49 protein-coding genes and 1 pseudogene (1 of these 50 only partly in view) are annotated in these 57,671 nt (G+C 71.6%); 35 read left to right on the forward strand and 15 right to left on the reverse strand.

Features of this window, described 5'->3' with window-relative positions:
* Together ACFY0K_RS00960 and ACFY0K_RS00965 are read right to left on the reverse strand one after the other, a co-directional pair.
* On the reverse strand, positions 1-984 hold a 984-nt coding region (locus ACFY0K_RS00960; protein ID WP_390638825.1), incomplete at its 3' end, for a HAMP domain-containing protein.
* 339 nt (positions 985-1,323) lie between these two features.
* On the reverse strand, positions 1,324-1,689 hold the full coding sequence (locus ACFY0K_RS00965; RefSeq protein ID WP_390637977.1) for an STAS domain-containing protein: 366 nt from the start codon (positions 1,687-1,689) through the stop codon (positions 1,324-1,326).
* 145 nt (positions 1,690-1,834) lie between these two features.
* Between ACFY0K_RS00965 and ACFY0K_RS00970 the strand changes: the two genes are divergently transcribed.
* From ACFY0K_RS00970 to ACFY0K_RS00980, 3 genes are all read left to right on the forward strand, one after another.
* Positions 1,835-2,389 (forward strand): ATP-binding protein, encoded by a 555-nt coding sequence (locus ACFY0K_RS00970; RefSeq protein WP_390637978.1) that lies wholly within the window; start codon positions 1,835-1,837, stop codon positions 2,387-2,389.
* 114 nt (positions 2,390-2,503) lie between these two features.
* On the forward strand, positions 2,504-2,731 hold the full coding sequence (locus ACFY0K_RS00975) for a DUF5133 domain-containing protein (RefSeq protein ID WP_351955573.1): 228 nt from the start codon (positions 2,504-2,506) through the stop codon (positions 2,729-2,731).
* A gap of 160 nt (positions 2,732-2,891) precedes the next feature.
* The gene (locus tag ACFY0K_RS00980; RefSeq protein WP_390637979.1) at positions 2,892-3,392 is read left to right on the forward strand and encodes a MarR family winged helix-turn-helix transcriptional regulator; all 501 of its coding nucleotides are present in this window, start codon (positions 2,892-2,894) and stop codon (positions 3,390-3,392) included.
* 115 nt (positions 3,393-3,507) lie between these two features.
* Here the strand turns inward: ACFY0K_RS00980 and ACFY0K_RS00985 are convergent, their stop codons facing one another.
* Entirely contained in the window at positions 3,508-4,680 is a 1,173-nt protein-coding gene (locus tag ACFY0K_RS00985; RefSeq protein WP_390637980.1) for a PP2C family protein-serine/threonine phosphatase, read from the reverse strand.
* Between the two features lie 149 nt (positions 4,681-4,829).
* Between ACFY0K_RS00985 and ACFY0K_RS00990 the strand changes: the two genes are divergently transcribed.
* Together ACFY0K_RS00990 and ACFY0K_RS00995 are read left to right on the forward strand one after the other, a co-directional pair.
* The gene (locus ACFY0K_RS00990) at positions 4,830-5,315 is read left to right on the forward strand and encodes a MarR family transcriptional regulator (RefSeq protein WP_390637981.1); all 486 of its coding nucleotides are present in this window, start codon (positions 4,830-4,832) and stop codon (positions 5,313-5,315) included.
* A gap of 521 nt (positions 5,316-5,836) precedes the next feature.
* A complete protein-coding gene (locus tag ACFY0K_RS00995; protein ID WP_390637982.1) occupies positions 5,837-6,196 on the forward strand; it encodes an STAS domain-containing protein in 360 nt (119 codons plus the stop codon).
* A 513-nt stretch (positions 6,197-6,709) separates the two neighbouring features.
* Here the strand turns inward: ACFY0K_RS00995 and ACFY0K_RS01000 are convergent.
* Both ACFY0K_RS01000 and ACFY0K_RS01005 read right to left on the reverse strand, forming a co-directional pair.
* The gene (locus ACFY0K_RS01000) at positions 6,710-9,430 is read right to left on the reverse strand and encodes a SpoIIE family protein phosphatase (protein ID WP_390637983.1); all 2,721 of its coding nucleotides are present in this window, start codon (positions 9,428-9,430) and stop codon (positions 6,710-6,712) included.
* Between the two features lie 478 nt (positions 9,431-9,908).
* Positions 9,909-11,027, reverse strand: a complete 1,119-nt coding sequence (locus tag ACFY0K_RS01005; protein WP_390637984.1) for a PP2C family protein-serine/threonine phosphatase — start codon at positions 11,025-11,027, stop codon at positions 9,909-9,911.
* Between the two features lie 448 nt (positions 11,028-11,475).
* On the opposite strand from ACFY0K_RS01005, the pseudogene ACFY0K_RS01010 reads away from it, so the two are divergent.
* The 4 genes and pseudogenes from ACFY0K_RS01010 to ACFY0K_RS01025 all read left to right on the forward strand — a co-directional run.
* Positions 11,476-11,664, forward strand: a pseudogene (locus ACFY0K_RS01010) (hypothetical protein); the annotation flags it as partial.
* A gap of 429 nt (positions 11,665-12,093) precedes the next feature.
* Positions 12,094-12,513, forward strand: coding sequence for an aspartate 1-decarboxylase (panD, locus tag ACFY0K_RS01015; RefSeq protein ID WP_351489859.1), 420 nt, complete (start codon positions 12,094-12,096; stop codon positions 12,511-12,513).
* A gap of 21 nt (positions 12,514-12,534) precedes the next feature.
* On the forward strand, positions 12,535-12,879 hold the full coding sequence (locus tag ACFY0K_RS01020; protein WP_352367690.1) for a GNAT family N-acetyltransferase: 345 nt from the start codon (positions 12,535-12,537) through the stop codon (positions 12,877-12,879).
* Positions 12,880-12,889: 10 nt separating this feature from the next.
* Positions 12,890-13,534, forward strand: coding sequence for an aspartate/glutamate racemase family protein (locus tag ACFY0K_RS01025; protein WP_390637985.1), 645 nt, complete (start codon positions 12,890-12,892; stop codon positions 13,532-13,534).
* A 428-nt stretch (positions 13,535-13,962) separates the two neighbouring features.
* Here ACFY0K_RS01025 and gndA read toward each other — a convergent pair whose 3' ends face one another.
* On the reverse strand, positions 13,963-15,402 hold the full coding sequence (gene gndA, locus ACFY0K_RS01030) for an NADP-dependent phosphogluconate dehydrogenase (protein WP_390637986.1): 1,440 nt from the start codon (positions 15,400-15,402) through the stop codon (positions 13,963-13,965).
* Between the two features lie 353 nt (positions 15,403-15,755).
* Here gndA and ACFY0K_RS01035 point away from each other — a divergent pair, with 353 nt between their 5' ends.
* Positions 15,756-16,958: a transglycosylase family protein gene (locus ACFY0K_RS01035; RefSeq protein ID WP_390637987.1), complete on the forward strand. Its 1,203-nt coding sequence runs from the start codon at positions 15,756-15,758 to the stop codon at positions 16,956-16,958.
* On the opposite strand, the gene ACFY0K_RS01040 is transcribed toward ACFY0K_RS01035, so the two are convergent.
* The gene (locus ACFY0K_RS01040) at positions 16,948-18,075 is read right to left on the reverse strand and encodes a DMT family transporter (RefSeq protein ID WP_390637988.1); all 1,128 of its coding nucleotides are present in this window, start codon (positions 18,073-18,075) and stop codon (positions 16,948-16,950) included. The genes ACFY0K_RS01035 and ACFY0K_RS01040 overlap by 11 nt on opposite strands.
* Positions 18,076-18,286: 211 nt before the next feature.
* On the opposite strand from ACFY0K_RS01040, the gene ACFY0K_RS01045 reads away from it, so the two are divergent.
* From ACFY0K_RS01045 to ACFY0K_RS01070, 6 genes are all read left to right on the forward strand, one after another.
* Positions 18,287-19,102 carry a (2Fe-2S)-binding protein gene (locus ACFY0K_RS01045; RefSeq protein ID WP_390638826.1) on the forward strand — a complete coding sequence of 272 codons (816 nt, stop codon included), beginning with the start codon at positions 18,287-18,289 and terminating at the stop codon, positions 19,100-19,102.
* Positions 19,103-19,140: 38 nt separating this feature from the next.
* Positions 19,141-20,292, forward strand: coding sequence for a glycogen synthase (gene glgA / locus ACFY0K_RS01050; protein WP_390638827.1), 1,152 nt, complete (start codon positions 19,141-19,143; stop codon positions 20,290-20,292).
* Between the two features lie 104 nt (positions 20,293-20,396).
* Positions 20,397-21,617, forward strand: a complete 1,221-nt coding sequence (glgC, locus tag ACFY0K_RS01055; protein WP_351955558.1) for a glucose-1-phosphate adenylyltransferase — start codon at positions 20,397-20,399, stop codon at positions 21,615-21,617.
* Between the two features lie 174 nt (positions 21,618-21,791).
* Positions 21,792-24,125, forward strand: coding sequence for a GH92 family glycosyl hydrolase (locus ACFY0K_RS01060; protein ID WP_390637989.1), 2,334 nt, complete (start codon positions 21,792-21,794; stop codon positions 24,123-24,125).
* 149 nt (positions 24,126-24,274) lie between these two features.
* On the forward strand, positions 24,275-25,606 hold the full coding sequence (locus ACFY0K_RS01065; RefSeq protein WP_351955556.1) for a wax ester/triacylglycerol synthase family O-acyltransferase: 1,332 nt from the start codon (positions 24,275-24,277) through the stop codon (positions 25,604-25,606).
* 103 nt (positions 25,607-25,709) lie between these two features.
* The gene (locus tag ACFY0K_RS01070; protein ID WP_390637990.1) at positions 25,710-27,236 is read left to right on the forward strand and encodes an SDR family NAD(P)-dependent oxidoreductase; all 1,527 of its coding nucleotides are present in this window, start codon (positions 25,710-25,712) and stop codon (positions 27,234-27,236) included.
* 66 nt (positions 27,237-27,302) lie between these two features.
* On the opposite strand, the gene ACFY0K_RS01075 is transcribed toward ACFY0K_RS01070, so the two are convergent.
* Together ACFY0K_RS01075 and ACFY0K_RS01080 are read right to left on the reverse strand one after the other, a co-directional pair.
* Positions 27,303-28,073 carry an SDR family oxidoreductase gene (locus ACFY0K_RS01075; protein WP_390637991.1) on the reverse strand — a complete coding sequence of 257 codons (771 nt, stop codon included), beginning with the start codon at positions 28,071-28,073 and terminating at the stop codon, positions 27,303-27,305.
* 25 nt (positions 28,074-28,098) lie between these two features.
* Positions 28,099-28,476 carry a hypothetical protein gene (locus tag ACFY0K_RS01080; protein ID WP_390637992.1) on the reverse strand — a complete coding sequence of 126 codons (378 nt, stop codon included), beginning with the start codon at positions 28,474-28,476 and terminating at the stop codon, positions 28,099-28,101.
* A 505-nt stretch (positions 28,477-28,981) separates the two neighbouring features.
* Here ACFY0K_RS01080 and ACFY0K_RS01085 point away from each other — a divergent pair.
* Both ACFY0K_RS01085 and ACFY0K_RS01090 read left to right on the forward strand, forming a co-directional pair.
* Positions 28,982-29,155 carry a hypothetical protein gene (locus ACFY0K_RS01085; RefSeq protein ID WP_351955552.1) on the forward strand — a complete coding sequence of 58 codons (174 nt, stop codon included), beginning with the start codon at positions 28,982-28,984 and terminating at the stop codon, positions 29,153-29,155.
* Positions 29,156-29,213: 58 nt separating this feature from the next.
* Entirely contained in the window at positions 29,214-29,696 is a 483-nt protein-coding gene (locus ACFY0K_RS01090) for a GNAT family N-acetyltransferase (protein ID WP_390637993.1), read from the forward strand.
* Between the two features lie 25 nt (positions 29,697-29,721).
* On the opposite strand, the gene ACFY0K_RS01095 is transcribed toward ACFY0K_RS01090, so the two are convergent.
* A complete protein-coding gene (locus ACFY0K_RS01095) occupies positions 29,722-30,693 on the reverse strand; it encodes an SDR family NAD(P)-dependent oxidoreductase (protein WP_390637994.1) in 972 nt (323 codons plus the stop codon).
* 109 nt (positions 30,694-30,802) lie between these two features.
* The gene (locus tag ACFY0K_RS01100; protein WP_390637995.1) at positions 30,803-31,786 is read right to left on the reverse strand and encodes an aldo/keto reductase; all 984 of its coding nucleotides are present in this window, start codon (positions 31,784-31,786) and stop codon (positions 30,803-30,805) included.
* A 101-nt stretch (positions 31,787-31,887) separates the two neighbouring features.
* Here ACFY0K_RS01100 and ACFY0K_RS01105 point away from each other — a divergent pair, with 101 nt between their 5' ends.
* Positions 31,888-32,469, forward strand: a complete 582-nt coding sequence (locus tag ACFY0K_RS01105) for a TetR family transcriptional regulator (RefSeq protein ID WP_390637996.1) — start codon at positions 31,888-31,890, stop codon at positions 32,467-32,469.
* 85 nt (positions 32,470-32,554) lie between these two features.
* Here the strand turns inward: ACFY0K_RS01105 and ACFY0K_RS01110 are convergent, their stop codons facing one another.
* On the reverse strand, positions 32,555-33,898 hold the full coding sequence (locus ACFY0K_RS01110; protein WP_390637997.1) for an amidase: 1,344 nt from the start codon (positions 33,896-33,898) through the stop codon (positions 32,555-32,557).
* Positions 33,899-34,155: 257 nt separating this feature from the next.
* Here ACFY0K_RS01110 and ACFY0K_RS01115 point away from each other — a divergent pair, with 257 nt between their 5' ends.
* Positions 34,156-36,534 carry an alpha-L-fucosidase gene (locus ACFY0K_RS01115; protein WP_390638828.1) on the forward strand — a complete coding sequence of 793 codons (2,379 nt, stop codon included), beginning with the start codon at positions 34,156-34,158 and terminating at the stop codon, positions 36,532-36,534.
* A 28-nt stretch (positions 36,535-36,562) separates the two neighbouring features.
* Here ACFY0K_RS01115 and ACFY0K_RS01120 read toward each other — a convergent pair whose 3' ends face one another.
* Positions 36,563-37,570, reverse strand: coding sequence for a LacI family DNA-binding transcriptional regulator (locus tag ACFY0K_RS01120; RefSeq protein ID WP_390638829.1), 1,008 nt, complete (start codon positions 37,568-37,570; stop codon positions 36,563-36,565).
* 264 nt (positions 37,571-37,834) lie between these two features.
* On the opposite strand from ACFY0K_RS01120, the gene ACFY0K_RS01125 reads away from it, so the two are divergent.
* Genes ACFY0K_RS01125 through ACFY0K_RS01150 form a run of 6 tightly spaced genes read left to right on the forward strand, consistent with a single transcriptional unit; the run spans position 37,835 to position 47,235 of the window.
* On the forward strand, positions 37,835-39,127 hold the full coding sequence (locus tag ACFY0K_RS01125) for an extracellular solute-binding protein (protein WP_390637998.1): 1,293 nt from the start codon (positions 37,835-37,837) through the stop codon (positions 39,125-39,127).
* A gap of 7 nt (positions 39,128-39,134) precedes the next feature.
* Complete coding sequence (locus tag ACFY0K_RS01130) at positions 39,135-40,022, forward strand: carbohydrate ABC transporter permease (RefSeq protein ID WP_390637999.1); 888 nt, start codon at positions 39,135-39,137, stop codon at positions 40,020-40,022.
* Entirely contained in the window at positions 40,019-40,918 is a 900-nt protein-coding gene (locus ACFY0K_RS01135) for a carbohydrate ABC transporter permease (RefSeq protein ID WP_390638000.1), read from the forward strand. Before ACFY0K_RS01130 ends, ACFY0K_RS01135 begins: the two co-directional genes overlap by 4 nt.
* 26 nt (positions 40,919-40,944) lie before the next feature.
* On the forward strand, positions 40,945-42,192 hold the full coding sequence (locus ACFY0K_RS01140; protein ID WP_390638001.1) for a glycosyl hydrolase: 1,248 nt from the start codon (positions 40,945-40,947) through the stop codon (positions 42,190-42,192).
* Positions 42,189-44,198 (forward strand): endo-beta-N-acetylglucosaminidase, encoded by a 2,010-nt coding sequence (locus ACFY0K_RS01145; RefSeq protein WP_390638002.1) that lies wholly within the window; start codon positions 42,189-42,191, stop codon positions 44,196-44,198. The genes ACFY0K_RS01140 and ACFY0K_RS01145 overlap by 4 nt, the downstream gene beginning before the upstream one ends.
* A gap of 28 nt (positions 44,199-44,226) precedes the next feature.
* Positions 44,227-47,235 (forward strand): alpha-mannosidase, encoded by a 3,009-nt coding sequence (locus ACFY0K_RS01150; protein ID WP_390638003.1) that lies wholly within the window; start codon positions 44,227-44,229, stop codon positions 47,233-47,235.
* Positions 47,236-47,257: 22 nt separating this feature from the next.
* On the opposite strand, the gene ACFY0K_RS01155 is transcribed toward ACFY0K_RS01150, so the two are convergent.
* Positions 47,258-47,959 carry a FadR/GntR family transcriptional regulator gene (locus ACFY0K_RS01155; RefSeq protein ID WP_382727798.1) on the reverse strand — a complete coding sequence of 234 codons (702 nt, stop codon included), beginning with the start codon at positions 47,957-47,959 and terminating at the stop codon, positions 47,258-47,260.
* Positions 47,960-48,134: 175 nt separating this feature from the next.
* Between ACFY0K_RS01155 and ACFY0K_RS01160 the strand changes: the two genes are divergently transcribed.
* From ACFY0K_RS01160 to ACFY0K_RS01195, 8 genes are read left to right on the forward strand one after another with little or no spacing between them, the layout of a single operon-like run.
* The gene (locus ACFY0K_RS01160) at positions 48,135-49,205 is read left to right on the forward strand and encodes a sugar ABC transporter substrate-binding protein (RefSeq protein ID WP_390638004.1); all 1,071 of its coding nucleotides are present in this window, start codon (positions 48,135-48,137) and stop codon (positions 49,203-49,205) included.
* Positions 49,202-50,737, forward strand: a complete 1,536-nt coding sequence (locus ACFY0K_RS01165) for a sugar ABC transporter ATP-binding protein (RefSeq protein ID WP_390638005.1) — start codon at positions 49,202-49,204, stop codon at positions 50,735-50,737. Before ACFY0K_RS01160 ends, ACFY0K_RS01165 begins: the two co-directional genes overlap by 4 nt.
* Complete coding sequence (locus tag ACFY0K_RS01170; protein WP_388712383.1) at positions 50,730-51,755, forward strand: ABC transporter permease; 1,026 nt, start codon at positions 50,730-50,732, stop codon at positions 51,753-51,755. The genes ACFY0K_RS01165 and ACFY0K_RS01170 overlap by 8 nt, the downstream gene beginning before the upstream one ends.
* A 41-nt stretch (positions 51,756-51,796) precedes the next feature.
* Positions 51,797-53,137: an L-fuconate dehydratase gene (locus ACFY0K_RS01175; RefSeq protein ID WP_390638006.1), complete on the forward strand. Its 1,341-nt coding sequence runs from the start codon at positions 51,797-51,799 to the stop codon at positions 53,135-53,137.
* A complete protein-coding gene (locus ACFY0K_RS01180; protein WP_390638007.1) occupies positions 53,134-53,889 on the forward strand; it encodes an SDR family NAD(P)-dependent oxidoreductase in 756 nt (251 codons plus the stop codon). The genes ACFY0K_RS01175 and ACFY0K_RS01180 overlap by 4 nt, the downstream gene beginning before the upstream one ends.
* Positions 53,886-54,872 carry an aldo/keto reductase gene (locus ACFY0K_RS01185; RefSeq protein WP_390638008.1) on the forward strand — a complete coding sequence of 329 codons (987 nt, stop codon included), beginning with the start codon at positions 53,886-53,888 and terminating at the stop codon, positions 54,870-54,872. Before ACFY0K_RS01180 ends, ACFY0K_RS01185 begins: the two co-directional genes overlap by 4 nt.
* Positions 54,869-55,183, forward strand: coding sequence for an L-rhamnose mutarotase (locus ACFY0K_RS01190; protein ID WP_390638009.1), 315 nt, complete (start codon positions 54,869-54,871; stop codon positions 55,181-55,183). The genes ACFY0K_RS01185 and ACFY0K_RS01190 overlap by 4 nt, the downstream gene beginning before the upstream one ends.
* Positions 55,180-56,010, forward strand: a complete 831-nt coding sequence (locus ACFY0K_RS01195) for an amidohydrolase family protein (RefSeq protein WP_390638010.1) — start codon at positions 55,180-55,182, stop codon at positions 56,008-56,010. The genes ACFY0K_RS01190 and ACFY0K_RS01195 overlap by 4 nt, the downstream gene beginning before the upstream one ends.
* Here ACFY0K_RS01195 and ACFY0K_RS01200 read toward each other — a convergent pair.
* On the reverse strand, positions 55,998-57,419 hold the full coding sequence (locus tag ACFY0K_RS01200) for a lipase maturation factor family protein (protein ID WP_390638011.1): 1,422 nt from the start codon (positions 57,417-57,419) through the stop codon (positions 55,998-56,000). The two genes, ACFY0K_RS01195 and ACFY0K_RS01200, sit on opposite strands and share 13 nt — an antisense overlap.
* A gap of 158 nt (positions 57,420-57,577) precedes the next feature.
* On the opposite strand from ACFY0K_RS01200, the gene ACFY0K_RS01205 reads away from it, so the two are divergent.
* Positions 57,578-57,671: the 5' end (the start) of a SpoIIE family protein phosphatase gene (locus ACFY0K_RS01205; protein WP_390638012.1), read on the forward strand. Its footprint extends 2,012 nt past the window's final position; 94 of the gene's 2,106 nt are visible here — the first part of the coding sequence; its start codon is at positions 57,578-57,580; the stop codon falls past the right edge of the window.

Below are 57,671 nucleotides of genomic sequence, written 5' to 3' on the forward strand. Positions count from 1 at the left end.
GTCGACCATGGTGTTGATGGTGTTCTTGAGTTCGAGGATCTCGCCGCGGGCGTCGACGGTGATCTTCTGGGAGAGGTCGCCCTGCGCCACCGCGGTGGCCACCTGGGCGACGTTGCGGACCTGAGCGGTGAGGTTGCCCGCCATGAAGTTCACGGAGTCCGTCAGGTCGCGCCAGGTGCCCTTGACGCCCTTCACGTCGGCCTGCCCGCCCAGGCGCCCCTCGGTGCCGACCTCGCGGGCGACGCGGGTGACCTCGTCGGCGAAGGCGGAGAGCTGGTCGACCATGGTGTTGATGGTGTTCTTGAGTTCGAGGATCTCGCCGCGGGCGTCGACGGTGATCTTCTGGGAGAGGTCGCCCTGCGCCACCGCGGTCGTCACCTGGGCGACGTTGCGGACCTGGGAGGTGAGGTTCCCGGCCATGAAATTGACCGAATCCGTGAGGTCGCGCCAGACCCCGCCCACCCCGGGCACCTGCGCCTGACCGCCGAGCCGGCCCTCGCTGCCGACCTCGCGCGCGACGCGGGTGACCTCGGCGGCGAACGAGGACAGCTGGTCGACCATCGTGTTGACGGTCTCCTTCAGCTGCAGGATCTCGCCACGCGCGGGCACGTCGATCTTCTGGGACAGGTCGCCCTTGGCCACCGCCGTCGCCACCTGGGCGATGTCGCGGACCTGGGTGGTGAGGTTGCCCGCCATGGCGTTGACCGACTCGGTCAGGTCCGCCCAGGTACCGGACACCCCGGGCACCTCGGCCTGCCCGCCCAGCGTGCCCTCGGTGCCCACCTCGCGGGCGACCCGCGTCACCTCGGAGGTGAACAGGGACAACTGGTCCACCATGCCGTTGAACACCGTGGCGATGTCGCCGAGCAGACCCGTGCCGTCGGACGGCAGGCGGGTGCCGAAGTCGCCGTCGCGTACCGCTGTCAGCCCGGCGAGCAGCTGCCGCAGCTCCTGCTCGCCCGGGCCCCGTACCTGGGCGTCCATCGAAGTCCCGGCCATGCCCACCCTCGTTCCGCTACGCAGGATCCCCACCCCGAGGACCTGAACCAGGTCTGCGCCGCGCAGCCCCACCACCAGTGGCGACGCCGCGCTCGACGGATCCGGCCGACGGGAAATCGATCGCAGACTAACTCAGTTGTCGTGCAGCAACAAAAGGCCGGCGAGAAGTCCGTGGCACACCAAAGAACAGCGGAAACGAGAGGCATGGCAAGGCCCCCAAGGGGAACCCGACCGGTTTTTGCCGTCGGCGGATCCGGACCCCGCCGCGGCCGGCGGCCGACGCTCACGTGGTCGTGGTCGCCGCCGCTCACGAGGTCCCGGCCGTCAGGCCGCGATGGCCTCCGCGACGGTCGGGTGACAGGGGGCGACGGCGTCGAGGCCCACCAGCTGCATGGTGCGCAGTACCGGGCCGTGGGCGCCCGCCAGGCGCAGCCACCCCCGCACGGCCCGGGTGGCGTGGTGGGCGGCGACGAGTGCGTTCACACCGCTGGAATCCATGAAGGTGACCCCGCTGAGGTCGACGACGACCCGGGGGCCGGTGGTGGGGTCGTCCGGGGGCATCGCCCGCGTCAGCACGCCCACACTCTGGTAGTCGATCTCACCGCGGACGCCGAGCACGGCGATGCCGTCGACATCCGCGCGGACCACGGCCAACTCGCCGCGCCCCACTGCTTCCTGGTGGTCTGCCACGTCCGTCCTCTGCGCCCTCGGTCCGGGTCGAGCCCCCTTCCTGTAGCCAACGTTGCCCAGGATCCCGGCGGTGATGCACCCGAAATCCCGGACGACTTCCCGGAGCACGGGAATACCGTCGGCAAGGCCGGGTAGACGCGCGCCCATGAACGGGGTATCGCATGTCAGTGGCAGGGAGCGGCCTGTCCCGCCCGAGGAGTGTTCCCGGATGCCGGATGCCGCACCTGCCGACGTCACCATCGCCCTGGACGGGGCGGACGGCTGTATCGCCGGCGCGCGGGACCGGACGTCGGAGTTCCTGACCAGGGCCCAGTCCGAGCACGGACTGCCGGTCACCTCCCGCACGATGGACGTGGCACAGCTGGTGGTCAGCGAACTGGTCACCAACGCGCTGAAGTACGCGCCGGGACCGGTCCTGCTGCACCTGCGCGTCGTCGACGGCATGGTGGAGATCGAGGTCTGGGACACCGACCCCACGCTGCCGCTGGCGCGGGCCGCCGACGCCGGACGGGTGGGCCAGCACGGACTGGAGATCGTGCTGGCGGTGGTGCAGGGCTTCGAGGCACGCCGTGAGCCCGTGGGCAAGTGCGTCACCGTCAGGCTCGCGCTCTTCGACGACCCGCTGCTGGGACTCGGGCGGCCGGCCGGTGACGGTGGCCGGGCGGCAGGCCGGTACGAGCCGCCGGAGGCGGAGGGGTGAGGGGAGCGCGGCGACCTGACGGCGGTCGTCACCCTCGGGGATTGAACCGCGGCGGCCGGGGCAGACGGGCCGCTGCATGATCCACGCGAACGGTTGACAGGCAGGAGGCCCCGGATGCTCTTGGCACACCCCGCCGTACTGACGGACCTGATGGAGCAGTACGAGACGCTGCGCACCCTGCACGCGGACGAGGGCGACGAGGCCGTACGCCGCCGGATGGCGGACATCGCCTACACGCTGTGTGTGGCGACCGGCACCAGTGACATCGACGCCGCCCTGGTCGTGGCCAGGTACCGCCTGCCCGGTGCCCGCGTCGAGGACGACTCCCTGCTCTCCGCCTGACCGCGGCGGACCGGGGCCCCGCCCCGCACGGCGACTCGTGCAGATGCTGTGGAGGCCGAGGCGACGGCGGGGCGACGGGGCGTGTCCGGCCGCCGGTCGGGTACCGCGAGGGAACAAGGTGGTACCTGCATGGACAGGCGATGTCGGAAAGCGAAACCTCGTGACTGGTCTCAGTGATGCCGGGGACGGCCCGTCGGACGGCCCGTCGGACCGCCTCACCGCGTTGGCCGTGTCGATGGCCGACGCCGTCGAGTGCCTCACGACCCTGTGGTCGGTCGCCGCGCAGGGCGCGAGCGTGCGGCTGTCGTCGCACCAGCTGCGCGCCCTGCGCGTCATGGAGGGGGAACCGGGGATCAACCTGACCGCCCTGGCCGTGCGAATGGACATCGGGCTGCCCGCCGCAAGCCGGCTCTGCGACCGGCTGGAGGCGGCCGCCCTGCTGGAGCGGGAGCTGCATCCGCGTAATCGGCGCGTGGTGCGACTGCATGTGACGAGGCAGGGCCGGCAGGCGCTCGACGAGGTGGCATGCCGCAGGTCGCGGCGGCTGGCCGTCGCCCTCGGCGCCATGGACCCGGCCGATGCCGAGGCCCTCGGGCGAGGGCTCCGCGGGTTTCTGGCCGCGCTGGACGCCGGGACGGGAGACGAGGGCGGAACCGGCTGACGTACGCGCGGACGTACACCGCGACCTACACGAGGACATGCGCGAGGCCGTTCCCGGGCCCGGCGGTTCGCCAGCCGGGCGTCCGGGAACGCGGACGCCACCTCACGTCACGGCGTCACGACTGCGTCCGCCCCCGCCAGTCGAGGCACACGACCAGCGCGTCGTCGTCCGCCGCCACGGCATCGCCGCGATGACCCGCCAGCTCGCGCAGAACGGCGCGCGGCACCTCGGCGGCGGGCAGCAGCCGGGTGGACTGGATGGCCCGGGCCAGCGCCCGCTCGCCGTACGTCTCGCCCTTGGGGGAGTGCACCGCGTGCACGCCGTCGCTGACGAAGATGAGCCGGTCCCCGGGCTCGACGGCGAAGTCCTGCGCCACGTAGTCCGTCTCCTCGAACATGCCCAGTGGCAGTTGTGCCTCGAAGGGCACGCGCTCGACAGCGCCGCCGCGCAGCCGCAGCAGCTGGGGGGAGCCGGCGTCCACCACGCTCGCCCGGCCCGTCGCCAGGTCGAGGTCCAGCATCAGGACGGACAGGTAGCGGCGGCCCTGGTAGTGGGCATAGACGGCCTGGTCGGCCAGGGCCGCCTGGTCCTCGATGGAGATTCCGGCGCGCCGCGCGTTGCGCAGGGCGTTGACGGCGAGGTTGGTCAGCAGGGCCGCCTCTATGCCCTCGCCCATGCCGTTCGTGACGTACAGCATCAGCCGGTCGGACGTGGCCGACCAGTCGAAGTTGTCCCCGAAGACGGCGTAGGCCGGCTCCAGCTGGCAGGCCAGGTCGTACTCCGGCCGGGAACAGGAGCGGCCGGGCAGCAGATGCCACTGCATCTCCGCGGCCAGGGTGAGCCGGTCCTTGCGCCGGGCCTGGAGGTACAGGTCCGTGTCGCGCTCGGCCACGATCACCTCGTGCGCCAGCGCGTCGGCGATCTCGGCGAGTTCCGCGACGCAGTCGGAGGGCGCCTCGCTGCCGTTCAGCGTCACGGTGAGCACGCCGAGCCGGTCGCCGCGCACGCTCACCGGCAGATGGACCCGGGCCGGCCGGCCGCGGCCGTCCTCGCAGTAGGGCGTCTGGGAGCCGAAGGCCCGGCCGGCCGGGCTGCCGTGCACCGGTACCGACTCCAGGTTGTGCGGCGCCACCGACACCGGCTGGAGCACCGTCAGGCTGTAGTCGGCCATGAACAGCTCGGCGTCCGCCGCGTCGTATCGCTCGGTCAGCACGAGGCGGACGGCGTCGAGCAGTTCGTGGGGGGCCGCTGTGCGCAGGGCGCGTTCAGCGGTTTCGAATCTGTTCACGATGGGGGATGCACCAATCTTTCTCCTGACAACGTGCGGGCCCGGCGGCGGCGCCGGGCTCCGTGCGAAGCCGCGTCTGTCGTCCCGGGGTGTCCATGGCCGATGGCGGCGGCTAGTACGCTGAGAGGCACCCCAGTGCCTGCGAGAGTGTGACCGTGACTGCCTTCCGCCGCCGCCCCGAGCCCGAAGAGGTCGCACGCGTGACCACGCGGGCCGTCGAGCTGCTGGAGGTCGTCTGGGGCCGGGCGTCGACCGCGCCCACCTCCGCCTCCCAGCTGCGCGTGCTGCACATCCTCGAGCACCACGAGGGCATCAACCTGCGCACCCTCGCCGAGTTCCTCGCCTCCACCCCGCCGTCGACGAGCCGGCTGTGTGACCGGCTGCAGGCCGCGGGGTTCGTCGAGCGCGTGGTGAGTCCGGAGGACCGGCGCGAGGTGCGGCTCCATCTCAGCGTCCGGGGGCGCCTCTTCCTCGCCGATCTGCGCGCCCGCCGGGAGAACGAGTTGCAGAAGGTGCTGGCCGACATGCCCGCGGCCAAGCGCGTTGCCCTGCTGGAGGGCCTGGAGGCGTTCTGTGCCACCGCGGCCACGCAGATACACGACGAGGCTCCGGACTCCGGCAGCCGGACCGCCTGAAGAAGTCACGGCACCGGTGCCACCACCGCTTCACGACGATGGCGGGCGGTGCCCGGAGCGGTCTCCGTCCACCGGATCATTCCAGGTCCTTCCCCGTGTACGTCCGACGCGGCTACTCTGTTGCCTCATGGCTATTGTTGTCAAACGGCAACTGTTCTTCGAATGTTCCTCATTCCCTTCGGAGACCTCTTGCCGACGCGGTCCGCGGTGACCGCGCGGTACGTCCCGAACGCCGCAGGCGCACGGGTGACCGGAAGCGCGTCCCGGTACGCGACCCGGGCGCGGGGCGCTCGCGACGGCCGTGTCTCCGTGGTGGCCGCACCGGCCCTCCACGCACCGCCGTCGTGCGGTCGCGTTCGCCCGCTTGCGAACCCGACAGTCATCCGTGTACCCGCCGAGAGGGACCGCATGACGTTCGTCGCCCAGGCTGTGACGGCTCCCACGGGCAGCGGCCCGGCCGCCCGGTCCGCCCCCACCGGCTCCAGCGGCCCCACCAGGGCCGTCGACGTGAGGATGGCGCCGTGCACCCGGCCCCGGACCTGAGCGAGCGCATCGACCGCCGCGCGCAGGTCTTCGTGCTCACCGTTCGGGGCGAGGTCGACTACGACGACGCCGGTGACTTCGAGCGGGCCTGGGAGGCGGCCGACCGGGCGGGGATGCCCGTCACGGCTGTCGACCTCGCCGGGGTCACCTTCGCCGACAGCATGCTGCTCAACGCGCTCGTCCGGGCCCGCCACCGCCACCGCGCCGACGGCAGGACCCTCCTGCTGGTGGGTCCCCTGCCGGCCGCCGTCAGCCGGCTCCTGGAGATCAGCGGCACCGCGGAGCTGTTCACCGTCACGGACGTCCGTCCCGGCTCCACGGGGACGGGCAGCGGCTGACGGTACGCGCGAACCGAGGTAGCCTCCAGCGACCGCCCTTGACCTGCAGAAGCAGGCAGGGAGCAGACGAATCGGGAGTTTCCTCGTGCTTCGTACCATGTTCAAGTCCAAGATCTAGCGTTTCAGTGTTTTCGCAGGTCAGAGCGCTGATCGCTGCCTCCGGGTCAGCAAGCTGTCAGCATCGGGCCGGGCGGTGTCCGGCCTGCTGACCTGCACGGTGGCTGCTGCGCTCTTCGGGCGCCCTGCTCGGAAGCTGGACGCGTGGCTGGACGGCTCGCCCGTGGGATGGGGCCGCTTGGGCCGGCACGACTCACCCACCCCGTCCCCGAGCAGGATCTGACCATCCCGTTAGGCAGAGTCCGATCTCCTCGCGGCCAGGCGACGTTCGAGTCCCGTGAGCCCCCAAGCGAGCGGGGCGACGCCGGTCCCCAGAGTCAAGCCCCGTCGAACGGGCCAAAGGGGTTCGTTACGCCGGACATGCCGCTGTCCATGGCGCTCGGGGTCAACGTCGGCTCACAAACCGGGATCATCGAACTGGTCGAGAAGGAAGTCGACCGGTGCGACGCCCGAGGCGGCGGATTCGCCGTCGTGAAGAAGCTGCTCCGTCCAGATGACCTTGCCGCGGGTCGTGTACCGCGTTCCCCATCGCTGCGCGAACTGCGCCACCAGAAAGAGCCCCCGCCCGCCTTCGTCCGTGGTCGCCGCCCGCCGCAGGCGCGGCGAGGTACCGCTGCCGTCCGAGACCTCGCAGATCAGACAGCGTCCGTGCAACAGCCGTACGCCGACCGGCGGCGAGCCGTACCGGATCGCGTTCGTGACCAACTCGCTGACGATCAGCTCCGTGGCGAATCCGGTCTCCTCCAGCCCCCACTCCAGCAACGTCTCCCTGCAGCGCGCCCGCACCGAGGGAACCAACGCCGGATCGGGCGGCACGTCCCACTCGGCCACGCGCGAGGGCGGGAACATCCGGGTACGTGCCGTCAGCAGCGCGATGTCGTCGGAGGGGCGTGACGGCTTCAGCGCGTCGATCACCGCCTGACACACCTCCTCCGGAGTGCGTTTCCCGGACCCGCCCAAAGCCCGGCGCAGCATCTCCAACCCGACGTCGAAGTCGTGGGCGCGGTTCTCCACCAGGCCGTCGGTGTACAGCACCAGTTGTGAACCCTCCGGCAGGGACACCTCGGCGCTCTCGAAGGGGTAGCCGCCCAGACCGAGGGGCGCCGAGACCGGCACACCAAGGCAGGTGACCGTCCCGTCCGGGCGCACCACCACCGGTTCCGGGTGTCCCGCACGGGCCATCGTGCAGGTCCCCGCCACCGGGTCGTAAACCGCGTACAGACAGGTCGCTCCGGTCACCGCCTCCCCTTCGTCGTCATCGACGGCATCACCCCTGTTCTTCTCGTTGTCCATGCGCACGACCAGGTCGTCCAGGTTCCCGAGCACCTCGTCCACGGGCAGGTCCAGGGTGGAGAAGTTGTGCACAGCGGTGCGCAGCCGACCCATCGTCGCCGCCGCGTGCAGCCCGTGACCGACGACGTCACCCATCACCAGGGCCACGCGCGCGCCCGGAAGCGGGATGACGTCGAACCAGTCCCCGCCCACCCCCGCCTCCGAGGGCAGATACCGCCACGCCACCTCCAGCGCGTCCTGCTCCGGCTGTCCACGCGGCAGCAGACTGCGCTGCAGCGCCACCGCCACCGTGTGCTCCCGGGTGAACCGCCGGGCGTTGTCGATGGCTACCGCCGCCCGTACGGCCAGTTCTTCCGCGAAGGTGAGATCCTCCGGCTCGAACGGAGGGGAATCCGCCGTCCGGTAGAAGTTCGCCACGCCCAGCGGTACGTTCCGCGCCCGCAGTGGCACGGCCACCAGCGACCGCAGACCGCCCTCCAGGGCCTTCCGGGCGCGCTCCGGGTCCTGTTCCCGCCAGCCGTCTGACCGGCGCAGGTCCGTCTCCAGCATCCCTCGCCCCTCCTGCAGCGACCGCATCTGCGGGGTGCGGGGTGAGAACGCGATCACTTCGTCCAGCGGATACACCGGCATCATCCGCTGTTCGCCGCCGATCGCCGCCCGGCGCAGATGCCGCCAGCCCTCCGCCGTCGGCTCCCACCCCCGCAGCACCGCGTCGAGCAGATCCACCGTCACGAGGTCGGCGAACTGCGGCGCCGCCACGTCGGCCAGCTCCTGGGCCGTACGCCTCACATCCAGCGTCGTCCCGATCCGCACCCCGGCCTCGTACAGCAGCTTCAGCCGCTCCCGCGAGACCTCGGCCCGACCCGAGATCTCCGCCAGCTCGGTGGTGTCCCGGAGGGTCACGACGCTGCCTCCCCGGTCGCCCTGGGGGTACGTCGGCCGTTTGTTCACCGCCAGCAGTCGGTCCCCCGCGCGAAGCACCTCGTCGGTGACCTCCTCAGGCGACGACAGCAGGCTCACGACCGGCTCCGGCAGTCCCAGCTCCCGCACCGAGCGCCCCCGTACGTCAGCCGGCAGTCCGAGAAGCCGCGTCGCCTCGTCGTTCGCCAACAGCAGCCGTCCGTCGGCGCCGGTGATCAGCACCCCTTCCCGCACCGCGTGCAGGACCGCGTCGTGGTGCTCGTACAACTGTGCCAGCTCCACCGGAGCCAGGCCGAAGGTCTGCCGCCGCAGCCGCCGGGACACCTGCGTCGTTCCCGTCATGGCCAGCGCCAGCGCGACCGCGCCGCTGGCCAAGATGATCGGCAGCTGCGGCAGCCACAGCCCCATCACGTTCTTGACCGTGATTCCGGCGGAGACCAGGCCGACCACCTTGCCGCGCGAGTCGGTCACCGGGACCACCGCCTGCACGTCCGTCCCCCGGCCCGCGGGCAGAGGCGGCCCACCGGCCTGCTCGATGACGGTACGGTTCTTCAGCGCCGGTTCGATCACGCCGACGAACTTCTTCCCGATCTCCCGCGGATAGGGGTACGTGTAACGAATCCCCTTCGTGCTCATGACGACGACGAAATCCATGCCTGTGCGCTTGCGCGCGGCCTCGGCCCGCGGCTGGAGCACCGCTGAGGGGTCCCGGCTCTGCAGTGCCGCGGCCACACCAGGGGCACTCGCGAACGACTGGGCCGCGATGACCGACTCCCGTCGCCCGTGCTGCAGAGCGTCACTCGCCGCCTGGAGCACCATGCCCACCACCGCGGCCACCACCAGCAGGACCACGACGACGACCTGGAGGAGGAACACCTGACCGGCCGCACTGCGCAGGTCCATCCGGGAAGCGCGACCTTTGCGCGAGCGGCCGACGGGCGGATGACGTTCCGGGCTCAGAGGGCGTTCGGAGAATGCCTCCATACACCCTTGATAACACCACTGTGGGCAAGCCGACGCCGATCGAATCCGTCGCGCGGCTGCCGCGTCGCAGCAGCAGAGGGCGGCGGTGCAGTAAGGAACGAGCTGAGCGGGAGCAGGGCGTCGAGAGCAGATGCCGGTCGGCGCGGCAGGCGTGGGTGGGCTGCTGACCGCCCGGGCTGCGGCGGTGATGTGCTGCGCGGCGAGCCGTGCGCCCTCGTCCCCGGCCGACCCCGTGGTGATTGCGTCCCTGGAAACGCGGGCCGGCTCGCGATCGGCGGCATCGTATGCGCGACTCGGCAGGGGCCAGGAGCCTGTCGCCGCGCAGGGCGCGCCGCATCGCTGGCGCGGTCGCCTCCTCACCGGGAGCAGACGCAGCCGTGACACGGGTTCCAGCCACCTACGCGGAGCGCTCTGGAGTCCCGGGGCGCCTACAGCCGACGGCGACGGCCGCGATGTCGTCATCGAGCCTTCCGCCGCTGTAATGGAGTAGGTCTCGGTGAAGCCGGTCCAGCAGCTCACGGGGCGTCGCCGGGCCGAGCTGCCGCATCCACTCCGGTAGCGGGAAGAACGTGCCGGCCCGGTTTCGGGTCTCCGTCACGCCGTCGGTGTAGAGCAGCATCTGGTCACCGGAGGCGAAGGCGACGGTGTCGACGTTGTAGTCGTCCCCGAGGAGCGTCGCGAGGTTGAGGGGCGGTGAGGGGACGGTGGGCTCAAGGACGCGGATCTCGCCGTTGCGCATCACCAGTGGCGGAGGATGTCCACAATTGAGGATCTTGACATGTCCGCCGCTGCTGGGGATCTCGGCGATCAGAGCAGTGGCGAAGTGCTCAGGCTGATCCGGGTCGAGGATCGCGACGCTGTAGCGCCCCATGCTCGTCTCCAGCCGATGGATGACGCCCCTCAGGTCGGGCTGGTCGTACGCGTTCTCCCTGAAGCAGTTGATCACCGCCGAGGCGGCTCCCACGGCCGGCAGCCCCTTGCCGCGCACGTCACCGATGAGCAGCCGAACCCCGAACGGCGTGTCGGCCACCTCGTAGAAGTCGCCTCCGATCCGGGCCTGCTCCTGAGCCGCCAGATACAGCGACTCGACATCGAGGCCTTGGACACGGCGCGGCAGCGGGCGCAGCAACACCTGCTGCGCTGCGTCGGCGACGAGCCGGACCTGGAAGAGCGTTTCCTCTCGCTGGAGTCGAAGATGACTTGTATATGCGGCCGTCAAAGTGACCGCGACGATCGCAGCCGCCGTGTAGGGCGTTCCGAGATCGGAGTACACGAGGCTCAGCCCGATCATGGTCAGCAGGCAGAACGCCCCCAGCGCGATCGTCGGGAGCACGGGCCACATCGCAGCGGCCAGGGCGGGTGCGGCAGGCAGGAGACGGCTGAAGGCGATCTCCCTGGGAGTGGCGAAGGCCAAGCCGGTGATGAGGACAGTGAGAATCGCGGGGGACAGCAGGACGATCTCGCGTCGGCCATCGGATGAAGGGCGGCGGCGCCGGGATCGTCCTGTCTTGATCACAAAATCATCTTAATAGGGCATAACGGGCTTCGTTCCGTGGGGGCATCGGCGCCCATGTGCGCCGACCGGCCGCTGGACCGCGCCGTGCAGCCCCCTAAGAACGCCCCCCGGCTGTGAGCGGCCCTTCCGCGGTGGGCGGCCCAGGAGTCGGAGCCCGTCGTCAAGGACCGACAAGGTGACGCTCGCGCCTCCCCGGGCCGAGCCTCACTCTCTTCGAGGGCGCACGTGGTCTGGGTCCATGGTCGTCATGGGCACGCACCACAGGTCATGGCCTTCATGTCCGGGAGGGGCCGCACAGTTGGCGACGGCGGCGTGATAGCGAATGCTGCGGCGGAGCCCCGTCGAGAACCATCCCGACGGTGCGGTTCGTCGTGGCCGCCGGCGGCCTGTCGGCCTAGGCGGACGTCGGCCACCCGGCGCTCAGGCCAGGTAGTCCCGCTTGTCGGGTTCGGCCGGGCGGTTCTCCTTCAACGTGCCCGGGGGCCGGTGCGAGACCTGCCAGGGCGAAGGATTCGTCGCGGTGGAACTGCTGTTCCTGCCCGGCACCTACGCGCCGTGCCCGACCTGCGAAGGCGCCCGGTACAACGCCGAAACGCTGGAAGTCACCTACCGCGGCAAGAACATCGCGGACGTACTTCGCCGAGTACGAGAGGCGCTCCTGCCACCTCGTCTCGCCGCGGAGGACCGGTTGTGCCGTCGTGACCCGCCCCGATCTGCTGGAAGTCCTGGCCGAACGGGCGCCTGCAACCGTCGTCGTCCGAGACGATTTCATGCGCCTTGGGCATGGCGAAGAGGGAAAATGAAGCGGAAGCGCTCGGTCGTGTGGTGGAGGAGCGGGCCGCGGCCCTGGTCCTCTATCTCACCGCCGCTGACCCCGGTTGGCAACTCGCTCTGGATCTCTCGACTTACCTGATGACTCATCAGGTAAGTCGGCATCCAATCAGCATCGGACCGGGAGAGTCTTCCGTACATGCTCCTGGTCGACGGCTTCGCGGCGCCGGTGTACCGTGAACAACGCCCTTGACCTGCAAAAAGCAGGCAGGGAGCCGTCAAACAGGAGTCCAAAGTGCTGCGTACTCTGTTCAAGTCCAAGATCCACCGCGCCACCGTCACCCAGGCCGACCTGCACTACGTGGGATCCGTGACCATCGACGCCGACCTCCTCGACGCCGCCGACCTGCTGCCGGGCGAGCTGGTCCACATCGTCGACATCACCAACGGCGCCCGGCTGGAGACGTATGTCATCGAGGGTGAGCGGGGCTCCGGGGTCGTCGGGATCAACGGGGCGGCCGCCCATCTCGTGCACCCCGGAGACCTGGTGATCATCATCAGCTACGCTCAGGTCACCGACGCCGAGGCGCGTACGCTTCGGCCGCGGGTCGTGCACGTCGACCACGACAACCGGGTCGTGGCCCTCGGCGCCGACCCGTCCGAGCCGGTACCGGGTTCGGACCAGGAGCGCAGCCCGCAGGCCGTGTCGGCCTGACCGGAGGACCAGGAGGGCGACATGAGCGACATCGAGATCCGCGACGACCGGGCGGCCGGCCGTCTGGAGGCGGTCGCCGGCGACGAAGTCGTCGGCCACATCGAGTACTTCGTCCTGGAGTCGCCCTCCCGGGCCCTCGTGCCCGTACACACCATCGTGCAGCCCGAGCACGAGGGGAAGGGCATCGCCGGCTCCCTCGCCCGCGAGCTGTACGCGATCTCCGAGCGCGAGGAGACCCCGGTGGCCCCGCTCTGCCCGTACGTCGTCAGGTGGGCCGAGCGCCACCCCGACGTGGCGCCGGCACCGGACCCCGAGCTGCTCCGCGCGGCGAAGGAGTGGCTGGTCGCCCACCCCGGCCGCTTCTGAGGGTCCGCGCGTGCTCGCCCTCCTGCACACCTCACATCTCCACGTCCCCGTCTTCGACGCCCTGCGCGACGAGCACCACCCGGGCCTGGAGCTACGCCACCACGTGGACCCGGACCTCCTGGCCCGGGCCCGCCGGGAGGGCCCCGACGCGGTCGCCAGGGACGTCACCGCAGCCCTCCGCCAGGCAGTGAGCTCCGGTGCCCGTGCCGTGCTCTGCACCTGCTCGACGATCGGCGAGGTGGCGGAGCGCGCCGCCGGCGAGGTCGGCGTACCGGTCGTCCGCGGCGACCGTCCGATGGCGGCCGAGGCGGTGGCGGCGGGACCCCGTATCGCCGTCCTGGCGACGGTCGAGAGCACCCTGCCGCCGACCCTGGCCCTGCTCGACGACGAGGCCCGGCGCGCGGACCGCCCGATCCGTGCCCGCGCCCAGGTCGTACCGGACGCCTGGACCCGTTTCGAGGCCGGTGACATCGAGGGCTGCGCGCGCCTCGTGGCAGCCGCCGCGGACGCCGTGACCGACGCCGACGTGATCGTGCTGGCCCAGGCCTCCATGACCTCGGCCGCGAAGTTCACGACCACGGCCCTCCCGATGGTCTCCAGCCCGCGCCCGGGTCTGGCGGCGGCCGCGAGGAGTGTACGAGCGCCGCTCGGGTAGGTGGGCCAGTAGACCCGACACCGGCCGGAGGCCACCATGACGACCCCACACCCGGACCCCCGCCCTCCGGACCCCTACCCCACCCCGGTCCCCACCCCCGAACCACCCCCCGCACCACCGACCCCAACCCCCCCACCCCCACCCCCCGACCCGTCCCCCATCCCCCCGGGCCCAGACCCCACCCCCACCCCAGAACCGGGCCCACCCCTCACCTGACCCCCCGCAGGGACACGGAGAACCACACAAAACCCCCAACCCACCCGCACCAGGCGGCCAGCCTCGACCGCCCTCCTCCTCAGGGGCGCGGGGAACTGCGCAAAACCCCCAACGCACCCGCACCCGGAGAACAGCCCCGACCGGCCACGCCTACAGGGGCGCGGGGAACTGCGCGAAACCGCAGCCCGCCCGCACCCCGCACCCCGCCAGTGCTACGCCGTGACCTCCGACCGGTCCCCGCCCCACAGCGTGTGGAACGACCCCTCCCGGTCCACCCTCCGATACGTGTGGGCCCCGAAGAAGTCCCGCTGCCCCTGCGTGAGCGCCGCAGGCAACCGCTCCGCCCGCAGCGCGTCGTAGTACGCCAGCGCCGCCGAGAAGCCGGGCACGGCGACCCCTTCCCGCGTCGCCGCGATGATCACCTCACGCCAGTCGTCCTGCGCCTCCGCGATCTCCCGCGCGAACGTCTCGTCCGACAGCAGGCTCGGCAGGTCCGCCCGCGCGTCGTACGCCGCCCGGATCCGGTCCAGGAACGCCGCCCGGATGATGCAGCCGCCCCGCCAGATCGAGGACACCGCCCCGAGGTCGATGTCCCAGTCGTACTCGTCGCTGCCCGCCTGGATCTCGTGGAAGCCCTGCGTGTACGACACGATCTTCGACGCGTACAGCGCCTGCTCCACCCGGTCCGCGAACGCCCCCGCCTCCGCCTCGGACAGCGCCTTCGGCTTCGGACCTGCCAGCCCCCGCGACGCGGCCCGCAGATCGGCGTGACCGGACAGCGAGCGCGCGAAGACCGCCTCGGCGATCCCCGACACCGGCACGCCCAGGTCCAGCGCGATCTGGACCGTCCAGCGGCCGGTACCCTTCTGCTCCGCCTGGTCCACCACCACGTCCACGAACGGCTTGCCGGTCGCGGCGTCCACGTGCGCCAGCACCTCCGCCGTGATCTCGATCAGGTACGAGTCCAGCCGGCCCGTGTTCCAGGTGCGGAAGATGTCCGCGATCTGCGCGGGGGAGTACCCGGCGACGTCCCGCAGCAGCTGGTACGCCTCGCCGATCAGCTGCATGTCGGCGTACTCGATGCCGTTGTGCACCATCTTCACGAAGTGCCCGGCGCCGTCCGGACCGATGTGCGTCACGCAGGGCGCGCCGTCCGCCGCCTTCGCCGAGATCTTCTCCAGCATCGGGCCCAGCGAGTCGTACGACTCCTTCGGGCCGCCCGGCATGATGCTCGGCCCGTGCAGCGCGCCCTCCTCACCGCCGGACACGCCCATGCCCACGAAGTGGATGCCCTGCTCGCGCAGCGCCTTCTCGCGGCGCCGGGTGTCCGCGAAGTGCGCGTTGCCGCCGTCGATGATCATGTCGCCGGGCTCCAGGAGCGGTGCGAACTCCTCGATCACCGCGTCCGTCGGATCGCCCGCCTTGACCATGATGACCAGCCGGCGGGGCCGCTCCAGCGCCGCCACGAACTCCTTGGCGGTCTCGGCCGCGATGAAGTCGCCCTCGTCCCCGAAGTTCTCCACCAGCTCGTGTGTCTTCGACACCGTGCGGTTGTGCAACGCCACCGTGTAGCCGTTGCGCGCGAAGTTCCGTGCGAGGTTGCGGCCCATGACCGCGAGACCCGTGACGCCGATCTGCGCCGAAGTGCTCATACCGCCTGCTCCTCAAGAATCAAGTCGATCCCGTAGAACGTGCAAGGGATGCTGCCGCCGCTCATGCCCGCCAGTATTGCCCAAAGGCCATCCTGACCCGCCGTCCGACCGGCCGCACTTGCAGATACGGACCGCAGGGGCCCGACGGCTCAGTAACCTCGTGAAACGTCTCCGCGGGCGCCCGCGGGCCCGGTGCGGCTGATGTCGCGTCAACGCCTGTACCGGTCGCACGCGTTCGGGCGTGGCGGCCGGCCCCACAGTGGCGAGAGGCGGCTGATTGCCGTCTTGTCATGGCCTGTTCGGGACGCTTACTTTTGGCCTTCCTGACGCGCGTGGCGAGGGGGACTCCAGACATGGCCGAACGCGGCCGGCACCGCCGGTACCAGCCGAACAGGATCAACCGCGCCTCGCTCACCGTGACAGCGGGCGGCGCCGGCCTCGCGCTCCCGCTCGCCGCCGCCTCGAGCGCCGACGCGGCCTCCGGGTCCACCTGGGACCGGGTCGCCGCCTGCGAGTCCAGCGGCGACTGGGGCATCGACACGGGCAACGGGTACTACGGCGGGCTGCAGTTCACCCAGTCCACGTGGGAGGCCTACGGGGGCACGAGGTACGCGCCGCGCGCCGACCTCGCCACCAGGGACCAGCAGATAGCGGTGGCGGAGAAGGTCCTCGACGGCCAGGGGCCGGGCGCCTGGCCGGTCTGCTCGGTGCGGGCCGGGCTCACCCGCGGCGGCGACACCCCCGGCGTACACACCGAGAGCGCGGCCACCCGCCCCGCGACGCACCACGCCGCGAAGAGTTCCGTACGGGACGTACAGCCGCAGACCACGCCGCAGTCCCGGGCCGGCCATGCCGAGATGTACACCGTCGTGCACGGCGACACGCTCTCCGGGATCGCCCAGGAACACGACGTGGCCGGGGGCTGGCACCGGCTGTACGCGGCCAACCGCACGACGGTCGGCCCCGACCCCGACCTGATCCTGCCGGGACAGCGGCTGAGCCTGAGGGGCCAGGGGGCGAGTACGACCGCCCCCAAGGACAGGACCAAGACCGAGGCCAAGACCAGGGCCCACCCGAAGACCGAGGCAAAGACCAGGACCAAGTCCGAGAAGACCAAGTCCGAGAAGGCGAAGGCCGCCACCCACACCGGCCACTCCCTCGTCGCCCCGGTCGACGCCCCGATCGGCACCGGCTACCACGTGTCCGGTTCGCACTGGTCGAAGGGCTACCACACCGGCGTCGACTTCCTCGCGCCCACCGGCTCCTCCGTGAAGGCGGTCGAGGCCGGGCAGGTCGTCACGGCGGGCTGGGGCGGCTCCTACGGCTACCAGGTGGTCATCCGGCACGCCGACGGCCGCTACACGCAGTACGGCCATCTGTCGGCGATCTCCGTGCGGGCCGGGCAGAGCGTGTCCACGGGCCAGCGGATCGGCCGCTCGGGCTCCACCGGAAACGCCACGGGCCCGCATCTGCACTTCGAGGTGCGGACGGGGCCCGGTTTCGGCACGGACATCGACCCGGTCGCCTATCTCCGGGCCGGCGGCGTCAGGATCTGATCCGCGTACGGCGCCGGTCCAGGAGCGGACCGTGCACGTAGTCGCCGGCGGGCAGCAGCACATCGGCCACGTCCGGGACCACGTCCGGCGCCGCGGACCCCGACCGCTGCTGCGGCATCCCGACCAGAGAGGCGGCCTCCGCCGGCCTGACCTCCATGGGCTCCGTCCGCGCATCGGCCTGCGCCAGGCCCGCCTCGGCCAGTTCCACCAGCGCCTCGACCAGCGGCTCGGGCGACACCTCGGCCACGGCGGGCTCCGGCACCGGGACCGGCTCGGCCGGGTGCGGGGTGCGCTCGATGCGCTCGGTCGTCAGCAGAATCAGGCCGCCCGCCGCGACCACACCGCAGCCCAGCGCCAGCAGGGTGCCCGTCGGGCCGTAGCGGAACGTCTCGCCGAACATCGTGATGCCGACCGCCGCCGCCAGCACCGGGTTGACCACGGTGAGCGTGGCCAGCGGCGCGGCGAGGCCGCCGCCGCGGTAGGCGGCCTGGGAGATCAGGACGCCCGCGACGGCGTAGGCGCCGATCACGGACAGCCAGAGCAGGTCGGCGGTGGCGATCCCGCCGTCCCAGTCGATCGCCACGACCTTGGTGAACACCGAGGACATGCCGAACGCTATGCCCGACGCGGTGGCGAGGAGCACGCTGCGCACCGCCGGGTGCCGGTGCGCGGCCCGGCCCGCGATCATCAGCGCGACGACCGCCCCGCCGGTGACCAGCGCGACGCCGATCCGTCCGGCGGACTCCAGGGTGTGCGAGTCGGAGGAGCCGACCAGGGAGAGCAGACCGGCCAGCCCGACGGTCGCCATGATCGCGCCCCGCCAGGCGGTCGCCCCGGCCCGGCGGCCGACGAAGAGGGCCGCCATGGGCAGCGCGAACACGATGGTGAGCGCGCCCAGCGGCTGGACCAGGCTCAGCGGGCCGTAGGCCAGCGCCACGACGTGCAGCAGGCCGCCGAGGCCGTTGAGCGCCATCGCCCCCCACCAGCTCGGGCGGCGCAGCGGCATGTACTGCTCGTCGGGGGAGGAGACCGCCACCTGCTCCTGCACGATCGCTCCGCCGGCGTAGGCGACGGCGGAGACGAAGGAAAGCAACACGGACAACGCGAGGGCGCTCATACTCGGCTCCTCTGCGTCAGGCGCGGCCGGTTGGCCCCGCGCGGTGATCGGTCGGCTTCCATGAGCAACACTCTGCCCGTCCGCGTGCTTCCCGTCGTCGTACCTGAGCACCTAATGGGTCCTACTACCGATGGAGTACGCCGGGATCCTGATCATCCCCAGGGTGGGGTCCGCCGGGTGGAGAGGGCGCGCCCACGGGATCCCGCGAGGCCTGGTACTACTGCTGTTCGTGGACCTGTTCGAGGACCTGGACCCTGATCTCGCCGCGCTCCGCCCGCTCGGCGGCTTCTTCGTCCTGCGCACCGTCCGGCCTGCGGTAGGAGATCCCGACGCGGCGCGAACCGGCCAATCCACAACTCTGGCAAAGGCCTATAAAAAACTCACATCGGATGTTTACGGGAATGCCCTGACTTTCCGTGTCGACGCCGTTTCGAGGCGTCTGGGTGCCACCGAACCCAGGGTCGCCGCCTCCATCGCCCACCAGGCGCTGGCCGCCCGTCTCTGGTCCGTCGCCCTCGGCTGCGCCGTCCGCTACGGCCGCCTCCCCGACCTCGATCCCGGCCTGCTCCTGTGGGATCCCGGCGCCGCCGCCCCCGACGACCTCCGGCTCGCCGAGCTGCGCGCCCTGCCCGGCGGCACCGGCACCGGCCCGGCCGCGCTCGCCGACACCGTCGTACGCGTCGTCCTGCACGGCCACCTCGAACCCCTCGGGGCTGCCCTGCGGGAGCGCTACGGCCTCGCCGCCGGCCTGCTGTGGGGCAACGCCGGCTCCGCGCTGGCCGGTACCGTGCGGGAGCTGGACCGCTGGGCGCGCGCGAACAGCTGTGCGGATGCAGCGGCCCGGACCCGCGCCCTCGCCGACGCCCTCTTCGCGCACCCCCTGCTGAGCGCCACCGGCACCCGCACCGGGCCGGCCTTCCGGCGCCGCAGCTGCTGTCTCTACTACCGGGTACCGGGCGGCGGGGTCTGCGGTGACTGTTGTTTCACACAACCACCGCGCTCTTCCCCGCGCGCCGCATCTGGGTGACCATGGAACAACCGGCCGTGGAGAGCGAGGGGTTGCGGGTGCGAGTCGGACTGCTGACCCGGGAGTACCCCCCGGACGTCTACGGCGGCGCGGGTGTTCACGTGGAGTTCCTCGCCAGGGAGTTGCGGCCCCTGGTCGACCTGGAGGTGCACTGCTGGGGCGAGGGCCGTGGGGTCGGCGTCGTCCGGCACCGCCCCTGGACCGCCCTGGACACCGCCAACGACGCGCTGCGCACCTTCTCCGTGGACCTCGCCATGGCCGCGGGCCTGGAAGGTCGCGAACTCGTGCACTCGCACACCTGGTACGCCAACCTGGCCGGCCACGTCGCCAAGATGCTCTACGGCGTCCCGCACGTGGTGACCGCCCACTCCCTGGAGCCGCTGCGGCCCTGGAAGGCCGAGCAACTCGGCGGCGGCTACGCCCTGTCGAGCTGGGCCGAGCGAAGCGCGATCGAGGCCGCCGACGGCGTGATCGCCGTGTCCGGGGCGATGCGCACCGACATCCTGGACTGCTACCCGGCCCTGGACCCGGCGAAGGTCCACGTCGTGCACAACGGCATCGACACCGCCCTCTACCGCCCGGACCGCGCCACCGACGTCCTCGCCCGGACCGGCATCGACCCCGGGCGCCCCTACGTGCTGTTCGTCGGCCGGATCACCCGCCAGAAGGGCGTGCCCCATCTGCTGCGTGCGGTACGGGACATCGACCCGGCGGCACAGGTCGTCCTCTGCGCCGGCGCGCCCGACACCCCGGAGATCGACCGGGAGTTCCGCGAGTTGTTCGCGGAACTGAGCCGGGTCCGCGAGGGCGTGCACTGGATCCCGCAGATGCTGCCGCGCGCCGACGTCATCCAACTCCTCACCCACGCCGCCGTGTTCGCCTGTCCCTCGGTCTACGAGCCGCTCGGCATCGTCAACCTGGAGGCGATGGCCTGCGGCACGCCCGTGGTGGCGTCCCGGGTCGGCGGGATCCCCGAGGTCGTCGAGGACGGCAAGACGGGCCTGCTGGTCGACCTGGACGACGACTTCGAGGACGGCCTGGCGCGGGCCCTGGACGCCGTCGTCGGCGACCGGGAAACGGCCCGCCGGATGGGCGAGGCCGGACGCGAGCGCGCCGTCGGGGAGTTCGGGTGGGAAGCGGTGGCCCGGCGCACGGTCCGGCTCTACGAGGAGATCCTCAAACAGGCGTAACGGCAGGCGTAACGAACAGGCCGCCTGTCCGACGCGATCACGGTGCAGGCTTAACGGGAGTGCTCCCAGGGCAGGCATGGAGCACCAGGGTGAGGGGAGCGGCCATGCGTCGTGGTGGACCTTCGGTACTCGGGATCGTGCTGGCCGGCGGGGAGGGCAAGCGCCTGATGCCGCTGACCGCCGACCGGGCGAAACCAGCGGTCACCTTCGGCGGCACCTACCGCCTGGTCGACTTCGTGCTGTCCAACCTGGTCAACGCGGACGTGCTGCGCATCTGCGTGCTGACCCAGTACAAGTCGCACTCGCTGGACCGGCACATCACCACCACCTGGCGGATGTCCAGCCTGCTCGGCAACTACGTCACCCCGGTCCCGGCGCAGCAGCGGCTCGGCCCGCGCTGGTACCTGGGCAGCGCCGACGCCATCCTGCAGTCCCTCAACCTGGTCCACGACGAACAGCCCGACTACGTCGCGGTGTTCGGCGCCGACCACGTCTACCGCATGGACCCCCGGCAGATGCTCCAGCAGCACATCGAGGGTGGAGCTGGGGTCACGGTCGCGGGCATCCGCATCCCGCGCGCGGAGTCCTCGGCGTTCGGGGTGATCACCCCGGGCTCGGACGGGCAGACGATAGAGACCTTCCTGGAGAAGCCCGCCGACCCGCCGGGTCTGCCGGACGCCCCGGACTGCGTCTTCGCCTCCATGGGCAACTACATCTTCACCACCAAGGCCCTGGTGGAGGCGCTGCACCGGGACGCCGAGGACGACGACTCGGTGCACGACATGGGCGGCTCGATCCTGCCCCAGCTCACCGCCCGCGGTGAGGCCCAGCTCTACGACTTCGGCACCAACCACGTCCCCGGCGAGACGAGCCGCGACCGCGGCTACTGGCGGGACGTCGGCACCCTCGACGCGTACTACGACGCCCACATGGACCTGATCGCCGAGCGGCCCGCCTTCAACCTCTTCAACCGCAGCTGGCCCATCTACACCCACTCGTACCAGCTCTCGCCGGCCCGCTTCAACGCCGGCGGCATGGCGAGCGAGTCCATCATCAGCGCGGGCTGCCTGATCCGGGGCCAGGTCACCCGGTCGGTGCTGTCCCCGGGGGTGCGGGTCGACCCGGGTGCCGTGGTGCAGGGGTCGGTGCTGCACGACAACGTGGTGGTGGGCCGGGGCGCGGTGGTGCGGGGCGCGGTCCTGGACAAGAACGTCGAGGTCCCGCCGGGCGCGACGATAGGCGTCAACCCGGACCGCGACACCGAGCTGTACACCGTCTCCAAGGGCGGGGTCATCGCCCTCGGGAAGGGCCAGATCGTCTCGTAGCCCTCGCGCGCACGCCAACTCGGGCGCGACGCGCTGCGAGTGAATAACCCTCATTTGCCGGACTTTGGGCCACTCTCCCCTCACGATGCAGACAGCAATGTCGAACTTCGGAGGTCATCCGACATGAGAGGGACGAGAGAGGCCAGTGGTATGTCACATACCACCGCCGGTGGTATGTCACATACCACCGCGGCTCTCCGGTGCACCCGGCTGTGCCTCGCCGCCGTGCTGACAGCGTCCGCGCTGCTCACCGCCCCCGCCGCGGAGGCCGCCGAACCGGCCGACGGCAGCCTCGCCGACCTGGTGAACCCCTTCATCGGCAGCCAGGACGACGGCAACACGTTCCCCGGCGCGGCCGTGCCCTTCGGCATGGTGCAGCTCTCCCCGGACACCGGGCACAGCACCGGCTACGACTATTCCCAGCACCGGATCCGCGGCTTCTCCCTGGTCCACCTCTCCGGCGTCGGCTGCGCCATCGGCGGCGACCTGCCCGTGCTCCCCACCACCGGCGACGTCACGCAGACGGACTACGCCAGGTACGCCGCCGGATTCGACCACACCGACGAGACGGCGAGCCCCGGCTACTACCGCGTCGGCCTCGACTCGGGCGTGACGGCGGAACTGACCGCGACCGCCCGAACCGGCGTCCAGCGCTACACCTTCCCGGCCACCGGCAAGGCCAACGTCCTGCTCAACGCGCACCAGGCGCTGCACAAGCCGGCCGGCAGCGAGGTCGAGATCCTCGACGACCACACCGTCCGCACCCGGATCACCGGCCACGGCTTCTGCCGCGAGACCGCCCCCTACACCGTCTACACGGTCACCCGCTTCAGCCGCCCCTTCACCGCCTACGGCACCTGGAACGGCACCGCGGTCACCCCCGGCGCCCGCACCGGGGCCGACGGCGCCTACGTCCGCTTCGACACCACCCGGGACCGCACGGTCGAGGCGACCACCGCCCTGTCGTACGTCGACGCGCGCGGCGCCGAGGCCAATCTGCGTGCCGAGGGCGGACGTTCGTTCGACACGGTACGACGGGCGGCCCGGGACGCCTGGGAGCGGCGGCTCGCCGGCATCCGGGTCCAGGGCGGCTCGCCGGCCCTGCGCCGTACCTTCTACTCGTCCCTGTACCGCACCTTCCTCGCGCCCAACGTCGGGGAGGACGCCGACGGCCGCTACACCGGCTGGGACCGCCGGATCCACCGCGCCCAGGGGTTCACCTACTTCCAGAACTGGTCCCTCTGGGACACCTACCGCACCCAGGCCCAGGCCCTCGCCCTGCTCGCCCCGCGCGAGGCCCGCGACATGGCCCTGTCGGTGCTGAGGATCGCCGAGGAGGGCGGCTGGCTGCCCAAGTGGGGCTACGGCACGGTCGAGACGAACATCATGACCGGCGACCCGGTCACCCCGTTCCTGACCACCGCCTACCAACTGGGCCTGCTCAAGGGCCACGAGGAGCAGGCCTACCGGGCGCTGCGGAAGAACGCCGACGGCGTGCCGCCGGCCGCCAACGCCGGGGTCGGCCGCGAGGCCAACGCCGAGTACCTCGCCGACGGCTACGCGCCGTACCTCAGGGGCCGCCCGCACACCAAGGTGGGCGACTCCGACTACGACCACGGCGCCTCCGTCACCCTGGAGTACGCGCTGTCCGACGCGATGCTCGGGCAGATGGCCCGGGACCTCGGCCATGTCGAGGACGCGGCCCGCTACGCCACCCGGGCGCAGAACTACCGCAACGTCTTCGACCCCTCCACCGGCTTCTTCCGCGCCCGCGACGCCTCCGGCGCCTTCACCGGGGACCCCGACCCGGCCCGCGGCATCGGCTTCCACGAGGGCACCGCCTGGCAGTACCAGTGGCTCGTCCCGCAGGACCTGCCCGGCGTGATCTCCCTGATCGGCGGCGAGCGCGCCACCAACGCACGGCTCGACTCCTTCTTCGCCTACGACAGGCTGCTCGCCGACCCGGCGAAGACCGCGCGGGACGTGTGGGTGCACGGCAACGCGTACACCTACTACAACGCGGCCGTCTACAACCCCATGAACGAGCCCGACCTGATCGCCCCGTACACCTACCTCTCCACCGGCCAGCCCTGGAAGACCACCGACGTGGTGCACGCGGCGCTGACCCTGTTCACCGACGGCCCGACCGGGATGACCGGCAACGACGACCTCGGCACCATGTCCGCCTGGAACGTCCTGTCGTCCCTCGGCCTCTTCCCGGTGCAGCCCGGCTACGGCACCTGGGGCCTGTCCACGCCCGTCTTCGACCGGGCCGACGTCCGCCTCGACCGGCGCTTCTGGCCGAGCGGCGGGTTCACGGTGACCGCGCCGGGGACCTCCGCCGGACACCGGTACATCCAGCAGGCCCGCACCGACGGCACCGACTACGGCCGCACGTATCTGACGACCGGGGCGCTGCGCTCCCTGCGCTCGCTGGCGTTCACGGTCGGCCCGCGCCCGTCGGAGTGGGGTACGTCACCCGAGGCGGGACCACCGGCGCTGAAGTGACCTCAGGTGCCGCAGGAGTCCCGCCTCTTTCGGAGGAGGCGGGACTTAATCTGCTGTTAACTGAGCGTAGCGTGATCGTACTTGACCGTAATCATGAGTCGGCGTTTGACTGCTGATCCACCCTCCGTCAACGCGAGGCACCCTTTTCGATGACTGCGACTGCTGACCTGCTCGCCCCGCTCGATCTGGCCTTCTGGAACATCGAGTCCGAACAGCACCCGATGCACCTCGGCGCGCTGGGCGTCTTCTCGGCGCACTCGCCGACCGCCGGCGCGCACGCCGCCGACCTGCTCGCGGCCCGGGCCGCCGCGGTACCCGGACTGCGGATGCGCATCAGAGACGTCTGGCAGCCGCTCGCGTTCGGCGGTGCCGCCCGCGAGACCGACCCGGACTTCGACCCCCTCAACCACGTCCGGCTGCACGCCCCGACCGCCGACTTCCACGCCGTCGCCGGCCGGCTGATGGAGCGTCCGCTGGAGCGCGGCCGGCCGCCGTGGGAGGCGCACGTGCTGCCCGGCGAGGACGGGGTGTCCTTCGCGGTGCTGTTCAAGTTCCACCACGCCCTCGCCGACGGGCTGCGCGCCCTCAAGCTGGCGGCGGGCGTCATGGACCCGCTCGACCTGCCGGTGCGCGCCCCCCGCTCGATCGAGCCGCCGCGCCCGATGCTGGCCCTGCCCGACGTGCGCAGGCTCCCCGAGCTGGTGCGCGGCGCCCTCTCCGACGTGGGCCGGGCCCTCGACATCGGTGCCTCCGTCGCCCTGTCCGCCCTCGGAGTGAGCTCGTCGGCCGCGCTGAGGTCCGAGCCCACCGGTACCCGCAGCATCGCCGGGGTCGACCTCGACATCGACGACGTGCACCGGGTCCGCAAGGCCGTCGGCGGCACCGTCAACGATGTCCTGATCGCCGTCGTCGCCGGCGCCCTGCGGCGCTGGCTGGACGAGCGCGGCGACGGCACCGAGGGCGTCGCCCCGCGCGCCCTGATCCCGGTCTCCAGGCGCCGCCCGCGCACCGCGTCCCCCCAGGGCAACCGGCTCTCCGGGTACCTGATACGGCTTCCGGTCGACAACCCCGACCCGCTCGCCCGCCTCGACCGCGTCCGCACGGCGATGGTCCGCAACAAGGACGCCGGCCCCAACCGGGGCGCCGGTGCCGTCGCCCTGCTGGCCGACCACGTGCCCGCGCTCGGGCACCGGCTCGGCGGCCCGCTCGTCGGCCAGGCCGCCCGGCTCTGGTTCGACATCCTGGTCACCAGCGTGCCGCTGCCGGGCGTCGGCCTGTGCCTCGGCGGCCACCCGCTCACGGCCGTCTACCCGCTGGCCCCGCTCGCGCCCGGCCAGTCCCTGGCGGTCGCCATCTCCACCTACCGCAACCGCGTCCACTACGGCCTGGTCGCCGACGCCAGCGCCGTTCCCGACCTCGACGTGCTGGCCCGCGCGGTCACCGACGAGGTGGTCTCGCTGATCGCGGTCTGCGATCCGTGATCCGGCCGGGTTTGGAGGTAATGCCCGGCGCTCCGTAAAATTCCGGGTTCGAAAGCGGGCGCGAGTCGGAGCGCCGCTGGTGGACCAGGGAAACGGCAGCGCGATGACGGTGACACAGGACGGCCCGGCGGCCGAGGAAGCGGTGCGGGCCGCGGTCGAGGCCGTGGACGGGGCCGTGGTCCACGGCCCCGGCATCGACCCCGAGCGGCTCGCCGTCTGCCTCGGCGTGCTCGCGGAACTGGACGAGCTGGAGGTCGACCACCCGGACGCCATCGCGGTGCGCCGGGCCACGGCCGGCATCTACCGCACGGTCAAGCAGCGCCGCCGCCAGGAGCGCCGGGCCGCCAAGACGGCCCACGACAAGGCGGTCACCGAGGCCACCGCGACCGGTTCCGCGCAGCGCATCGACGACGAGACCGAGGGCCTGCTGCCCTCCTCCCGGACCGAGGAGGGCAGGGTCGCGGGGATACTCCAGCGCCCGCGCTCCTGCTACACCTGCAAGACCCGCTACGTCGAGGTCGACTACTTCTACCACCAGCTCTGTCCGGACTGCGCCGAGCTGAACCGCGCCAAGCGCGACGCCCGCGCCGACCTGACCGGCAAGCGTGCCCTGCTCACCGGCGGCCGCGCCAAGATCGGCATGTACATCGCGCTGCGGTTGCTGCGTGACGGCGCCCACACGACGATCACCACGCGCTTCCCGAAGGACGCCATCCGCCGGTTCAAGGCGATGGAGGACTCGGCGGACTGGCTGCACCGGCTGGAGGTCGTCGGCATCGACCTGCGCGACCCCGCGCAGGCCGTCGCCCTCGCGGAGCGGGTCGGTGCGGCCGGCCCGCTCGACATCCTGATCAACAACGCGACCCAGACGGTACGCCGGCTGCCGTCCGCGTACGCGGCCCTGGTCGAGGGCGAGAGCGCCCCGCTGCCCGCCGGTGAGCTCCCCGCCCACCAGGTCATCGGCGCCTTCAACTCGGGCGCGGTCGACGGCCTCGCGGCGCTGCCCCTCGGCACCAGCGGCCTGGACGCGCAGCAGGTCGCCGACCTCGCCCTCGTCGCGGGCAACGCCAGCGTGGCCCGGCACCTGGACGGCACCGCGATCGACGCCGGCGGCCTCGTCCCGGACGTCGTGGACAGTAATACCTGGGTGCAGACCATCGACCAGATCTCGCCGATCGAGCTGCTTGAGACCCAGCTCTGCAACTACACCTCGCCGTTCATCCTGATCAGTGCGCTCCGGCCGGCCATGGCCGCGGCCGCGAAGCGGGCGGCGCGCGGCCGGGCCTACGTGGTGAACGTCTCGGCGATGGAGGGCGTCTTCGGCCGCGGCTACAAGGGCGCCGGGCACCCCAACACCAACGCCGCCAAGGCCGCCATGAACATGGTCACGCGGACCAGCGCGACGGAGATGTTCGAGACCGACGGCATCCTCATGACCTCCGTCGACACGGGCTGGATCACCGACGAGCGCCCGCACTACGACAAGCTGCGCCTGGCCGAGGCCGGCTTCCACGCGCCGCTCGACCTGGTCGACGGGGCCGCCCGCGTCTACGACCCGATCGTGCGGGGCGAGACGGGCGACGATGTGTACGGGGTCTTCCTTAAGGACTACGAGCCGGGCAAGTGGTGAATCCCGCGTGATCGTGCGGGTGCGGGTGCCGGTGCGTGGGGGCTGGTCGCGCAGTTCCCCGCGTCCCTAGGTTGCTGTGTGCGCCGCTCGTACCCTCGTACCGCCGTCCACCACCAGGTCCGCTCCCGTCACCCACTCCGCCGCGTCCGAGGCCAGCCACAGCACCGCACTCGCCACGTCCTCCGGTTCCCCGATCCGCCCCAGCGGCAGGCCGGCAGCGATCTCCTGCTCCCGTGGCTCCCACATGAAGCGGGCCATCTCGGTGCGCACCAGCCCCGGCGACACCGAATTCACCCGCACCCGGGGTGCCAGTTCACCCGCCAGCTGCTGGGTGAGATGGAGCAGCGCCGCCTTGCTGGTGCCGTACGCGCCCACGTGGGGGCCGACATGGGCCGCGCCCTCCGTGCAGATGTTGATCACGGAGCCGCCGTGCTCCCGCATCCAGCCGCGCCACGCGCACTGCGTGAGCCGCAGCGGGGCCTCCACGTTGACCGTGAACGCCTCCCGCCACAGGCCCAGGTCGGCGTCCATGAGCGGGCCGTACGGGCGGTTGGTGGCCGCGTTGTTGACGAGGACGTCCAGCCGCCCGAACTCGGTCAGCGCCAGCCGGGTCAGCTCCCGGGCGTGCTCCGGCTCGCCGACGCTGCCGGCCAGGCCGACCCCGCCCAGCCCGGCCGCCGTACGCCGTACCTCGTCCGGGTCCCGCGCGCTCACGCACACCAGCGCACCGGCCGCCGCGAGCGCCTCGGCGACCGCGCGCCCGATCCCGCGGGTGCCGCCGGTGACGACGGCCGCCCGGCCCCGGAGCCCGTACGACGGCCCGTACGATGACGTCATCGCCGTACCGTCTCATGACGGGACGTCAGTCGACAGCCCCCAGGCGGGAGTTGCGGGCGGCGACCAGTTCCAGGACGGTCCGCCAGTCCTCCAGGACGCCCGCGTCGAAGCCCGCGGTGCGGCTCTCCTCGTCCGCCTGGCGCAGGCGCAGCACGTCGTCGTCGGCGGCGGTGCGGTCCCCGCGGACGAGGTGGTAGACGCGTTCCCCGAGCAGGTGGCGGACCGCGTGCGCGGCGCCGTCGGCGGGGCCGAGCAGTTCCCCGATGCCGTGCACCAGGCCTGCCACCTGGAGCTCCTTGTCGGCGGGGCGCCTGCGGCGCAGCAGTGCCGCGGCGCGCAGTGCGCGCTGGTGCCGGCAGGCGTACAGCAGATCCATCAGCTCCTCGACGCTGCGCAGCTCCATGCGTCAGTCCTTCCGCGAGACAGCCGTTGTCCTGCGCCATCGGATCATGTCGAGTTTTCGGCCCGGCCAACGCAACCTGAACTGCACAGCCTGGTGCGGCCGCGGCCCGCCGCGGCCGGCCGGGTGTCGACCTTTTGGAATTCATGTTCGAATTCAAGGGGTGGGCCGGTGAGCCGTAAACAGGGCATGATGTTACGAACAGGTTCATTTCGGGATCGCTGAATTGCGGAGCGACTCGCGATAGTTACACCTTGTTTGCACTCCCTATCGAGCGGACCCCCGCTCATTTGGTTAATCTGTAGGGGACGGACAGCACCAAGGGGTCCCACCCACACCCACGGTCCGTCCCGGGGACAAGCCGGTCGACAACGGCCTGCTCTCTTGTGAGTTACCGGCGCCACCGCGTCCGAACCGGCCTTTGACCCAGACCCGAGCGGGCGCCGAGCACCGGAACGCAGACTGTCCGGTACCGCCCCGAGGGTGACCGACACAGAAGGAGTGCGCGGTGACACCTGACAAGACGAATCGCGACCAGCGCCCCAAGGAACGCACGGAGCGCGCGGGCAGCAGGCCCGGACAGCTCGGCAGCCTCGACGTGTGGGCCCGGTCCGCCCCGATCCGCCTCGCCGGCTACGAGGAGGATCTCGCCGAGCCCCACATCCTGCCCAGCGTGGACTGACCGGCCGGTCAGTCCCGTCGCGATCGCCGACGCGCATGGGCGTGCGAGACTCACGCCCATGCTGATCAGAGAAGCCACCGCGGACGACTGGCCGCAGATCTGGCCCTTCTGGCACCGGATCGTCGCCGCCGCCGAGACCTACGGCTGGGACCCCGACACCCCTGAGCAGGCGGCCCGCGCCCTGTGGATGAGCCCGGCGAAACGGGTCTACGTCGCCGAGGACCCCACCGGAGCCGTCGTCGGCTCCGCCTACCTGACCCCCAACTACGGGGGACCCGCCGCACGGGTCGCCAACGCCGGCTTCATGGTCGACCCGGACCGCGGCGGCCAGGGCATCGGACGTGCCCTCGCCGAGCACGTCCTCGCCGAGGCCCGGGCGAACGGCTACCGGGCGATGGTCTTCAACGCCGTCGTCGAGACCAACCCCGCCGTGGCCCTGTGGACCTCCCTCGGCTTCACGATCCTCGGCACGGTCCCGCAGGCCTTCGACCACCCCAAGCACGGACCGGTCGGCCTGCACATCATGTACCGCGCCCTGTGACCCGGCCGGCCTGCGCCCCGGCGTCCTAGCCGATCAGCGCCTCGGACACGTGCCACAGCCGGGCCGCGTTGTCCCGGTCCAGGGCGTACGGCGCGACCCCGCCGACTGCACCCGCCCGCCCGGTGACCGGCCTGGCCTCCGCGCAGTCCTCGAAGTAGCGGCCGGTGACCCCCGCCACGGCCGGCGACGCGGCCAGCAGTACCGAGGTGGCGGCGCCCTGCTCCACCGTCTTCTGCGGCGGCAGGGCGAGTTCGCCCGACGCGATGAACTCCTCGACCTGCTTCATGTCCATGTGCCGGGCCAGGTTGGTGTCGGCGATGTTGCCCGGCATCAGGGCGTTGGCCGTGATGCCGTCGTCGGCCCAGCGTTCGGCCGCGGCGACGGCGAACAGGATGTTGGCCGTCTTCGACTGGCCGTAGGAGGTCCACGGGTCGTAGGGGCGGAACCGGTAGTCCAGGTCGTCGAAGACGACGGGGGAGAAGAGGTGCCCGGTGGAGCTGACCGAGACGATCCGGGCGCCGTCCGCCGCCGCCAGCGCCCGGTGCAGGCCGGTGGTGAGGGCGAAGTGGCCCAGGTGGTTGACGCCGAACTGCTGCTCATGGCCGTCGGGGGTGCGGGTGACCCTGGCCGGGGCCATCACGCCGGCGTTGTTGACCAGGATGTGCAGCGGGCCCTGCCAGCCGGCCGCGAAGGCCGCGACGGCCGACCGGTCGGCGAGGTCGAGCCGTCGCACGGTCAACTCGCCCGACCCGGCCGGGAGTCCGGCCGCGAGACGGGCCACCACGCGGTCGCCCGCCGCGGTGTCGCGCACGGCCAGGGTGACGTCGGCGCCGGCCGAGGCGAGCGCGCGGGCCGTCTCCACGCCGATTCCGGAACTGGCTCCGGTCACCACGGCCCGGCGGCCGTGCAGGTCGACGCCGTCGACGACCTCGGCGGCGGTGGTGGTGACCCCGAAGGTGCCGGGGGTCTGGGGTGCGGGGGTCTGGGATGCGGACATGAGGGGTGTCTCCTGTGGGTCTGTGGGGGGTGTGGTGTGACCGGGACGCGTCCCGGTCCGGTCACCCGAAGATCGGCATGATCTCCGAGGGCGGGGGCGGCGTCGGCGGTCAGCCGTTGAGGGTCCCCATGTACTCCGGTGCGTACCGCTCGCCGGTGACCACGCCGTGCGGGGCGACCGCCTCGATGGCGGCGAGGTCGTCAGCGGTGAGGGTGATCCCGGTGGCGGCGATGTTCTCCTCCAGGTAGCGGCGGCGCTTGGTTCCGGGGATGGCGACCGCGCCCTGGTGCCGGACCCAGGCCAGGGCCAGCTGGGAGGGGGTGACGCCCTTGCCGGCGGCGAGCCGGCGGACCTCGCGGACCACGTCGAGGTTGCGCCGGAAGTTCTCGCCCTGGAAGCGCGGGTCGGTACGGCGCCAGTCGTCGTCGGCGAAGTCGTCCGGGCTGGTGATCGCGCCGGAGAGGAAGCCGCGGCCCAGCGGGGAGTAGGCGACCAGGCCGATGTTCAGCTCCCTGAGGGTGTCCAGGACGCCGTTGTGCTCGATGTCGCGCTCGAAGAGGGAGTACTCGACCTGCAGCGCGGTGACCGGGTGGACGGCGTGGGCGCGCCGGATGGTCGCCGCGGAGGCCTCGGAGAGACCGATGTGCCGGATCTTGCCCTCGGCGACCAGCTCGGCCAGGGCGCCGACGGTGTCCTCGATCGGCACCTTGGGGTCGATGCGGTGCAGGTAGTAGAGGTCGACGTGGTCGGTGCCGAGGTGGCGCAGCGACCGGTCCAGGGCGTGCCGCACGTACTCCGGTGTGCCGTTCAGGCCGACCGCCCGGCCGTCGTCGGTGATCTCGACGCCGGTCTTGGTCGCGACCACGGCGGACTCCCGGCGCCCTGCCAGCGCCTTGCCGAGCAGCTGCTCGTTGACGAAGGGGCCGTAGCTCTCGGCGGTGTCCAGCAGGGTGACGCCGAGCTCCAGCGCCCGGTCGACGGTGGCCAGCGACTCGGTCTCGTCGGTTGCGCCGTAGAAGGCGCTCATGCCCATGAGGCCGAGGCCCTGGACGCCGACGGTCAGGCCCTGGCCGCCCAGTGCGCGCTGTTCCATGAGGTTCCTCAATTCCATAACTAACTGGATAGATACCTTGACCGTAAGCCTGCTTGGGCGGCATGTCAATAACTGGATAGTTACTTGGTAGGGTGATGGTCATGTCACGGGATTCCAGCGCCACCAAGGCCCGGCTGCTCGACGCCGCCTTCAGCGAGTTCGCCGCGTACGGCATCGCCGGTGCCCGGGTGGACCGGATCGCCGAGGCCGCGGGGGCCAACAAGCGGCTGATCTACGTCTACTTCGGCAACAAGGAACAGCTCTTCGACGAGGTGCTGACCCGGGCGATGACGGCAGGCGCCGAGTCCGTGCCGTTCGACGTCGAGGACCTGCCCGGATACGCCGGAGCGATCTTCGACCACCTGGTCGCCCGGCCGGACCTGATGCGCCTGCGACTGTGGAAGCTGCTGGAGCGCCCCTCCGCCACCGGATTCGAACAGGACGCCTTCCGGAACAAGGCGGCCCTGGTCGCCGAGGCGCAGCAGCGCGGCGACCTCGACCCGGCCATGGCCCCCGACGACCTCCTGACCCTGGTGCTCGCCGCGGCCCAGGCCTGGTTCTGGGCCGCCGAGGGCGTCGACCCCAAGGAGCTCAGCGAGTCCTGGAACGAGGAGCGGCTCGCCCTGCACCGCGCGGCGGTCGTGGAGGCCGCCCGCCGGATGACCGAACCGAAGCGGGCGTAGCACTCCTCGAGGGGCATTCCACTGCCTGCATTCTTCGCGAGGCGGAACGACGGCGCCGTGCTCGAACGACGGCCCGTCGCGGCGCTCAGCCGACCGGTGCCGTCCGCTGCCAAGGCCGCAGCGTCTCCAGTTGCCGCGCCAGCTCCAGCAGGACCGCCTCCGACCCCGGCCGGCCCACCAGCTGTACGGCGCAGGGAGCGCCCGAGGGCAGCGTGCCGAACGGGACCGACATCGCCGGCCAGCCGGTGAGGTTCCAGGCCGGGGTCAGGGGGGAGTAGTTGGATCCGGCAAAGGCGTTGCGCAGCCAGCCGCGCTCGTGCCACGGGCCGGCCTTCGGGGCGTGGCGGGCCAGGGCCGGGGTGAGCAGCACGTCGTGCTCGGTGAAGAACGGGGTGAGCCGTGCCCGCAGCCGCTCGCGGGCGTCGCCCGCCTGCACCCCGCGCAGGAAGCGGCGCCCGATGGCCGCGTGCACCCGGGTCCGCCGGGCCAGCAGGGCGGGGTCCAGGCCGGCCGCGTCCACGGCCGTCCCGGCGGTCCAGTGCCGGATCGCGGTGACCCCGATCGACGCCGGGTACGGCGGGTCGGCGCGCCGTACCTCGTGTCCGGTGCTCGCGAGCAGCCCGGCCGCCTCCGTCGCCGCTTTCGTATACGGTCTGCTGACGGTCACGCCCACCAGCGGGCTGCGCAGCGAGACGGCGATCTTCAGTGGGGCGCGCCCGGCGGCGTCCTCGAACTCCTTCTCCGCCAGTACCGAGAGCATCAGCCGGGCGTCCGCCACGGTGGTCGCCAGCGGCCCGTTCTCCGACATGCCGAACCAGTCGCCGTTGCCGATCCCGGCCGGCACCACGCCGAACCCCGGCTTGATGGTGACCAGACCGCAGTTGGCGGCGGGGATGCGCAGCGATCCCATGCCGTCGTTGCCGAGGGCGATCGGCGCCAGCCCGGCGGCGACCGCGGCCGCGCTGCCGCCGGAGGAGCCGCCCGCGCTGCGCCGGGTGTCCCACGGGTTGCGGGTGATGCCGTGGGCCCCCTCGGTGGTGCCGAAGACGCACAGCTCGGGCACGTTGGTCAGCCCGATGACCACGGCGCCCGCCGCCCGCAGCCGCGCCACGGTGACGTGGTCCGCGGCGGCGGGCGTGTCCGGCATCGCGGCCGAACCGTCCAGGTGCGCCTCGCCGCGCACCGCCAGGTTGTCCTTCACCGCCAACGGCACCCCGGCGAGGGGGAGTCCGGCGAGGTCGGCACGGGCCTCGACCTCGTCCGCCTCGGCCAGTGCCGCGTCCGTCCGGACCTTGCGGAACGCGCCGATCCGCCCGTCCAGCCGGGCGATCCGCTCCAGGTGCCCGGCGACCACCTCCCGGGGAGTGGCACGCTTCTCGCGTACGGCGGCGGCGATCTCGGCGGCGGTCCGTCCGGCCCAGTCGGTCACGGGCACTCCTCGGGGTGCGGGAAGGCGGCTTACTCGTCGGTACGAAAGGGCACTCTGCCCGGTCGCGGGGCTCCGCGTCGAGAGTCCCGGCTCCCAGTCGCAGGGACCGGATCTGCCGCGGCGCAGCCGTCGGTGACCGCAATCTCGTCGCGGGTCATCCGACCACTGGGTCAACTCTTGTTCGTGCGGGCCCCATTGACAGGCCCCTGCGCCCGCTCAATCATCAGACATCCGATGAATGGAGCCGCGCAATGAGCATGTCTCCTTGTCCAAGACGTCAGGTCCTGGGGATCGCGGCGGGCGCCGCCGCGGCGGTCGCCCTGCCCCTCGCGGTACCGGCCGAGGCGCACGCCGCCGGAGCGGACGGCGCCGGGGCGGACGGCGACCGGGCCGAAGCGGAGGCCGTGTCGTCCTGGGTTCCCGTCCCCGACCCCGTTCCCGTACCGCTCGACTCCCTCTATGACAACGATGGCATCGACACCGCCGCCGCCCGAGGCGGTGACTTCGACGGCTCCGGCTACACGTTCCCGGGCGAGGAACTCCCGGCCGGCCGGGTCGAGGTCGACGGCATCCCCTTCGAGTTCCCGGCGGCCACCGCGGGCGCCAAGAACAACGTCGTCGCGCTCGGCCAGCGCCTGGACCTCCCCAAGGGCCGCTACCTGTCGGCGCTCTTCCTCACCGCCGGCAGCTACGGCAACGCCTCCGGCACGGCCACCGTCCACTACGCCGACGGCACGACCAGCACGGGTGGCCTGAGCGGCGGCGACTGGTACTCGGTGGGCGGGCCCCTCTCGGCGCCGTACCGCTACCAGCCGGACGGCGGCAAGGACGCGCACGGTGTCGGGATCGGCACCTGCGAGGTGTGGATCGACCCGCAGCGCGAGGCCGTCGCCCTCACCCTGCCGGTCACCAACCCGGCGGAGGCCGGCAGGACCGCCCTGCACGTCTTCGCGCTCTCCCTGCAACCCGTCGCCCAGGGGCGGGCGTTGACTCTGCGGGACACGCGGTCGACCAGCTCGCTGCTCGACACCACCGGCGCCCAGAGCGTCGAGGCCACCGTCGTCAACGCGGGCACCGTCGCGATCGTCGCGGGCGACGCGGTGTCCGTACGCGTCGACGTCCCCGGCGCCCGCACCGTCGAGCCCGCCCGCATCCACCGCCTCGACCCCGGCGAACAGGCACGCGTCCGCGTCGGCATCCGCAACCGCACGGGCACCGCGCCCGGCACCGAGCGGGACGGCACGGTCACCGTCCACGGCCGGGGCACGCAAGTCGCCGCCAATCGCCGTACGTTGACGCTCGGTACCGCCGACTACCGGCCCACCGAGACCTCGTTGGCCGGCCACCGGGCGCCCTACTGGTTCAACGACGCCAAGTTCGGCATCTTCATCCACTGGGGCGTCTACTCGGTGCCCGCGTGGGCGCCGGTCGGGGTGCAGTACGCCGAGTGGTACTGGGACCAGATGCAGGACCCGAACAACCCGACGTACGCCTACCACCGGGACACCTACGGCGCGGACTTCGCCTACGACGACTTCATCCCGCGCTTCACGGCCGAGAAGTTCGACCCGCGTGCCTGGGTGGAGCTGTTCCGGGACGCCGGGGCCCAGTACCACGTCCTGACCTCCAAGCACCACGAGGGCTTCGCCCTGTGGGACACCAAGGTCTCCGACCGCAACGCCGTCAAGCTCGGCCCGAAACGGGACCTGGTCAAGGAGCTGTTCGAGGCGTCCCGGCGGTACACGCCCGAACTCCACCGCGGCCTCTACTTCTCCATGCCCGAGTGGTTCAACCCGGACAGCCCCTGGATGGGCCACGCCCCGCGCAACCCGTACACCCTGGAGCCGCTGCCGTACACCGGCTACACCTCCGGCAAGGACTTCGTCCGGGACTACCAGGCCCCGCAGATGCTGGAACTGATCCACGGCTACGACCCGGAGATCATCTGGTGCGACATCGGCGGCGCCAACGACAGCGTCGACGTCCTCGCCGAGTACTTCAACCACGCCAAGAACCGCGCCCGTCCGGTCGACGTGACCGTCAACGACCGCTCGGGGATCGGCTTCCACGACTTCACCACGCCCGAGTACACGACGTACGCGGACACGGTCGTCGCCAAGTGGGAGGCCAGCCGCGGCCTGGACCCCCGCAGCTACGGCTACAACCGTCAGACCCCGGACGACGCCTACATGACCACCGAGGAGGTCGTGCACAGCCTGGTCGACATCGTCTCCAAGAACGGCAACTTCCTCCTGGACATCGGCCCGCGCGCCGACGGCACCATCCCGGAGATCATGCAGACCCGGCTGCGCGAGACGGGCGCCTGGCTCGCCGTCAACGGCGAGGCGATCCACGGCACCACGTACTGGTCGCGCATGCCCCAGCTGGGCGACGATCTCCGCTTCACGGTCCGCCCGGACGAGGCCTTCTACATCCACTCCCTGACCCGGCCGGGCACCAGGCTCACCGTCGAGGCCCCGGTACCGGTCCGCCCCGGCGACAAGGTGACCATGCTCGGCCACGGCCGCCCCCTGACCTGGACGCTCTCCAACGGCGCCCTGGTGATCGACGTGCCCGAGGCGGCCCGGCGGGCGGGACAGCACGTGTGGGTTTTCAAGATCGACTGGCGCAGGTGAGCCCGGCGGGAGGCCGCCGCGGCTCGCTCTAGACGCGGGCGGGTGCCGTGCTGCCCCGGATCGTCAGACGCGGCACCGGTACCCGTACCGCCCGGGCCGAGCCGCCGTCCAGCAGGGTGGTCAGCTCCCGGGCGGCCGTGCGGCCGAACTCCGTGCTGTCGCGGGAGAGGGCGGAGAGCCAGGGCTTGACCATGCGGCACAGAGCCGAGTCCTCCCAGGAGACGACGGAGACGTCGGCGGGGACGGAGCAGCCGAGTTCGGCCGCCGCGGCCACGCCGGCCACGGCCATCACGTCGTTGTCGTAGATGAGGGCCGTGGGCGGCGGGGTCGCGCGCAGGACGCGGTGGGTGACGGCCGCGCCCTCGGCGTCGGAGTAGTCGGTGGTGACCGAGTGGACCTCGGACAGGCCGCGCCGGTCGGCCTCGGCGCGCAGGGTGCGGATCCGGCGCTGGGTGTGCGCGAGGCCGGGCAGGCCGGCGATGTGCACGATGCGCCGGTGACCCAGCCGGGTCAGCTCGTCGACCACCGAGGCCATCGCGGCCGCGTCGTCCGCCCAGACCGTGGAGAGTTCGGGGTGGCGCTCGTCGGGGGCACCGCCGATCACCACGGCGGGCAGGCCCAGTTCGTCGAGCAGGTCGGGGCGGGGGTCGTCGGCGCGGGGGTCGACGACCAGAACGCCGTCGACCCGGTGTTCGGCCCACCAGCGGCGGTAGACCGCGCACTCGTCGGCCACGTCCTCCGCCATCTGGAAGAGCAGCCCGAGATGGCGCTCGGCGAGCACCTCCTGGATGCCCGAGACCAGCTGGAGGAAGAAGGAGTCCACGCCCAGCGAGTGCGCGGGACGGGCGAGGACGAAGCCGACCGTGGCCGCACCCTCGCCGGACAGGGCGCGGGCGGCCGTGCTGGGGCGCCAGCCGAGCTGCTCGGCGACCCGCTGGACCCGGGCCCTGGTCGTCTCGGAGACTCCGGGACGGCCGTTGAGCGCGAAGGAGACCGCGCTCTCGGAGACTCCGGCGCGGCGCGCGACGTCCTTCATCGTCGGCCGGCGCGCGGGGCTGCGTTTCTCCGCCAACTCACTTCCTCATTCGGTTCGGGACCGCGATCTGCTAATGCGCTTGAGTCGCCACACCCTAAAGCGCATTAGTGATCCGTGGCAATGCGTTCGTAACACCTTTGTGAGCAGGGGTTTTGAGTCACTAATGTCTTTAGCTGCGCCGAATCCATTGACGTGGCGTCAAAACGGCGTGCAAGGTCTGGCGCGGCACCTTCGGCCGACCCCGCTGCAAAGGAGCAACGGACCATGCGCATCTCCCGCAGAGCCTTCGCCCTCGCCGCTGCCGCCGTCCTCGCCCTGCCGCTGAGCGCCTGCGGTTCCGGCGGGGACGACGGCGGTTCCACCGACGCCTCGGGCAAGGTCGAGGGCGACATCACCTTCCAGACCTGGAACCTGCGCGCGAACTTCAAGTCGTACTTCGACGGCCTGGTCGCGGACTTCGAGAAGAAGTATCCCGGCACCCATGTGAAGTGGATCGACCAGCCCGCCGAGGGCTATGCCGACAAGATCAGCGCGGACGCCGCCGGCGGCACCCTCCCCGACGTCGTCAACGTCTCCCCGGACCTGGTCGCCCCGCTCGCCAAGGCGGGCCTCGCCCTCGACCTCGACAAGGCGGCGGCCAAGTACAAGTCCGAGTACCTGGCGGGCGCCTGGGCCAGCCACGAGATACCTGGGACCAGCGGGACGTACGCCTTCCCCTGGTACCTGAACACCGGGCCGCTCTTCTACAACAAGACCCTGTTCAAGCAGGCCGGACTCGACCCCGACCAGCCGCCGAAGACGTACGACGAGCTCTTCGCCGACGCGCTGAAGATGGCGCAGCAGAGCGGCGGCAAAGTCGCCACCCTCGCCAACGTGCCGACCATCGAGGACTTCGGGCGCTACGGCTCGCAGCTGATGAACAAGGCGGGGACCGGCTTCGCCTTCAACGACGCAAAGGGCGTCGAACTGCTCACCAAGTACAAGGAGCTGTACGACGCCAAGGCGCTCGACCCGCAGGCGCTGACCGCGACCCCCGAGTCCACCGGCAAGAAGTTCCTCACCGGGGCCGTCGCCATGAACCCCGGCAGCGCCCTCGACCTCGACAACTTCAAGAAGCAGGCGCCGAACCTGTACCAGAACATCGGCATCACCGACCAGATCACCAGCACCGGGCACGTCAACATGTACGTGATGGGCGTGATGGTCAACTCCCGGACCAAGCACACGGCGGCCTCCGTCGCCTTCGCGCACTTCGTGACCGACGCGCAGAACCAGATGTCCTTCGCAAAGAAGGTCGCCATCTTCCCCAGCACCGCGGGCTCCCTCGACGACCCGTACTTCACCAAGGAGGACGGCACCGACGAGACCCGGGTGCGCATCGCCGCCGCCAAGTCGCTGAAGAACGCGGTCAACTACACGCCGGTGCTGTTCAGCGACCAGATGAAGACCGCGCTGCGCAACGAGGTCGCCAAGACGCTGCAGGGCAAGGAGAGCCCCAGGGCGGCCCTCGACAACGCTGTCAAGGCCTGCGACCGGCTGCTCCAGCAGGAGGGCTGAGATCCCGATGGCCGACGTGTCCCGCGTGCGGCGCCAACTGCCCACCAGTCCCTGGCTGTTCGCCGCCCCCGGGCTGCTGGTCGTCGGCGCCTTCGTGCTCTACCCGTTCGTCTCGACCGTGGTCAACTCCTTCACGGACCGCCGCACCCTGATCCCGGGCCGCTTCGTCGGCCTCGCCAACTTCCGTGAGCTGATCCACGACGACATGTTCTGGACCGGCCTGCGCAACAGCACCCTGTACATCGTCGGGGTGGTGCCCGCCCTCGTCGTCCTGCCGCTGCTGCTGGCCCTGCTGGTGCAGAAGAACATCCCCGGCATCACCTTCTTCCGGTCCGCCTTCTACACCCCGGTGGTCGCCTCGGTCGTCGTGGTCGGGCTCGTCTGGGTGTGGCTCCTCGACGAACGCGGCCTGGTCAACTCGCTGCTCGAGACCGTCGGGATGGGCCGGGTCGGCTTCCTCAGCGACCAGTGGCTGCTCCTGCTGAGCGCCATGGCGGTCACGGTCTGGAAGGGCCTCGGCTACTACATGATCATCTATCTGGCGGCGCTCGCCAACGTGCCGCGCGAGCGGCACGAGGCCGCCGCCGTGGACGGCGCCGGAGCGGTCCGCCGCTTCCTCACCGTCACCGTGCCCGCCGTACGCTCCACCATGGTGCTGGTCGCCGCGCTCTCCTCGGTCGCCGCCTTCAAGACGTTCTCCGAGGTCTACCTGCTGGCAGGGCCGGACGGCGGCCCGGCCGGCGAGGACACCACCCTCGTGATGCTCGTCCAGCGGACCGGCACCGGACTCACCGGCCGGGTCGGCTACGCCTCGGCGCTCTCGGTCGTCGTCTTCGTGGTGACGGTGGCACTGATGCTCCTCGTGCTGCGCGCCGACCGGAAGGAGCAGACATGACCGTCACCGAGGAGCGCGTGCGGACCGTGCCCGCGACGAAGGAGGCGCGCGTCACCGACGAACACGGCCGCCGCATCCGGATCGGCGAACTCGTCCTGCGCTACTCCCTGTTGCTGCTCGTCCTGGCCGTCACCGTCGGACCGTTCCTGTGGCAGCTGTCCACCTCGCTCAAGGGCCCGACCGAGGACATCTTCAGCTCACCGCCCGGCTTCGTGCCGGAACACCCCACGCTGCACAACTACCGGCGGGTCGCCGACACCATCCCCGTCTGGGACTACGCCCTCAACTCCCTGAAGGTCGCGAGCGCCAGCGTCGTCACCAACTGCGTCGGCTCGGCACTCGCCGGGTACGCCCTGGCCCGGCTGCGCTACCGCGGCCGCCGGATCGCCACCCTGGTCTTCATCCTCGCGATGCTCGTGCCGGTGGAGGGCATCATCATCGCCCAGTTCACCACCATGCGCGAACTCGGCCTCAACAACACCCTCATCGGCGTCGTCCTGCCCGGCTCGATCGGCGCCATGAACGTGCTGCTGATGCGCAACGCCTTCCTCAACCTGCCCTACGAGATCGAGGAGGCGGCCTACGTCGACGGCGCCGACGTCTGGCAGCGGTTCCTGCGGATCGCCCTGCCGTCGGTCAGGGGCACCGTCGCCGTTGTCGCGATCTTCGCCTTCATGGGTGCCTGGGACGACTTCCTGTGGCCCCTCATCGTGCTCAGCGACCCCTCCAGGTTCACGCTCACCATCGGCCTCAACTACCTGCACGGAACCTTCGCCAACGACGAACGCCTCGTCGCCGCCGGCACCGTCATCGCCGTCGCCCCGCTCATCGTCCTGTTCGCCTGCCTCCAGCGGTACTTCTTCCGCGGCGTCGGCGAAGGCGCCGTCAAAGGCTGAACACCCCGTTCCCGCAAGGAGACCGCATGCCTCCTGCCGTGCGCTTCGGTGTCAACTACACGCCCAGCGAAAGGTGGTTCCACCACTGGCTCGACTTCGACCTGGACTCGGTGCGCGCCGACCTCGACTCGATCGCCGCGCTGGGACTCGACCACATCCGGGTCTTCCCGCTGTGGCCCTACTTCCAGCCCGACCGCACCCTGATCCGCCCCCGCGCGGTGGAGCAGCTCGTCGCCCTCGCCGACGCGGCGGCGGAGCGCGGCCTGGACGTCAACGTCGACGGCCTCCAGGGGCACCTGAGCAGCTTCGACTTCCTGCCCGCCTGGACCCGCACCTGGCACCGGCGCAACCTCTTCACCGATCCGCAGGTCGTCGAGGGCGAGGCCGCCTACCTGCGCACCCTCGCCGCGGCCCTCGCGGACCGGCCCAACTTCATAGGGATGACCATCGGCAACGAGATCAACCAGTTCGCCGCCGGACCGCACCCCGATCCCGACCGGATCGGCGCGGCCGACGCAGAGAGGTGGCTCGTCCGGCTGCTGGCCGCCTGCGCCGAGGGCGCCCCCGGCGGGCTGCACCTGCACGCCTCCTACGACGCCGCCTGGTACCAGGACGACCAGCCCTTCACCCCCACCCACTCGGCCCGCCTCGGCGCGGTCACCGCCGTGCACTCCTGGGTGTTCGACGGCACCGCCCAGCGGCACGGCCGCACCGCCCCGCAGACCGAGCAACACGCCGCCTACCTCGTCGAGTTGAGCAAGGCCTGGGCCGAGGACGCGCGTCGGCCCGTCTGGCTCCAGGAGGTGGGCGCCCCCGCGCCGCTGATCCCCGCCGAGCACGCGGCCGCCTTCGCCGAGGCGACGATCGACGCCGTCCTGGACTGCCCCGGCCTGTGGGGCGTCACCTGGTGGTGCTCCCACGACGTCAGCCGGAGTCTCGCCGACTTCCCCGAACTCGAGTACGGGCTCGGCCTGCTGACCAACGACCGCAAGCCCAAGGACATCGCCCACGTCCTCGCGGCGGCCGAGCCCGCCGCGGCGCGGCCCCGCTCCACGGCGCTCGTCGTGCCCGCCGACCCGGCCCTGCGCTCCCACAACGCCCCCGGCGGACCCGTCTTCGACGCCTGGTTCCGGCTCGCCGCCGACGGCGCCCGCCCCACCACCGTCCTCGACACCCGCGCGGCCGACCGGGACCATCTCACCGCGCGCGGCATCACCGAGGTCGTCACCCCCGAACAGGTTCTCCCCACCCCACAAGGAGGCACCCGCTCGTGAACCCCAGCAGACGCACCGTCCTCATCGCCGCCACCGCGGCGGCCCTTGCACCCACCCGCGCCCTCGCCGCCACCCGGAAGGCCACCGCGGCCGCCACCACGGCCACCCCGCCCTACGCGTCCTACTTCTACCCGGACTCCTTCCCCTCCGGCAGCCCGGGCACCGGCATCACCTGGCGCAGCCTGAAGACCTGGACGGCCGCCGGCGACCCCGACCTCGCCTTCAACGCCGCCTCCGTGCCGCTCGCCACCCGCTTCACCCCGACCCCCGTCAACACCACCGCCCGCTCCGGCCAGGCCCGCATCCAGTCGCTGGTGTCCTTCGGACCGACGTCCGGCAACCCCTCCCAGGGCTCGGCCACCGCCGACTACTACGCCCTCACCCACTGGGCCTACCTCGACGAACTGGTCTTCTGGGGCGGCTCGGCCGGAGAGGGGCTGATCCTCGCCCCGAACGCACCGATCGTCGACGCGGCCCACCGGCACGGCGTCCCCGTCCTCGGCAACATCTTCCTGCCGCCCACCGCCTACGGCGGCCGGCTCCAGTGGACCCGCGACCTGGTCCAGAAGGACGCCGGCGGCCACTACCCGCTCGCCGCCCAGCTCGTCGCCCTGGCCGCCGCCTACGGCTTCGACGGCTGGTTCGTGAACGCCGAGACCGGCGGCGGCAACACCGCCCTCGGCACCGCCATGCTCGGCTTCGTCACCGAGCTCAAGTCCCTGGCCGCGGCCCGGGGCCAGCGGGTCACCTGGTACGACGCGATGACGGTGGGCGGCACGGTCAGCTGGCAGGGCGCGCTGAACAGCCAGAACCAGGCCTTCTTCCAGGCCGCCGACGACATGTTCGTCGACTTCCGGTGGAGCGCCTCGACCCTCGCCTCCTCGGGCACGAAGGCGGTCCAGCTCGGCCGCAGCCGCTACGAGCTCTGGGCCGGGGTCGACGTCGAGTCCAACGGCTCCAACACCTCCGTGAACTGGGACGCGATGGTCCCGAGCGGTTCGGCGCACATCACGTCCATCGGCTTCTACCGGCCCGAGTGGACCCGCAACCACCTGCCCGCGAGCCGTACCCCCGGTGACTTCCACGCCGCCGACGACCGCTTCTGGACCGGGCGGTCACTGGACCCGTCCCGGCCCGACGGCACGGACCCCTGGCGGGCGCCGGCCGTGTCGGTGGCGGACCGCTCGACGGTGACGGCGGTGCCGTTCGCGAGCGTCTTCAACACCGGGCACGGGCTGCGCTGGTACGAGGACGGCGAGGTCGCCGCGGACACGCCCTGGAACCACCTCGGCCTGCAGGACCGGCTCCCCTCCCGGCGCTGGGCGGTCCGGACGTCCGGCACCCGGCCGGCCGTGACCTTCGACTTCGCCGACGCCTGGCGGGGCGGCAGCAGCGTGCTGGTGGACGGTGCCCTGGACCAGCCCGCGGTGCTCGACCTCTACGCGACCCGGCTGCCGATCACGGCACAGACGGTTGTCGAGCTGACGTACCGGACCGACGCTGGGGGCGTGGACGTCGAACTGGCCATCGCCACCGCGGAGCCGGGCAGTGCCGGCGCGGCACCGCCGTACACCTATCTGCCGGTGGACTCCGGCGACGGCTGGTCGACCGCGACCGTCCCGCTCACCGGACTCTCCGGCACGGTCCACGCCCTCGGTGTCCGCCTCACGGCGACCGCCGGGCCGGTCCGCTGGCGGCTCGGCGGCATCGCCGTACGGGAGGCGGCGAGCACCCCCGCCGCTCCCGCCGGCCCGCGGATCACCGCGGCCGACGGCGGCAACCTGCGCCTCGCCTGGGACGCGGCACCCGGCGCCGTACGGCAGTACACCCTGCACCGCCTCCTCCCCGACGGCACCCGCCGGTTCCTCGGCGCCACCGGCCAGCGGGCCTACTACCTGACCGGCCTCCAGCCGGAGCAGGGAGAGACGACGGGACGGTTCGAAGTGCGTGCCGTAGGGGAGCTGTACACCTCGTCGGATCCCGTCACCGTCACGCACACCTGGTAACCGGTAACCAACAAACGGAGCACCCCACATGCATGACGACCGCAGCCTGGTCGAAGCCCGCCTGAGGCGCGTCCTGGACGAGCGCATCCGCCCCGGCGTGTACCCCGAGTCCGTGCCGCTCGACGTCGCGGTGTGGCACGCGCCCGGCGAGCCCGTGCCGGTCGACGAGGGGCTCGCGGCCGAGCCCGAGCCGATCGCGGTGGGCGCCCGGTGGGGTGCTCCATGGGGCACCAGCTGGTTCCGGGTGACCGGAACCGTCCCCGAGGAGTGGGCCGGACGGACCGTGGAGGCCCTCCTCGACCTCGGCTTCGACGAGAACATGCCCGGTTTCCAGTGCGAGGGCCTCGTCTACCGCTCCGACGGCACCCCGGTGAAGGGCCTCAACCCGCGCAACCAGTGGGTCCGCGTCGGCGCCCCCGCCGAAGGCGGCGAACAGGTCAGGCTGCACATCGAGGCCGCCTCCAACCCCGTGATCCTCGACTACCACCCGTTCCGGCCCACCTGGCTCGGCGACAAGGACACCGCCGGGCACCAACCGCAGTACACGCTCACCCGGATGGACCTCGCCGTCTTCGACGAGACCGTGTGGCAGCTCGTCATCGACCTGGAGGTGCTCGGCGAGCTGATGGCCGAACTGCCGGCCGACGCGCAGCGCCGCCACGAGATCCTGCGCGCGGTCGAGCGGGCCCTGGACGCCGTCGACCTCCAGGACGTGAACGGCACGGCGGCCGAGGCCCGTTCCCGTCTCGCCGAGGTCCTCGCCGCCCCGGCCGTCCCCTCCGCGCACCGGATCAGCGCGGTCGGGCACGCGCACATCGACTCGGCGTGGCTGTGGCCGCTGCGCGAGACGGTCCGCAAGGTGGCCCGCACCACGGCCAACATGACCGCCCTCGTGGAGGACGAGCCGGACTTCGTGTTCGCCATGTCCCAGGCCCAGCAGTGGGCCTGGGTGAAGGAGCACCGGCCCGAGGTGTGGGCGCGGGTGAAGAAGGCGGTCGCCGAGGGGCGGTTCGTGCCGGCCGGTGGGATGTGGGTGGAGTCGGACACCAACATGCCGGGCTCGGAGGCGATGGCCCGTCAGTTCGTGCACGGCAAGCGGTTCTTCCTGGACGAGTTCGGGATCGAGAACGACGAGGCGTGGCTGCCCGACACCTTCGGCTTCGCCGCCGGACTCCCGCAGATCATCAGGGCCGCGGGCTCGACCCGCCTGCTCACCCAGAAGATCTCCTGGTCCCAGACGAACAAGTTCCCGCACCACACCTTCCAGTGGGAGGGCATCGACGGCACCCGGATCTTCACCCACTTCCCGCCCGTCGACACCTACAACTGCTCCATGAAGGGCAGCGAACTCGCCCACGCGGCCCGCAACTTCAAGGACAAGGGCCGCGCCCGGCACTCCCTCGCACCCACCGGCTGGGGCGACGGAGGCGGCGGCACGACGCGTGAGATGGTCGCCAAGGCGGCCCGGGTACGGGACCTGGAGGGGGCACCGACGGTCGTCTGGGAGACCCCGGGACAGTTCTTCGCCAAGGCCGAGGCCGAGTACCCCGACCCGCCCGTCTGGGTCGGCGAGCTCTACCTCGAACTGCACCGCGCCACGCTCACCAGCCAGGCGAAGACCAAGCAGGGCAACCGGCGCAGCGAACACCTGCTGCGCGAGGCCGAACTGTGGGCGGCGACGGCGGCCGTACGCACCGGATTCCGCTACCCCTACGCGGACTTGGACCGGATCTGGAAGACGGTCCTGCTCCACCAGTTCCACGACATCCTGCCCGGTTCCTCGATCGCGTGGGTGCACCGGGAGGCGAGGGCGACCTACCAGCGGCTCGCGGCCGAGCTCACCGGGATCATCGACGCGGCCCAGCGGGCCCTGGCGGGGGAGGGCGACCGGCCGCTGCTGTTCAACGCGGCCCCGCACAGCCGGGGCGGCGTCCCCGCCGGCGGCGCGGCGCGGGAGCAGCCGTCCGGCGAGGTGACCGTGTCGGACCGGCCCGAAGGCGGACACGTCCTCGCCAACGGCCTCCTGCGCATCGAGATCGACGCCCGCGGCCTCGTCGTGTCCGCGTACGACCTCGACGCCGAGCGCGAGACCATCGCCCCCGGCACGGCCGCCAACCTGCTCCAACTCCACCCGGACTTCCCGAACATGTGGGACGCCTGGGACGTCGACGCCTTCTACCGCAACGCGGTCACGGACCTCACCCAGACCGACGAGCTGACGGCCGGCGCGGAGGGAGTCCGGATCGTACGGTCCTTCGGCTCGTCCCGGGTCACCCAGGTGCTGTCCCTGCAGCCGGGGGAGCGCCGGCTGCTGATCGACACGGAGGTCGACTGGCACGAGACGGAGAAGTTCCTGAAACTGGCCTTCCCCCTGGACGTGCACGCCGAACGGTACGCGTCCGAAACCCAGTTCGGTCACTTCCACCGCCCGACCCACACCAACACCTCTTGGGAGGCGGCGAAGTTCGAGGCCTGCAACCACCGCTTCGTCCACCTGGAGGAGCCGGGCTGGGGCGTGGCGATCGTCAACGACTCGACGTACGGCCACGACGTCACGCGCAGCGTCCGCACGGACGGCGACCAGGGCACGACCACCACGGTCCGCGCCTCCCTGCTGCGCGCCCCCCGCTTCCCCGACCCCGAGACCGACCAGGGCATCCACCACTTCCGGCACGCCCTGGTGCCGGGCGCGGCAATCGCGGACGCGGTCCGCGAGGGCTGGCGGATCAACCTGGCGGAGCGCCGGGTGACGGGAGCGAAAGACGTCGCTCCACTGGTCACGGTCGACAACGACGCGGTGGTGATCACGGCCGTGAAGCTGGCGGACGGCGGCAGCGGCGACGTGGTGGTCCGCTTCCACGAGGCGCACGGGGGCAGGGCCCGGGCGACGCTGACGGCTGGGTTCGAGGTCGCGGATGTCACGGTGACGGACCTCTTGGAGCGCCCGCTCCCCGACGCACCTGAGCTGCTCGGCAACAGTGTTGGACTGCGCCTGCGCCCGTTCGAGTTGGTGACTTTGCGACTCACACGGGCCTGAGCGCCCCTTCCGGCGCGTCCGCTCAGGTGCCGAGCTGAGCGCGCAGCCACTCCTCCACCTCACCGACATGGGCGGCCGCCGCAGCCCTCGCCGCCTCCGGATCCCGGGCGACGAGGGCGCGGTGGATCGCCGCGTGCTCCCGCCGCGTCCTGTCGAACGCCCCCTCCTCCTCGTACCCCCGCCACACCCGAGCCCGGAACGTCCGGGACGACAGCCCCTCCAGGATCGCGGCCATCGTGTCGTTCCCGGCGGCCCCCGCGATCACCCGGTGGAACGCGAGGTCGTGCGCGAGGATCTCCTCGGGGTCGTCCGTCGCGTTCATCGCCGTGAGGTGCTTCTCCACCTCGGCCAGCTGATCGGCCGTGATCCGGGCGGCGGCCAGCGCCGTCGCCGTCGATTCGAGGACCCGCCGCACCTCCAGCAGCTCCACCAGCTGCGGTCCGCGGGACAGGTCGGCGACCACACCGAACGTCTCCAGCAGGTCGCCCGCCTCCAGCTGGGTGACGTAGATCCCAGAGCCGTGCCGGGCCTCAAGGACGCCGAGGACCGTCAGCGCGCGGATCGCCTCGCGCATGGAGCTGCGGGACATGCCCAGCTGGGCGGCGAGATCCCGTTCCGTCGGCAGCCGCTGGCCCGGCTCCAGGCGGCCCTCCGCGATCATCGCCTTGATGCGCTCGATGGCGCGCTGCGTCACCGTGCCCTTCTGTGGGGCCGTCTCGTCCACACCGCTCCTCCTGTCGCCGATGCGCCGAAGTCTAACCAGCAAGGTGGTCCGACCACTATGGCTCGTTCGAGGGTCAATCGACGGAAAATAAGCGTCCGCGGGGTGTTGAATCCGTCGAGTGGTCTGATAAGTATGCCGTCATCTGCTCGAACACGCTCGATGAGGAGCTGCCAAGATGCCCGGCAGAACACTGAGGAAGCGGAACAGGTCCCGGATCATCGCCGCGACGGCCGTCGCCGTCGGAGCCTCGCTCGTGCTCGCCGCCTGCGGCAGCACCAAGGACACCGGCAGCGACAGCGCCGGAGGCGGCGGCACCGGCAAGGTCGGGGTGATCCTGCCCCTGCTGACCTCGCCGTTCTGGCAGTCGTACAACGACTACGTGCCCAAGATGGCGAAGTCCGAGGGCGTGGACGCGCTGAAGACGGTCAACTCCAACAGCGACCCCTCGCAGCAGATCACCGACATCAACAACGAGCTGAACCAGGGCGTGAAGGGGCTGGTCGTCGCCCCGCTGGACAGCGCAGCCATCGAGGCGGGCCTCGACCAGGCCGAACGCAAGGGCGTGCCGGTGGTCGCCGTGGACGTGGCGCCCGACAAGGGCAAGGTCGCCATGGTCGTACGCGCCGACAACGTCGCCTACGGCGAGAAGGCCTGCGACTACCTCGGCCAGCACGTCACCAGCGGCAAGGTCGTGCAGATCATGGGCGACCTGGCCTCCGTCAACGGCCGGGACCGCTCCGAGGCGTTCCGCTCCTGCGTGAAGAAGAAGTACCCGAAGCTCAAGGTCCTGGAGATCCCCGCCAAGTGGGAGTCCGACACGGCCGCCGCCCAGCTGGGCACCCTGCTCAACGCCAACCCCGACATCAAGGGCATCTACATGCAGGCCGGCGGTGTCTACCTCGCGCCCACCCTGCAGACCCTGAAGTCCAAGGGCATGCTCAAGACGGCCGGGCAGAGCGGGCACATCGTGATCGTCTCCAACGACGGCATCCCGCAGGAGTTCGACGCCATCCGCAAGGGCCAGATCGACGCGACCGTCTCCCAGCCCGCCGACGCCTACGCCAAGTACGGCATGTACTACATCAAGGCGGCGATGGAGGGGAAGACGTTCAAGCCGGGTCCGACCGACCACGACTCCACCATCGTCAAGCTGTCGAGCGGGATCCTTGAGGACCAGCTGCCCGCCCCCCTGGTCACCAAGGACAACGTGGACGACCCGAAGCTGTGGGGCAACACGGTCAAATGATCACGCCACTCGTTGAGGCCCGGGACATCGTCAAGCGGTACGGCCCCACCGTCGCCCTCGCCGACGGCCGGCTCACCGTCCTGCCGGGCGAGTCCCACGCCCTCGTCGGCCGCAACGGCGCCGGCAAGTCCACCCTGGTCAACGTCCTCACCGGCCTCCAGGCCCCGGACGAGGGCACGGTCCGCTTCGACGGCGAGCCCGCGCCCGCGCTCGCCGACCGGGACGCCTGGCGGCGCAAGGTGGCCTGCGTCTACCAGAAGCCGACCGTCGTGCCGGAGCTGACGGTCGCCGAGAACCTCTTCATCAACCGGCAGCCCCTGCACCGGGGTTTCATCAGCTGGCGGCGGCTCCGCAGGGAAGCCGCCGCGCTCCTCGACACCTGGGACGTCCGCGTCGACCCCGAGGCGCGTACCGCCGACCTCAAGGTCGAGGACCGGCAGATGGTCGAGATCGCCCGGGCGCTGAGCTTCGGCGCCCGGTTCATCGTCCTCGACGAGCCGACCGCACAGCTCGACAACCGGGAGATCGAGCGGCTGTTCAGCCGGATGCGGGCGCTCCAGGAATCGGGCGTGACCTTCCTGTTCATCTCGCACCACCTCCAGGAGGTCTACGAGGTCTGCCAGACCGTCACCGTGCTCCGGGACGCCCGCTGGATCGTCACCGCCCCCGTCGCCGAGCTGCCCAGGGCCGCGCTGGTGGAGGCGATGGCCGGCGAGGCCGTGACCCGGCAGGAACAGGCGGCACGGGACGTGGTGCCCGCCGGGGCACCCGTCGTCCTCAGCACCAGCGGGCTCACCGCGGAGTCGTACGGCGGCATCGACCTCACCGTGCGCAGCGGCGAGGTCGTCGGCCTGGCCGGCACCAGCGGCAGTGGCAAGATCGAACTCGCCGAGACCATCGCCGGGCTGCGCACCCCGACCGCCGGGACCGCGCAACTGGAAGGCAGACAGCTGCCGTTCGGGGACGTGCGGGCCGCGCTCCGGGCGGGCGTCGGCTTCGTGCCCCGTGACCGGCACGACCAGGGGCTCGTGGCCGGCATGAGCATCGGTGACAACGCCACCATGACCGTCCTCGACCGGCTCGGCCGCGGCGGGTTCGTCGGCACCGACCGCAAACGGGGCTTCGCCGCCGGGCTGATCGAGCGCCTCGACATCCATGCAGAGGGCCCCGACCAGCCCGTCTCCGACCTGTCCGGCGGCAACGCCCAGAAAGTCGTCATGGCCCGCGCCCTCGCCTCGCAGCCGCGGCTGCTGGTCCTGGTCAACCCCACCGCGGGCGTCGACGTGAAGTCGAAGGAGTCGCTGCTGGCCCGCGTGGACAGCGCCCGTGAGGACGGCACCGCCGTGCTGGTCGTCTCCGACGAACTCGACGACCTGCGCCGCTGCGACCGCGTCCTCGTCCTCTTCCACGGCCGGACCGTCGCCGAACACCCGGCCGGCTGGCACGACCACGAGCTGATCGCCTCCATAGAAGGAGTGGACTCCATGCCCCCGGGAGCTGACTCTCTGCCCGAAGGAGTGGACCATGGCTGAGACCAAGGCCCCGCCGCTCACCCCGGTGCGCTCCCCGGACCCGCGCACGGCCCGCACGGTCGTCCTGCGCCGGGCCCGTGAACTCGCCCTCGTCCCGGCCCTGTTGCTCCTCATGGTGCTCGGCGCGGTGGTCAACGACTCGTTCCTCACCGAGCGCAACCTGATCTCCATCCTCGGCGCCTCCGCCGCCCTCGCGATGGTGGTGCTCGCCGAGTCGCTGGTCCTGATCACCGGCAAGTTCGACCTCTCCCTGGAGTCGGTCGTCGGCATCGCCCCCGCCGTCGGCGCCCTGCTGGTGCTGCCGTCGGCCGAGTCCGGCTGGGGCACGGAGTTCCCGGCCGCCCTCGCCATGGTGGCGATCCTGGTCGTCGGCGCGGCGGTCGGCGCCTTCAACGGCATCCTGGTCGTCAAGTTCAAGCTCAACGCGTTCATCGTGACGCTGGCGATGCTGATCGTGCTGCGCGGTGTCCTGGTCGGCGCCACCAAGGGCAAGACCCTGTTCGGGATGCCCGACAGCTTCTTCACCCTGGCCACCACCACGTTCCTCAGTGTCCCCATGTCGGTCTGGCTGGCCGCGGTCGCCTTCGCGGTCACCGGCCTGGTGCTGAAGTACCACCGGGTCGGCCGCGCCCTGTACGCCATCGGCGGCAACGCCGACGCGGCCCGCGCCGCCGGTATCCGCGTCGACCGGGTGATGCTCGGGGTGTTCGTGGTGGCCGGGGTCCTCGCCTCCGTCGGCGGGATCATGCAGACCGGGTACGTGGGTGCGATCAGCGCCAACCAGGGCAACAACATGATCTTCACGGTCTTCGCCGCGGCGGTGATCGGCGGCATCAGCCTGGACGGCGGCAAGGGCACCATGTTCGGCGCCCTGACCGGCGTACTCCTCCTGGGCGTCGTGCAGAACCTGCTCACCCTGGCGCAGGTGCCGTCGTTCTGGATCCAGGCCATCTACGGCGGCATCATCCTCGTCGCCCTCATGATCGCCCGTGTCACCACGGGACGGGCCCAGGACTGACCGGCCCCCCTCCCGAACTCCCCCCGAAGGAAAGGCAATCCGTGTCCGCGAGCCCCGCCCGCATCACCGCGGTCCATACCTACGACATCCGCTTCCCCACCTCGCGCGAGCTCGACGGCTCCGACGCGATGAACCCGGACCCCGACTACTCGGCGGCCTATGTCGTGCTGAGCACCGACGCGGGCGACGGGCACGAGGGGCACGGGTTCACGTTCACCATCGGGCGGGGCAACGACGTCCAGGTCGCCGCGATCGACGCGCTGCGGAACCATGTGCTCGGCCGCCCGGTCGACGAGGTCTGCGACGACCCCGGATCCGTCTACCGGGACCTGATCGGCGACAGCCAGCTGCGCTGGCTCGGCCCCGAGAAGGGCGTGATGCACATGGCGATCGGCGCGGTCGTCAACGCCGTCTGGGACCTCGCCGCCCGCCGCGCAGGCAAGCCGCTGTGGCAGCTGCTCGCCGACGCCGAGCCCGAGTGGATCGTCCGGCAGATCGACTTCCGCTACCTCACCGACGCCCTCACCCCCGAGGAGGCCCTGGCCATCCTCCAGCAGGGCCGGGAGGGCGCCGAGGAGCGGCGGGCCCGCCTCCTCGAGCGCGGCTTCCCCGCCTACACCACCTCCGCCGGCTGGCTCGGCTACGACGACGAGAAGCTCACCCGGCTCGCCGCCCAGGCGGTCGCCGACGGGTTCCAGCAGATCAAGCTGAAGGTCGGCGCCGACCTCGACGACGACATCAGGCGCTGCCGGGTCGCCCGCCAGGTCGTCGGCCCGGACATCCGCATGGCCATCGACGCCAACCAGCGCTGGAACGTCGACGAGGCGATCCGCTGGACCAAGGCCCTCGCCGAGTTCGATCCGTACTGGATCGAGGAGCCCACCAGCCCCGACGACATCCTCGGCCATGCGGCGATCCGCCGCGCGGTCGCCCCGGTCAAGGTGGCCACCGGCGAGCACGTCCAGAACCGGATCGTCTTCAAGCAGCTGCTCCAGGCCGGTGCCATCGACATCGTCCAGATCGACGCGGCACGGGTCGCCGGCGTCAACGAGAACCTCGCCGTCCTGCTGCTGGCCGCCAAGTTCGGGGTCCCGGTCTGCCCGCACGCGGGCGGGGTCGGACTGTGCGAACTCGTCCAGCACCTCTCGATGTTCGACTACCTGGCCGTCTCCGGCACCGCCGAGGACCGGGTCATCGAGTACGTCGACCATCTGCACGACCACTTCCGCGATCCGGTGGTGATCCGCGAAGGTCATTACGCGGCACCCACCGCACCGGGCTTCTCGGCCGCCCTGCGGCCGGAGTCCGTCGCGGAGTACACGTACCCCGGCGGCGCCTTCTGGGCCGCCGACCCCGAAACACAGAAGGGACAGGCGGCATGACCGACTTCGAGGGGCTGAGGGCCCTGGTCACCGGCGGCGCCTCCGGGATCGGGCGGGCAACCGCCGAACTGCTGGCCGCGCGCGGTGCCCAGGTCGCCGTCCTCGACCTCGACCCGTCCGCCGTCGAGAAGCCGCTGCTGGGCTTCCAGGCCGACGTCACCGACGACGCGTCCGTACGGACGGCCGTGGCGAGCGCCGTGGAAGCACTGGGCGGGCTCGACGTCCTGGTCAACAACGCGGGCATCGGCGCCCAGGGCACGGTCGAGGACAACGACGACGACGAGTGGCGCCGCGTCTTCGACGTCAACGTCCTCGGCATGGTCCGCGCGGCCCGCGCCGCCCTCCCGCACCTGCGCCGCTCCGAGCACGCGGCGATCGTCAACACCTGCTCCATCGCCGCCACCGCCGGCCTGCCGCAGCGCGCCCTGTACAGCGCCACCAAGGGCGCCGTGTACTCCCTGACACTGGCCATGGCCGCCGACCACGTCCGCGAGGGGGTCCGCGTGAACTGCGTCAACCCCGGCACGGCCGACACCCCGTGGATCGGCCGCCTCCTGGACAGTGCGTCCGACCCGGCCGCCGAGCGCGCCGCCCTGGAGGCCCGGCAGCCCGCCGGGCGCCTGGTCTCGGCCGCCGAGGTCGCCGGTGCCATCGCCTACCTCGCGAGCCCGCTCTCCGGCGCCACCACCGGCACCTCCCTCGCCGTCGACGGCGGCATGCAGGGCCTCAGGCTGCGGCCGGTGGGCCGGTGAACGCCCTCGGCCGCAGCGGCGTCCGGGTCAGCCCGCTGGGCCTCGGCGCCGCCGTGATCGGCAACCTCTACACCGAAATCCCCGACCAGCAGGCGTACGACACCGTCACCGCCGCCTGGCAGCGCGGCATCCGCTACTTCGACACGGCCCCGCACTACGGCCTGGGGCTGTCGGAGCGGCGGCTGGGCGAGGCCCTGCGCCAGTACGACCGGGACGCCTACACCCTCTCCACCAAGGCCGGCCGCCGCCTGGAGCCGGGGCCCGGCGACGGCGACGACCTCGCCCACGGCTTCGCCGTGCCCGACACCCTGCGCCGGGTCTGGGACTTCACCGCCGACGGCATCCGCCGCACCCTGGAGGCCAGCCTGGAGCGGCTCGGTCTCGACCGGGTCGACGTCGTCTACCTGCACGACCCCGACGACCACGCCGAACAGGCCTTCCGTGAGGGCTACCCGGCCCTGGAGAAGCTGCGCGCCGAGGGTGTCGTGGGCGCGATCGGCGCCGGGATGAACCAGACGGAGATGCTCACCCGGTTCGTCCGCGACACCGACGTCGACGTGGTGCTGTGCGCCGGCCGCTACACCCTCCTCGACCAGAGCGCCCTCACCGGCCTGCTCCCGGCCGCCGCGGAACGCGGCACCTCCGTGGTGATCGGCGGGGCCTTCAACTCCGGTCTGCTGGCCGACCCGAGACCCGACGCCACCTACGACTACGCCCAGGTCCCCGACGAGCTGCTGTCCCGCGCCCTGCGCCTCAAGGCACTCGCGGAGGAACACGGGACCACGCTGCGTGCCGCCGCACTCGCCTTCTGCGCGGCCCACCCGGCCGTGGCGAGCGTCCTGGTCGGGGCCCGCTCGGCGGCCGAGATCGCGGACGGGGCGGAGCAGTTCGCCGCACACGTCCCCGCCGCCTTCTGGCAGGAGCTGCACGCCTCCGGCCTGCTGCCCGCCGACGCCCCCGTGCCCACGGAGGACGGGTCATGAGGGTCGCCCTGCACACCAGGGTCCGGGCCGACCGCATCCCCGAGTACGAGGCCGCGCACCGCGAGGTCCCCGCCGAACTCACCGACGCCATCCGCGCCGCCGGGGCCACCTCCTGGACCATCTGGCGCAGCCGGGACGATCTCTTCCACGTCCTGGACTGCGCCGACTACGGCCGCCTCCTCGCCGAACTGGAGAAGCTCCCGGTCAACGTGGCCTGGCAGGCCCGGATGGCCGAACTTCTCGACGTCGTCCACGACTACTCCGAGGCGGGCTCGGAGGCCGGCCTGCCCGTCGTATGGGAGCTGCCATGACGATCGACGCCCACCACCACGTCTGGGACCTCTCGGTACGGGACCAGGACTGGATCGCGGGACCCGAACTCCAGGCGCTCCGGCGGAACTTCACCGTCGAGGACCTCGAACCCGAGGCGGCGGCGGCCGGGATCACCCGCACGGTCCTCGTCCAGACGATCACCGTCCTTGAGGAGACCCCCGAGTTCCTCGCCCTCGCCGACGCCCACGAGCTGGTCGCCGGAGTCGTCGGCTGGACCGACCTGACCCGCCCGGACGTCGCCGACGAACTCGCCCGCCTGCGCGAACTCCGCGGTGGCACCTACCTGAAGGGCATCCGCCACCAGGTCCAGGGCGAACCCGACCCGGAGTGGCTGCTGCGCCCGGACGTCGCCCGGGGCCTGGCCGCGCTCGCGGACGCGGGCCTGGTCTACGACCTCGTCGTCCAGGCCCACCAGCTCCCGGCCGCCGTCAAGGCCGCCGAGTCCCACCCGGACCTCACCTTCGTCCTCGACCACCTGGGCAAGCCCCCCATCGCGTCCGGCACCCTCGAACCCTGGGCCACCGCCGTCCGCGCCCTCGCCGCCCGGCCCAACACCGTCTGCAAGCTCTCCGGCATGGTCACGGAGGCCGACCCCGCCTCCTGGACCGTCGACGACCTGCGCCCGTACGCCGACACGGTCCTGGACGCCTTCGGCCCCGACCGCCTGATGTTCGGCTCGGACTGGCCGGTGTGCGTCCTCGCCGGAAGCTACGGCGAAGTCTTCGACGCGGCGAACCAGCTGATCGCCCCCGCCGACCGCACCGCCGTCTTCGAGACCACCGCCACCCGCGTCTACGGCCTCTGAACCGCGCCCGCCAGCCGGGTCGGCGGCAGGTACTCCCGCACATACGTCCGCTCCCAGCACGCGCCCGTCTCCCGAAGCTCCCGCCAGCTGGTGTAGCGGTAGCGGAAGAGACGGGCGCGGACGAAGCGCGGGGGCTCGTCGGGCGGGAAGGGGGAGCGGCGCAGCAGCCGCAGCGTGTCGCGGTCGTTCGCCAGAAGACGCTCCACCAGGCCGCCGAACCAGTCCCCGGCGTACGCGGGGGAGAGGGCGGCGAACCACATCAGCCAGTCCAGGCGGAGGTGGTAGGGCGCGAACTGGCGCGGCCAGTGCCGGGGATCGCCCGGTTTCCCCTTGAACTCGTACTCCCGCCAGTCCGATTCCTCGCGCGGGGTGCCGTCCGGGGTGCCCTCGACCACCACCTCGTAGCGGATCCGGCTGACGCTGCCGAACGCGCCGTAGGTGTTGACCAGGTGGAGCGGGTCGAAGGAGCGGTTCATGACCTGACGGCGGGAGACCATGTTCACCACCGGGCGGTAGCTCAGGAAGAGGAGCAGCGCGGCCACGGCGAGGACGACCACCTCGTACCAGAGCGGAGTCGGCGGTGCCGTACGGCGGTCCGCGGGGAGGCGGAGCGCCGACACGGCCAGCACGATGGTGATCCAGTTCAGCCAGGAGAAGTTGCCGGAGGCCACCAGCCACAGCTGGGTGAGGATCATCAGCGACGCGGCCGCCGTCGCGACCGGCTGCGGGGAGAACAGCAGGAAGGGGACCAGCAGCTGGGTGACGTGGTTCGCGGCCACCTCCGCCTTGTGCACCGGCCCGGGCAGGTGGTGGAAGAACCAGCTCAGCGGGCCGGGCATCGGCTGGGTCTCGTGGTGGTAGTGCAGGCAGGTGAGACTGCGCCAGCAGGCGTCCCCGCGCATCTTGATCAGCCCCGCCCCGAACTCCACCCGGAACAGGATCCAGCGCAGCAGGAAGAGCACCACGACCGGCGGGGCCACCTCGTCGTTGCCGAGGAAGACGGCGAGGAAGCCGGTCTCCAGGAGCAGCGACTCCCAGCCGAACGCGTACCAGGTCTGGCCGACGTTGACGATCGAGAGGTACAGCGCCCAGGGGACCAGCCACAGCACCATCCCGGCCCACAGCGGGAGTTCGGAGTCCGCACCCGCCAGCAGTGCCGCGGAGACCGCACAGCCCGCCCACGCGCAGCCCGCGAAGAGACGGTCCGAGTAGCGCAGGTGGAACAGGCTCGGCGCCCGCCGGAAGGGGACGCGGGCGACGTACCTCGGGATCGGCAGCATCCCGCGCTCGCCGAGCAGGGCCCGGAACTGCAGCGCCGCCGTGAGGAAAGCGACGAGGTACACGGCGGCCAGAGCCCGCTGGAAGACCAGCCGGCTCACCCAGTATCCGGGGTCGGTGAACCAGTCCACGGCCGTGCGCTCCTGCCTCTCTCAAGTGTGCGGCCCCCGGACCGTCCAGGGGCCTGTCACCCTGTGTACCGTGCCTCCCCGCTTGCGTAACCCGGGCGGGTGAAAGGGACAATAAGTGAGGAATTGCCCATAAAGGGTTCCCCTGGCATGGTGGCCCCATGGCTGACCGGGGAGCGAGCGCTCCGTCACTCCCGGACGACTGGCCCGCCCATCTGGACCACCCGATCCTGGCGCTCAACCACATGGGCACCT

Origin of the sequence: Streptomyces sp. NPDC001507 (assembly GCF_042894765.1) — a bacterium.
GTDB lineage: Bacteria > Actinomycetota > Actinomycetes > Streptomycetales > Streptomycetaceae > Streptomyces.

Bases quoted from the DNA above. Each gene is read 5' to 3' on its own strand.
- ACFY0K_RS00970 (WP_390637978.1), top strand. From the start codon at position 1,835: ATGAACGGGGTATCGCATGTCAGTGGCAGGGAGCGGCCTGTCCCGCCC.
- ACFY0K_RS00975 (WP_351955573.1), top strand. From the start codon at position 2,504: ATGCTCTTGGCACACCCCGCCGTACTGACGGACCTGATGGAGCAGTAC.
- ACFY0K_RS01000 (WP_390637983.1), bottom strand. From the start codon at position 9,430: ATGGACCTGCGCAGTGCGGCCGGTCAGGTGTTCCTCCTCCAGGTCGTC.
- ACFY0K_RS01020 (WP_352367690.1), top strand. From the start codon at position 12,535: ATGAGCGACATCGAGATCCGCGACGACCGGGCGGCCGGCCGTCTGGAG.
- gndA (WP_390637986.1), bottom strand. From the start codon at position 15,402: ATGAGCACTTCGGCGCAGATCGGCGTCACGGGTCTCGCGGTCATGGGC.
- ACFY0K_RS01035 (WP_390637987.1), top strand. From the start codon at position 15,756: ATGGCCGAACGCGGCCGGCACCGCCGGTACCAGCCGAACAGGATCAAC.
- ACFY0K_RS01040 (WP_390637988.1), bottom strand. From the start codon at position 18,075: ATGAGCGCCCTCGCGTTGTCCGTGTTGCTTTCCTTCGTCTCCGCCGTC.
- glgC (WP_351955558.1), top strand. From the start codon at position 20,397: ATGCGTCGTGGTGGACCTTCGGTACTCGGGATCGTGCTGGCCGGCGGG.
- ACFY0K_RS01060 (WP_390637989.1), top strand. From the start codon at position 21,792: ATGTCACATACCACCGCGGCTCTCCGGTGCACCCGGCTGTGCCTCGCC.
- ACFY0K_RS01065 (WP_351955556.1), top strand. From the start codon at position 24,275: ATGACTGCGACTGCTGACCTGCTCGCCCCGCTCGATCTGGCCTTCTGG.
- ACFY0K_RS01070 (WP_390637990.1), top strand. From the start codon at position 25,710: ATGACGGTGACACAGGACGGCCCGGCGGCCGAGGAAGCGGTGCGGGCC.
- ACFY0K_RS01075 (WP_390637991.1), bottom strand. From the start codon at position 28,073: ATGACGTCATCGTACGGGCCGTCGTACGGGCTCCGGGGCCGGGCGGCC.
- ACFY0K_RS01080 (WP_390637992.1), bottom strand. From the start codon at position 28,476: ATGGAGCTGCGCAGCGTCGAGGAGCTGATGGATCTGCTGTACGCCTGC.
- ACFY0K_RS01090 (WP_390637993.1), top strand. From the start codon at position 29,214: ATGCTGATCAGAGAAGCCACCGCGGACGACTGGCCGCAGATCTGGCCC.
- ACFY0K_RS01095 (WP_390637994.1), bottom strand. From the start codon at position 30,693: ATGTCCGCATCCCAGACCCCCGCACCCCAGACCCCCGGCACCTTCGGG.
- ACFY0K_RS01100 (WP_390637995.1), bottom strand. From the start codon at position 31,786: ATGGAACAGCGCGCACTGGGCGGCCAGGGCCTGACCGTCGGCGTCCAG.
- ACFY0K_RS01105 (WP_390637996.1), top strand. From the start codon at position 31,888: ATGTCACGGGATTCCAGCGCCACCAAGGCCCGGCTGCTCGACGCCGCC.
- ACFY0K_RS01115 (WP_390638828.1), top strand. From the start codon at position 34,156: ATGTCTCCTTGTCCAAGACGTCAGGTCCTGGGGATCGCGGCGGGCGCC.
- ACFY0K_RS01120 (WP_390638829.1), bottom strand. From the start codon at position 37,570: ATGAAGGACGTCGCGCGCCGCGCCGGAGTCTCCGAGAGCGCGGTCTCC.
- ACFY0K_RS01125 (WP_390637998.1), top strand. From the start codon at position 37,835: ATGCGCATCTCCCGCAGAGCCTTCGCCCTCGCCGCTGCCGCCGTCCTC.
- ACFY0K_RS01130 (WP_390637999.1), top strand. From the start codon at position 39,135: ATGGCCGACGTGTCCCGCGTGCGGCGCCAACTGCCCACCAGTCCCTGG.
- ACFY0K_RS01135 (WP_390638000.1), top strand. From the start codon at position 40,019: ATGACCGTCACCGAGGAGCGCGTGCGGACCGTGCCCGCGACGAAGGAG.
- ACFY0K_RS01140 (WP_390638001.1), top strand. From the start codon at position 40,945: ATGCCTCCTGCCGTGCGCTTCGGTGTCAACTACACGCCCAGCGAAAGG.
- ACFY0K_RS01150 (WP_390638003.1), top strand. From the start codon at position 44,227: ATGCATGACGACCGCAGCCTGGTCGAAGCCCGCCTGAGGCGCGTCCTG.
- ACFY0K_RS01160 (WP_390638004.1), top strand. From the start codon at position 48,135: ATGCCCGGCAGAACACTGAGGAAGCGGAACAGGTCCCGGATCATCGCC.
- ACFY0K_RS01165 (WP_390638005.1), top strand. From the start codon at position 49,202: ATGATCACGCCACTCGTTGAGGCCCGGGACATCGTCAAGCGGTACGGC.
- ACFY0K_RS01170 (WP_388712383.1), top strand. From the start codon at position 50,730: ATGGCTGAGACCAAGGCCCCGCCGCTCACCCCGGTGCGCTCCCCGGAC.
- ACFY0K_RS01180 (WP_390638007.1), top strand. From the start codon at position 53,134: ATGACCGACTTCGAGGGGCTGAGGGCCCTGGTCACCGGCGGCGCCTCC.
- ACFY0K_RS01190 (WP_390638009.1), top strand. From the start codon at position 54,869: ATGAGGGTCGCCCTGCACACCAGGGTCCGGGCCGACCGCATCCCCGAG.
- ACFY0K_RS01195 (WP_390638010.1), top strand. From the start codon at position 55,180: ATGACGATCGACGCCCACCACCACGTCTGGGACCTCTCGGTACGGGAC.